This window comes from uncultured Gimesia sp. (assembly GCF_963976445.1).
GTDB lineage: Bacteria > Planctomycetota > Planctomycetia > Planctomycetales > Planctomycetaceae > Gimesia.
The window spans coordinates 230,685-288,355 of sequence record NZ_CAXBKP010000003.1 but is presented as its reverse complement, the minus strand read 5'-3'; the positions used below and the strand labels follow the sequence as shown (position 1 = coordinate 288,355).

The 57,671-nt window shown below is 50.2% G+C and carries 44 protein-coding genes (2 of these 44 cut by a window edge); 26 read left to right on the top strand and 18 right to left on the bottom strand.

What is annotated here, in order from left to right; all coding sequences use genetic code 11:
- The 4 genes from AAC022_RS05665 to AAC022_RS05650 form a co-directional block, all read right to left on the bottom strand.
- Positions 1 to 493 carry the start of a PQQ-binding-like beta-propeller repeat protein gene (locus AAC022_RS05665; protein WP_339728823.1) on the bottom strand. It extends 1,676 nt beyond the left edge of the window, so 493 of the gene's 2,169 nt are visible here — the first part of the coding sequence; it begins with the start codon at positions 491 to 493; the stop codon falls past the left edge of the window.
- A gap of 135 nt (positions 494 to 628) precedes the next feature.
- The gene (locus AAC022_RS05660) at positions 629 to 1,402 is read right to left on the bottom strand and encodes a hypothetical protein (protein WP_339728821.1); all 774 of its coding nucleotides are present in this window, start codon (positions 1,400 to 1,402) and stop codon (positions 629 to 631) included.
- A 313-nt stretch (positions 1,403 to 1,715) separates the two neighbouring features.
- Positions 1,716 to 2,774 carry a tetraacyldisaccharide 4'-kinase gene (gene lpxK / locus AAC022_RS05655; protein ID WP_339728818.1) on the bottom strand — a complete coding sequence of 353 codons (1,059 nt, stop codon included), beginning with the start codon at positions 2,772 to 2,774 and terminating at the stop codon, positions 1,716 to 1,718.
- A gap of 265 nt (positions 2,775 to 3,039) precedes the next feature.
- Positions 3,040 to 3,819 (bottom strand): hypothetical protein, encoded by a 780-nt coding sequence (locus AAC022_RS05650; RefSeq protein WP_339728816.1) that lies wholly within the window; start codon positions 3,817 to 3,819, stop codon positions 3,040 to 3,042.
- Positions 3,820 to 4,819: 1,000 nt separating this feature from the next.
- On the opposite strand from AAC022_RS05650, the gene AAC022_RS05645 reads away from it, so the two are divergent.
- A complete protein-coding gene (locus AAC022_RS05645) occupies positions 4,820 to 5,833 on the top strand; it encodes a DUF1573 domain-containing protein (RefSeq protein ID WP_339728815.1) in 1,014 nt (337 codons plus the stop codon).
- A gap of 82 nt (positions 5,834 to 5,915) precedes the next feature.
- On the opposite strand, the gene AAC022_RS05640 is transcribed toward AAC022_RS05645, so the two are convergent.
- Positions 5,916 to 6,296, bottom strand: coding sequence for a CbiX/SirB N-terminal domain-containing protein (locus AAC022_RS05640; protein WP_339728812.1), 381 nt, complete (start codon positions 6,294 to 6,296; stop codon positions 5,916 to 5,918).
- Between the two features lie 163 nt (positions 6,297 to 6,459).
- On the opposite strand from AAC022_RS05640, the gene AAC022_RS05635 reads away from it, so the two are divergent.
- Together AAC022_RS05635 and AAC022_RS05630 are read left to right on the top strand one after the other, a co-directional pair.
- Positions 6,460 to 8,193: a serine/threonine-protein kinase gene (locus AAC022_RS05635; RefSeq protein ID WP_339728810.1), complete on the top strand. Its 1,734-nt coding sequence runs from the start codon at positions 6,460 to 6,462 to the stop codon at positions 8,191 to 8,193.
- Positions 8,186 to 8,713 (top strand): adenine phosphoribosyltransferase, encoded by a 528-nt coding sequence (locus AAC022_RS05630; protein ID WP_339728808.1) that lies wholly within the window; start codon positions 8,186 to 8,188, stop codon positions 8,711 to 8,713. The genes AAC022_RS05635 and AAC022_RS05630 overlap by 8 nt, the downstream gene beginning before the upstream one ends.
- Before the next feature lie 14 nt (positions 8,714 to 8,727).
- On the opposite strand, the gene AAC022_RS05625 is transcribed toward AAC022_RS05630, so the two are convergent.
- The 8 genes from AAC022_RS05625 to AAC022_RS05590 form a co-directional block, all read right to left on the bottom strand.
- Positions 8,728 to 9,525, bottom strand: a complete 798-nt coding sequence (locus AAC022_RS05625; RefSeq protein WP_339728805.1) for a class I SAM-dependent methyltransferase — start codon at positions 9,523 to 9,525, stop codon at positions 8,728 to 8,730.
- Positions 9,526 to 9,552: 27 nt separating this feature from the next.
- On the bottom strand, positions 9,553 to 10,728 hold the full coding sequence (locus tag AAC022_RS05620; protein ID WP_339728802.1) for a hypothetical protein: 1,176 nt from the start codon (positions 10,726 to 10,728) through the stop codon (positions 9,553 to 9,555).
- Positions 10,729 to 10,871: 143 nt separating this feature from the next.
- The gene (locus AAC022_RS05615; RefSeq protein ID WP_339728799.1) at positions 10,872 to 12,779 is read right to left on the bottom strand and encodes a hypothetical protein; all 1,908 of its coding nucleotides are present in this window, start codon (positions 12,777 to 12,779) and stop codon (positions 10,872 to 10,874) included.
- 159 nt (positions 12,780 to 12,938) lie between these two features.
- Complete coding sequence (locus tag AAC022_RS05610; RefSeq protein ID WP_339728796.1) at positions 12,939 to 14,165, bottom strand: amidohydrolase family protein; 1,227 nt, start codon at positions 14,163 to 14,165, stop codon at positions 12,939 to 12,941.
- A gap of 72 nt (positions 14,166 to 14,237) precedes the next feature.
- A complete protein-coding gene (locus AAC022_RS05605) occupies positions 14,238 to 16,658 on the bottom strand; it encodes an ABC transporter permease subunit/CPBP intramembrane protease (protein ID WP_339728795.1) in 2,421 nt (806 codons plus the stop codon).
- A 5-nt stretch (positions 16,659 to 16,663) separates the two neighbouring features.
- Positions 16,664 to 17,425, bottom strand: a complete 762-nt coding sequence (locus tag AAC022_RS05600; RefSeq protein ID WP_339728794.1) for an ATP-binding cassette domain-containing protein — start codon at positions 17,423 to 17,425, stop codon at positions 16,664 to 16,666.
- 155 nt (positions 17,426 to 17,580) lie between these two features.
- Positions 17,581 to 18,711, bottom strand: coding sequence for a cyclic dehypoxanthinyl futalosine synthase (gene mqnC / locus AAC022_RS05595; protein WP_339728792.1), 1,131 nt, complete (start codon positions 18,709 to 18,711; stop codon positions 17,581 to 17,583).
- Positions 18,680 to 19,501 carry a menaquinone biosynthesis protein gene (locus tag AAC022_RS05590; protein ID WP_339728791.1) on the bottom strand — a complete coding sequence of 274 codons (822 nt, stop codon included), beginning with the start codon at positions 19,499 to 19,501 and terminating at the stop codon, positions 18,680 to 18,682. The genes mqnC and AAC022_RS05590 overlap by 32 nt, the downstream gene beginning before the upstream one ends.
- Positions 19,502 to 19,790: 289 nt before the next feature.
- Here AAC022_RS05590 and proC point away from each other — a divergent pair, with 289 nt between their 5' ends.
- The 9 genes from proC (at position 19,791) to AAC022_RS05545 (ending at position 31,281) form a co-directional block, all read left to right on the top strand.
- Entirely contained in the window at positions 19,791 to 20,615 is an 825-nt protein-coding gene (gene proC, locus AAC022_RS05585; RefSeq protein ID WP_339728789.1) for a pyrroline-5-carboxylate reductase, read from the top strand.
- Positions 20,616 to 21,112: 497 nt separating this feature from the next.
- On the top strand, positions 21,113 to 22,105 hold the full coding sequence (locus tag AAC022_RS05580) for a DUF1559 domain-containing protein (RefSeq protein ID WP_339728786.1): 993 nt from the start codon (positions 21,113 to 21,115) through the stop codon (positions 22,103 to 22,105).
- Between the two features lie 104 nt (positions 22,106 to 22,209).
- Positions 22,210 to 22,704, top strand: a complete 495-nt coding sequence (locus tag AAC022_RS05575) for a hypothetical protein (protein ID WP_339728784.1) — start codon at positions 22,210 to 22,212, stop codon at positions 22,702 to 22,704.
- A gap of 356 nt (positions 22,705 to 23,060) precedes the next feature.
- Positions 23,061 to 25,832 carry a prolyl oligopeptidase family serine peptidase gene (locus AAC022_RS05570; RefSeq protein ID WP_339728783.1) on the top strand — a complete coding sequence of 924 codons (2,772 nt, stop codon included), beginning with the start codon at positions 23,061 to 23,063 and terminating at the stop codon, positions 25,830 to 25,832.
- A 113-nt stretch (positions 25,833 to 25,945) separates the two neighbouring features.
- Positions 25,946 to 26,941: a zinc ABC transporter substrate-binding protein gene (locus AAC022_RS05565; RefSeq protein WP_339728782.1), complete on the top strand. Its 996-nt coding sequence runs from the start codon at positions 25,946 to 25,948 to the stop codon at positions 26,939 to 26,941.
- Between the two features lie 105 nt (positions 26,942 to 27,046).
- A complete protein-coding gene (locus tag AAC022_RS05560; RefSeq protein ID WP_339728780.1) occupies positions 27,047 to 27,862 on the top strand; it encodes an ABC transporter ATP-binding protein in 816 nt (271 codons plus the stop codon).
- A complete protein-coding gene (locus tag AAC022_RS05555) occupies positions 27,859 to 29,370 on the top strand; it encodes an iron chelate uptake ABC transporter family permease subunit (RefSeq protein WP_339728778.1) in 1,512 nt (503 codons plus the stop codon). The genes AAC022_RS05560 and AAC022_RS05555 overlap by 4 nt, the downstream gene beginning before the upstream one ends.
- Positions 29,370 to 30,698, top strand: a complete 1,329-nt coding sequence (locus AAC022_RS05550) for a metal ABC transporter permease (protein WP_339728775.1) — start codon at positions 29,370 to 29,372, stop codon at positions 30,696 to 30,698. Before AAC022_RS05555 ends, AAC022_RS05550 begins: the two co-directional genes overlap by 1 nt.
- A 31-nt stretch (positions 30,699 to 30,729) precedes the next feature.
- Positions 30,730 to 31,281 carry a DUF3841 domain-containing protein gene (locus AAC022_RS05545; protein ID WP_339728773.1) on the top strand — a complete coding sequence of 184 codons (552 nt, stop codon included), beginning with the start codon at positions 30,730 to 30,732 and terminating at the stop codon, positions 31,279 to 31,281.
- A gap of 42 nt (positions 31,282 to 31,323) precedes the next feature.
- Here AAC022_RS05545 and AAC022_RS05540 read toward each other — a convergent pair whose 3' ends face one another.
- The 3 genes from AAC022_RS05540 to AAC022_RS05530 all read right to left on the bottom strand — a co-directional run bounded on the left by AAC022_RS05540 (position 31,324) and on the right by AAC022_RS05530 (position 37,397).
- Positions 31,324 to 32,670 carry an NAD(P)/FAD-dependent oxidoreductase gene (locus tag AAC022_RS05540; protein ID WP_339728770.1) on the bottom strand — a complete coding sequence of 449 codons (1,347 nt, stop codon included), beginning with the start codon at positions 32,668 to 32,670 and terminating at the stop codon, positions 31,324 to 31,326.
- Between the two features lie 172 nt (positions 32,671 to 32,842).
- Positions 32,843 to 34,336: a DUF1501 domain-containing protein gene (locus AAC022_RS05535; protein ID WP_339728769.1), complete on the bottom strand. Its 1,494-nt coding sequence runs from the start codon at positions 34,334 to 34,336 to the stop codon at positions 32,843 to 32,845.
- A 7-nt stretch (positions 34,337 to 34,343) separates the two neighbouring features.
- Entirely contained in the window at positions 34,344 to 37,397 is a 3,054-nt protein-coding gene (locus AAC022_RS05530) for a DUF1553 domain-containing protein (protein ID WP_339728767.1), read from the bottom strand.
- 149 nt (positions 37,398 to 37,546) lie between these two features.
- Between AAC022_RS05530 and AAC022_RS05525 the strand changes: the two genes are divergently transcribed.
- The 4 genes from AAC022_RS05525 (at position 37,547) to AAC022_RS05510 (ending at position 43,931) form a co-directional block, all read left to right on the top strand.
- Entirely contained in the window at positions 37,547 to 38,332 is a 786-nt protein-coding gene (locus AAC022_RS05525; protein WP_339728766.1) for an IclR family transcriptional regulator, read from the top strand.
- A 467-nt stretch (positions 38,333 to 38,799) separates the two neighbouring features.
- Positions 38,800 to 40,941 carry a diguanylate cyclase gene (locus AAC022_RS05520; RefSeq protein ID WP_339728764.1) on the top strand — a complete coding sequence of 714 codons (2,142 nt, stop codon included), beginning with the start codon at positions 38,800 to 38,802 and terminating at the stop codon, positions 40,939 to 40,941.
- Positions 40,942 to 41,193: 252 nt separating this feature from the next.
- Positions 41,194 to 42,330 carry a hypothetical protein gene (locus AAC022_RS05515; RefSeq protein WP_339728762.1) on the top strand — a complete coding sequence of 379 codons (1,137 nt, stop codon included), beginning with the start codon at positions 41,194 to 41,196 and terminating at the stop codon, positions 42,328 to 42,330.
- Between the two features lie 122 nt (positions 42,331 to 42,452).
- Positions 42,453 to 43,931 carry a polysaccharide biosynthesis/export family protein gene (locus AAC022_RS05510; protein WP_339728760.1) on the top strand — a complete coding sequence of 493 codons (1,479 nt, stop codon included), beginning with the start codon at positions 42,453 to 42,455 and terminating at the stop codon, positions 43,929 to 43,931.
- A gap of 50 nt (positions 43,932 to 43,981) precedes the next feature.
- On the opposite strand, the gene AAC022_RS05505 is transcribed toward AAC022_RS05510, so the two are convergent.
- Complete coding sequence (locus AAC022_RS05505; RefSeq protein WP_339728758.1) at positions 43,982 to 44,791, bottom strand: hypothetical protein; 810 nt, start codon at positions 44,789 to 44,791, stop codon at positions 43,982 to 43,984.
- 101 nt (positions 44,792 to 44,892) lie between these two features.
- Positions 44,893 to 45,189: an FmdB family transcriptional regulator gene (locus AAC022_RS05500; RefSeq protein ID WP_339728756.1), complete on the bottom strand. Its 297-nt coding sequence runs from the start codon at positions 45,187 to 45,189 to the stop codon at positions 44,893 to 44,895.
- A gap of 562 nt (positions 45,190 to 45,751) precedes the next feature.
- On the opposite strand from AAC022_RS05500, the gene raiA reads away from it, so the two are divergent.
- The 10 genes from raiA to AAC022_RS05450 form a co-directional block, all read left to right on the top strand.
- Positions 45,752 to 46,114, top strand: a complete 363-nt coding sequence (raiA, locus tag AAC022_RS05495; RefSeq protein WP_339728754.1) for a ribosome-associated translation inhibitor RaiA — start codon at positions 45,752 to 45,754, stop codon at positions 46,112 to 46,114.
- Positions 46,115 to 46,303: 189 nt separating this feature from the next.
- On the top strand, positions 46,304 to 46,777 hold the full coding sequence (locus AAC022_RS05490) for a PTS sugar transporter subunit IIA (protein ID WP_339728753.1): 474 nt from the start codon (positions 46,304 to 46,306) through the stop codon (positions 46,775 to 46,777).
- 225 nt (positions 46,778 to 47,002) lie between these two features.
- Entirely contained in the window at positions 47,003 to 47,305 is a 303-nt protein-coding gene (locus AAC022_RS05485) for an HPr family phosphocarrier protein (protein WP_339728751.1), read from the top strand.
- Positions 47,306 to 47,380: 75 nt separating this feature from the next.
- The gene (gene ptsP, locus AAC022_RS05480) at positions 47,381 to 49,144 is read left to right on the top strand and encodes a phosphoenolpyruvate--protein phosphotransferase (RefSeq protein WP_339728749.1); all 1,764 of its coding nucleotides are present in this window, start codon (positions 47,381 to 47,383) and stop codon (positions 49,142 to 49,144) included.
- 850 nt (positions 49,145 to 49,994) lie between these two features.
- Complete coding sequence (locus tag AAC022_RS05475; RefSeq protein WP_339728748.1) at positions 49,995 to 51,587, top strand: Rne/Rng family ribonuclease; 1,593 nt, start codon at positions 49,995 to 49,997, stop codon at positions 51,585 to 51,587.
- Positions 51,588 to 51,837: 250 nt separating this feature from the next.
- Positions 51,838 to 52,218 carry a 50S ribosomal protein L21 gene (rplU, locus tag AAC022_RS05470; protein WP_339728746.1) on the top strand — a complete coding sequence of 127 codons (381 nt, stop codon included), beginning with the start codon at positions 51,838 to 51,840 and terminating at the stop codon, positions 52,216 to 52,218.
- 279 nt (positions 52,219 to 52,497) lie between these two features.
- Positions 52,498 to 53,667: a lipid-A-disaccharide synthase gene (lpxB, locus tag AAC022_RS05465; protein ID WP_339728744.1), complete on the top strand. Its 1,170-nt coding sequence runs from the start codon at positions 52,498 to 52,500 to the stop codon at positions 53,665 to 53,667.
- A 232-nt stretch (positions 53,668 to 53,899) separates the two neighbouring features.
- Positions 53,900 to 54,946 (top strand): Gfo/Idh/MocA family oxidoreductase, encoded by a 1,047-nt coding sequence (locus tag AAC022_RS05460; protein ID WP_339728742.1) that lies wholly within the window; start codon positions 53,900 to 53,902, stop codon positions 54,944 to 54,946.
- 98 nt (positions 54,947 to 55,044) lie between these two features.
- A complete protein-coding gene (locus tag AAC022_RS05455) occupies positions 55,045 to 56,043 on the top strand; it encodes a 3'(2'),5'-bisphosphate nucleotidase (RefSeq protein ID WP_339728741.1) in 999 nt (332 codons plus the stop codon).
- A gap of 44 nt (positions 56,044 to 56,087) precedes the next feature.
- On the top strand, positions 56,088 to 57,671 hold the 5' portion of the coding sequence (locus AAC022_RS05450; RefSeq protein ID WP_339728739.1) for an SLC13 family permease. Its footprint extends 192 nt past the window's final position; only the first 1,584 of its 1,776 coding nucleotides appear in the window; it begins with the start codon at positions 56,088 to 56,090; the stop codon falls past the right edge of the window.

Genomic DNA, 57,671 nt, shown 5'->3' with positions numbered 1-57,671 from the left:
CTCCCTGTTCCCAAGAGATCTCTCCCAGCCGATACAAGGCGTCATCCCCGTAGCTGCTCATCAATGCCTGTTCAACAATATTCAACAGGGGTTGTACCGTAGCATCTGCCACCGCCTGTTCCAACCAGCGTTTGGCACGGGGGTCTGTCTTTTCACGATAAACGGCAATCGCTTCACGCGGAAAACCAGCCAGCAGATTCTGGCAGTATTCGGATACCCGCAGATAGCGGCCCGGCGATTCGGGATACAGCGTGTCGCCATACTCCTCGGAAATCTTTGCTAAGATATTGACCGCATCTTCCCACTGTCGCTCTGCCAGATAATCACGCACGGAACCCATTTTTTTGAGAACCGTGTTATTTACATCCAATGAGACAGATTCACGAAACTTCGGTGGGACATCCTGCTGCTCCGGTTGCGCCAGACTGAGCTTCGTCGAGAAACAAGCTGATCCCAATACTAGCAGTACGATGAAACCACGAAGCATTTGCATGGTTATGACGACCTCACCATCTTCAGCAACAGTGACAGAGCATTCAAACAGGGCATTAAAAAGGACACGCCCTGTCAGACGTGTCCATATCGAAATTTTCTCTCTGATCACAGAGTCTCAGATCACAGAGATTGATTATTTGAACTTGGAAGGGCTGATTTTGATATCGCCCAGATCAAGGGTTTCTCCCGCTTTGACATTCACAGGTAATGAGCGAACGACATAACCACCTTTTTCATGCCAGACACGGAATTCATTTTTTCCTTCTGGAAGGTTTTTAATCGTGAACTTTCCGTCCTTGTCTGAAATGACAACATAAGGGTGATCAATGACAAACCAGTAAGCTGTCATCCAAGGGTGAATATCACACTTCACCTGCATTGGCAGTCTTTCGGCAATCGGGTTCGAAACTTTTTTTCCTTCGCGATCATTGGGAGCCAGAATGAAATTCACGGCTTGATTTTTGAACGGAAATGTATGCGTGTTATGCGCCACGGCATCATTCGACTTCACAATCACCTCTTGATCAGTGCGAACGATCATTACATGAGGGTAGAAAGTACAACCTTTCTGATCGAAGACCACGGTCTTGTCTTTTGATGCCTTCAGATCAGGATGGATCTCTTTGACCTTCTTTAAGTACAGAAAGGCGTTTTGAATCCCGTTGTTCTCGGCATTCACGATGAGGTCATTGTTATAATGTGTCACTGCAGCACAAACCGCAGCGTCTTTGACGGTGGGATCGCCTTTTTGACGCTGAACAACAGGCTTCGGAGCAGGACCATCAAATACAAACCGCCCCGTGATTGAACCCCAACCCGCTGCAGAAACTGCTGCCGGGGTGAGAAGACTCATACCGGAAATCAGAAGAGCAGCGATAATGGACTGGCTAATTTTCATCTTTTGCATGATTAAAACACCTTGTTTATTAGAATTTTGATTGAACAGACCATCATGGGGAAGGAGACGAACTCCGCATCAATGCAGGAGATCCGTGTTTGGGTAGGTAAAAAGTCAGGTGAGATCAGTATTCTCTAGAAACAATCTTCACTATGTGAAATCTCGTCTGACTTTAGGATGACAGAACAAAGACCCAAAATCAAGTATTTCCGAAACAGGATTACCTCAATTTTCCGGATCCAAGACCGACCCAAGTCCGATATGTATTTGTTTTTATGTTTAAAAAACGAATGACGCGAACAACCTGAGCCAAAACAAATGCTTAGTCAGAAGACACTTCCTGGATAAGATTCTGCAGAATTCCCTCAAAGGCCTCACTCCCCTCAGTGATTTCGGCACCAATTTCTACCGCCCAGACCGGCACCCCAGACAACCTTTGTTCACTAATCTTGACCAAATCCTTACCAGTTGTCAGAATCAATTCTGCCGAGGCACTCTCTGCTTGAATTCCAATTTCCTCCAGCTCAGCACGGGAATAGTGATGATGGTCCGGGAAAACTTGCATCCCCGCCACACCGAAACCAGCGTTCTCCAGTGTCTGTCGAAAGCCTTCAGGGTTGCCGATGGCGCAGAACCCCCACACGGTTTTCCCGGTAACAGATTCCAGCGATTCTGTTTCGCCTGAGACATTCACAAGTCCCTGAGGTCGAAATACCGCGCAGGCAATCCGATCTCGGGAGAGATGTCGGGCCACCTCTTCTTTCAGACTTTCCAGTGCCTCGGTTGAGCATTGATCCGCGCGAGTCAGGATCACAAAGTCCGCTCGCTGTAAAGCCGACTTCGGCTCGCGCAACAGCCCCCGCGGCAACAGCCAACCGTAGCCCCAGGGACACACGGCATCAATCAGCACAATATCCAGATCACGCGCCAGTTTGCGATGCTGGAATCCATCGTCCAGAACCAGAAGTTGCGCGCCTGCATTTACAGCCTGCTTTGAAGAATCGCTCCGATTGGGATTTTGATAATGCGGAACGCCGGGACATAATCGATCCAGCAATAGCTTTTCATCATTCACTTCGCCAGACAAAGCACGATACCCGCGGCTCAGTAATGCAACCTGCACCTGCTGTTGTTGAAACCACCGAGTCAAATAAGCAACGAACGGTGTTTTGCCGGTGCCCCCTGTCGTCAGATTGCCCAGACTGATCACAGGAACCGAAGGCCGCTCGCGAGCACGCAGCCGCCAGTCGAACATCCGATTACGAATAGAAATGACCGCGCGGTAAAACAGACTGAAAACCCACAAACAGGGTTTGAGCGCCTGAGCGCACCAGTCCTGTCTCTGGCCTGAGATAATCCTCAGATATTCCACTTCGTTCACAAATCAGCCTGCTTCAACACTCGACGGAATGAAAGGAGTCGGCCATGTCATCACAAAAAACACGCCCTGTTCTGAACATGATAGCTGAGTCGAATCGTTCTGGCTAACCTGCAGCCAGTCTGCGTGACTCAAAATACTACCGCACTCAAAACAAGGCGTGGGTGCAAGAGGACAAATCAAATTGAACGAGAGCGCATTTCAGGAATCGTCGTAACGGATTGGTGACAGACTCCCCAAGCTCCCCGCACAGCATTCAAATGTGCGATCAGTGCTTCTGATACGGCTTATAACTGAGTTCAACGATTCGCCCCATTATCAAACGGATCCGTCTGGTTTGGGGAACTCTTCCCGTTTCAGGAAAAATGGCATAGACCTGATAAACGTGTTGAATTCCGGGAATCAAAGGACGCTTCGTTACAAATTCCCAGATATCATCGTTTTCAGGATCACGATAACCAACCATCTCATCCCGTTGGGAATTCAACGCAACCACGCGAATATCTGTCGCACCAGGTGCATAGATATCCAATCCCGCATCACGGGGGTGGCCTTCGGGCCCATCGGATGGCATCATTCGGGTGGGACGCATATAAGCGTTGCCCCTGGTTCCCGGATAATGCAAGATCGTAGGCCTTCTTGGTATCGCCATTGGCATCGGCTGCATGGCTAATGGCGCCGCTGCACCACCACCGGCTGGTAGCCCATCAAAGCCAGCAACACCACTTCCAGACTGGCACGACTGACAACCAACGCGCGAACTGTTTCCCAAACCATAGACGGCTCCTTGATAATAATGATCTGCAATTGAATCTGAACCACAGCCACAGGAACTTTCCCCGCAACCCGTTCGACATTTATGTTTATGCCCCAACTTCCACGGGCTGCAACATTTTCCCGAACGGAACAGAGACAGACCACCTTGCTTACAATGTCCTTTACCACATTTGTGGTGACCAGCTTCGACCTGGCCTGGCGTTGCCAAACAGACCAGCCCTAGAACTAACAGTCCGGCAAGACCTGCCTTGGCAGTTTTTATGTTCATCATCTTAAACGAATACTCCCTGTTTAAATGAGACCGAACTGAAGTTCTCTCAAGTCACTGAGCACACAGTGACGTTTCTCATCTTCATCAACTCTTAAATCAAAACGCATTTATTTTTTGTATGAAACGAACCAGTTCATTCACACCAAGTGAACTCGACCAGTCTGATAGCGAGAGACATCCCGTCTCCCTTATCATTCAGTCAGACGAACATATTTGTTTGTCTGTTGTATTTGTGTATTTGTCAGAGTGACTTCAAATGCAGCACACTCTACTTTCAAACGTATCACTCCCCATCAGCCGTGCGGAATGGAAATCAGAAAAAAACCATTTTGTGTGAATTGAGCTGAACTGCTTTGAGAGTCCTTACGAACTGGCAATAAAAACACATCAGTCAGTTTAGGGACACTTGTCAAAATACAGCGACCTGCATCGCGCAAGCGGAACGATTACACCTATTTTCACCAGTTTTAATGGAAAACAGGGATGCAACCAGTATTCACCCAAATCCCGTTACAGAAACTAGTTGTGACATCACAAACATCCGCATCAGATGGTTTAAATCGAGTCGGATTAATCCACTTACACCGGCAAGGGCTAGCAGTTTCATACAGAAAGAGACAACATTGACAATTCACCGTATGCGAACTAAATTGCCAGCACCAAAGTGTCGATGCCGACTGATGTATTTGTCACACATACGCCAATTGCTTATGTTCTGAATATCAAATTTGATCTCGGATGCATAAACGTACTATAATGCTGGCGATCTGATTTAGGCCTGATGAACGATTCCACCTTCTGAAATATCAGACAGCGGCAAGAGTTTATGTAAGCCCGATTTTACAAGTAGTGTGAAACGTCTCTGTGAATGGATTCTGCACAATATGATGAGAAAGTTGTGTGCTGAAAGTCGGTCCACTCGCCTGCCTTTTAACAATCTCAGTAACTCAACTTTTTTCATACATCGAAGTTAATACTTTTGCAGAAGTGAGATTCTATAATGTTAAAAAAGAGTAGTTTCCGATTTGGTATTCTGAGCCTGTTTTTGTTTGTATTGAGCGCTGCTCCTTCTTATGCCCAGGAATGGGCCCAGAAGATGTTTGAGAAAGACAAAATTGACTTTGGTGTCATTGCCCGTGGTTCTGACGCACAATACCGTCTGAAAATTAAAAATATCTACCCGCAGCAAGTCCATATTTCGAACGTCCGCACCACCTGTGGCTGCTCGGCGGCAGAGCCATCCAAAAACATTCTGGAAAGTGGTGAAGAAGGCTACATTCAGGTCAAAATGGATACGGCACGGTTCCAGCGACGCAAAGACTCTAATGTTATCGTGACCATCGATGCGCCGCAGTATGCGGAAATCCGGGTTCCGATCACCGCGTATATTCGGACTGATGTGGTCTTCACTCCCGGTGCCGCCAACTTCGGTTCTGTCGAAGTCGGCAAAGGCGCTGAAACCACAGTCGCACTGGCCTATGCGGGCCGTCAAGACTGGGCCATTACCGGCATCGAAACCAAAGACCCGTCACTCACTGTCAAAGCCGTCGAAACCGGTCGAGGCGGCGGACGTGTGAATTATAACATCGTGCTGAATCTGTCCCCCAAAACACCTCTGGGACCGATTCGTGAACAGATTATGCTGAAAACCAACGATGTCAATTTTACGACAGTTCCCCTGCTGGTCGAAGCCAAGGTGGAATCAGATATTACGATCACCCCCGAAATCGTATCTCTGGGTATGATGATCCCCGGTCAGGAAAAGACAGTCAACGTTGTTCTGCGTGGTAGAAAACCGTTCGAAATCAATAAAATCGAATGCGAGTCAGATGATGAAGTGTTCAAAATTCGGATGCCGAAAGCAACGCAACCGATTCATGTTTTACCGCTGACAATCATGCCTCCCAACAAACCCGGTGATTACTCAGAAGAATTCACCGTCACCATTGCCGGACGTAGTGAACCAATCACTTTCAAAGCCTTCGGTAAAATTTCTGATACGAAAACGAACTAGTTTCATCACTAGTTCTTCATTGCGAGTAAAAAGGGCATTCTTCGGAGTGCCCTTTTTTTATTGGCCAATCCGTTCAGGTAAACTACTCTTTAATTTCGTGCAACCGATCCAGCACAATCTCCAGCATCAAAGGATGCAAACCGAGATGGGCACAGAGCCGGAATCGCGTCTCGGGATAGGTCGCACAGAATTCACTCCGATACTGCTCCAGATCATTTTGCACATGCACTCCCGCCGACAGGAAATAAGGCAGCAGCAAAACCTCGTCTGCTCCCGCAGCAACACAACGCGCGGCTCCTTCTGGAATCGTCGGTTCTGCCAACTCGAGATAGGCAATCTCGATAATCGGAAACAACTTTCGCTCTCGCAGCATTTCTGCCAGTTTGACGAGATCCTGATTCGCCGCATCGCGCCGACTGCCATGAGCAATCAGCAGAACCGCCTTCATTCTTGCATCAGACATGAATTCAACCATAATAGAAAAAGCCAGCATTTACTTACGCAATCACCGATGCGATTATAGACTCCTGACTGCATTCGAACACTGTACAATCTGCAACCTGTAATTCTCGGAACAACGTCATACTTCAGCGACGGTTTATTCACTTCAAAATCGAGTAGCAACCTTGAACACACAAGAACACGAATCTGCCCCAGACAGACTGGGTGAATATCTGATCGGAAAAAAAATTGGTGCCGGCGGTATGGGATCCGTCTATCTCGCCACCAACGTTCATACTGATCAACAGGTTGCCATCAAAATTCTGCCCAGTGCGCTCGCGCGGGAACCCGGTTTTGTCGAACGGTTTCACCGTGAGATTGAAGCCCTGAAAAAAATGCACAATCCCTATGTGATTGAATTTTATGACAGCGGCGTTGAAAACGATATCTACTACTATGTCATGGAATACGTGGATGGGGAAACGCTAACCAAACGACTCCGCCGTGAAAAACGCATCGACTGGAAAACGGTGATCGAGATTTCCATTCAGATCTGCTCGGCACTCAAAGCAGCACACGATGCCGGTATTATTCATCGCGACTTGAAACCTTCCAATCTGATGCTCAATGAAGACGGCTCTGTCAAACTGGCTGACTTTGGAGTCGCACAGTTATTCGCTACTGAGAAGCTGACAGTGACCGGCGGAATCATTGGTACTGCCGAATACATGTCTCCCGAACAGGCTGAAGGAAAACGTGTCAGCCGACAGAGTGACCTGTATTCTCTGGGAGCTGTCATGTATGTCATGCTCACCGGCAGACCTCCCTTCAGTGGGAAAACCATGCTGGCGATCATCCAGAAACAGAAATACGGTCAGTTTGATAAGCCCGGCAGATACGTCGACGACCTCCCGATTTGGCTGGAAGAAATCGTTTGCCAGTTACTCGAAAAAGATCCTCAGAAACGTTTCCCCGATGCTTATGTACTCTCCCGCCGCTTGCAGGAAGTATTAAACAAACACGAGATGTCAACATCCGAAGATACCTATGCCCTGTCAGGAACCAGCGCTGGCTCAGGAACTCCTACCGTAGTGCAATCCGCGTCCGACCAGGAAGCCGGTTCCGGCACTCTGATGCAGGGATTGATGCGAGCACAACTCGAATCGGACAGCACTGGCTCCAAACTAAGCCGCCTCTTTGACAATACGTTTTTCCTGCTGGGAATACTCGCGATTCTGGTCATAGGCGGTTACTTCTGGTTTCAGGATCGAGAGTTAACACCACAGGAGATGTACAATGAGGCGGAACTGATCCTCAACCAGCCTGAAAATCCCGAATGGTACACGGCCCGCGATAAATACCTGCTGCCGCTCTTAGAATCACCGCCAACGAATTTGGAAGAGGATATAAAAAAGCGACTAAATCAAATAAACGCTTATGACGTTCGCTCCAAAGCAGGTATGACCGCCAAGCACAGATCACGTATCGGACAACAAAACGAATCCCAACGATTTATCATGCTGGCAAAACACTATCGGGAAACCGGAAATTTAGTGCAGGCCGAAATTATTCTGGCCGCTTTAGTTGATGCCCTGAATGGTGACACTAACCAAATCGCAATGCGAGACGTTGCCAAACAAATGCTCGACGAGTTAAGAAATAATTCCAATAGAACAGCAAAGCGTCACGTGATGCTGACTCAGTCCATGACCAATGCCGACGCCCTGTTCCAGAAAAAGAAGTACAAAGAAGCAGCCGACGTCTGGAAAGCGCTCATCATTTTATATGATCAAGACCCGAACGAGGTGGCGCAAGATCAGATTAAAAAAGCGAAACGAAATCTTGCCAAACTGCCCGATCTGAATCAGGCAGAGGAATCCCCTACCGAAACCCAGAAAGCCGAACCAGAGAATGAATGATTCAATCAATCTGAAAAACTATATTCGCGAAATCCCTGACTTCCCCAAACCGGGAATTCTCTTCCGCGACATCACCCCCCTGCTGGCAGAACCGGCGGCCTTTCAAGAAGTCATTGATCGTCTGACCGACTATTACCGTGATAAAAAAATCACTGCAGTCCTGGCAGCCGAAGCCCGAGGCTTTATCTTTGCAGCGCCACTCGCGCTCGCTCTGGAAGCACGCTTCATCCCCATTCGGAAACCGGGGAAACTTCCGTTCGAAACGAAGGCCTTTCACTACGAACTGGAATATGGCACGGATTCACTGGAAATGCACACTGATTCCATTCATTCCGACGATCGCGTACTCATCGTCGATGACCTGCTTGCCACCGGAGGCACGATCTCCGCCTGTATCGAGTTAGCAAACCATTCAAAGGCCGAAGTCGTCAGTTGCGCTTTTCTGATTGAACTCTCATTCCTGAAAGGTCGCGACAAAATGAATGGCTGCGACGTCTTTTCACTGATCGAATACGACTAAGAATACAAGCAGCCTTAAGGAACCCAGATCGCAGCCGGGCTGTCAACATTCGTGGAATTTTCCACACGTCGCGCTTTCATCCGCACGTAAGGCGCGACGTAGCGGCCCCGATGGCGAAAGTGTCCAACCGGCGCATTCGGATCGGCGCGCATTGGCTCACGTAAATCTTCAATCACAAATCCCTGCCTGCACAATCCGCCGATAAGTTGATCCCAGCGATGGAGATATTCCGTTGCCCCCTCTTCCCGATACGAACGATCATCCGCTTTCGGTAAAGGTCCCTGCTGATAATATTCCAGTCCCATCACGTACTGATCCTGCTGATCGCGACTGGTAATCTGCAAACTGGTTGGCGTTTTGTGCTGGCAGATATACAGCCCCCCCGGTCGCAAGACGCGCGCCACTTCACAATAAACGGCTTCCACATCCGGCACATAACAGGTACTCACTGGCTGATGTACAATATCAAACTGAGCATCATGCAGTTCAGAGAGATCATCCATCGATGTTTCCACAATTCGCACCTGCAGCCCGCGTCTGCGTGCTTCTTGTTCATCCAGCTGCAACATTTTGTTGCTCAGATCAACAACGGTGACTTGCGCACCGGCAGCCGCATACAGAATTGACTGCCAGCCACCCCCCGATGCCAGACAAAGTACCTGCTTCCCTTCGACGGAAGCGGGTAACCAGCCGCGGGAATCCAATGTTTGTAATGGGGCGCGGCACTCTTCATCAGTCGCAACCTTGGTAAACTGGCTGCGAACCTCTGCCAACCGATTCCAGGCACTACGGTTGATGGGCAGGTGGGACATGGCGAAGTCTCGATTTTAGACCGTACTTTAAGATTCCTGCGTTTGACTCTGTGCATCCAGCAATGCACCTGCAAACGTCACCAAATCACCCTTGCTACGCGCGACTCTCTGCAATACATCCAGATGATCGGTCTTGCGACACAGATCGGTAAACGAAAACGTATTTGGATCTTCAAACTGGCTCAAATGGGTTTCTGCCAACTCGACGGCCCGCTCGTTCTGATCCACACGCGTTAGTAAATCGATCAGCACATAGGCAATCATCTGCTTGTCTTCGTCATCCGGTTCCTGTTCAAGCTTCTTCTCAAAATAAGCAATCCCCAAATTGCGATCACTCTCTTCTCCCGTCAGTGCTTTAAAGAAATGCTGATGGGCCGGATAAAATTCTTCGAACGGCGCTTCTCCCGGATACTGAAACTGCTCATCCAACTGGGAACCGTATTCACAAAGTTCGAGGACTTTGGAAAGACTCGGATCATCATCGTTCAACAGCCGCGCAAACCGCACGACAGAATTCAAATGCGAAACGTCAATATGATAACTGCCCCCCTCAAACATCCAGTCTCTCCCCGCCATCAGCTCTCGCAGATTATCAGTCGGCGGCGCCATCGGAACTTTCTGCTGGACCTGATACTGCAGGGACTGCACAAGATCGCCATAAAGCTGATCGACCAGCAACCGTGCCACCTTCTGACGGCTTTCCGGCTTGAGCTGCGCATTCATCTGATCAAACACGGTAATCGTGTTACAGATCCCGTTCACCTGCAGCATAATATCAAACCCTTTTTCCGGGTTCGCACCTTCATACACGCAGACCTGAATCAGCTCTTCCACCTTGTCTTCCGGAATCGTCCGCGAATTGATCTTGTTTAATGCTTCGGCCACCAGCTCCGGTTCTTGAATCGTCTGGAAGTAGAGCCAGGCATCCGAATAAAGTTTTTCGCCGAGAAACAGGTTGCCCACCTTGCGAGCCGCGTCGACATACGCCTGCTCGAACTCTTTTTTCTGCGCTTCGGGAATCGGATCAAACGAGGTCGGCTGCAGCAATTCAACGCCCAGCGACTGTTTCTTTTTCATCAGCAATGCATCAAACAGACGATGGTAGTTTTTCTGCTCAGTCAATGTTTCAATCAACCGGTCCAACATGGATTCCGGCGATTGCTGCTGTAACTCTTCCAAGGCTGCAAATACATCTTCAGACATAATTCTTCTCTTATTTCTGATCGCTTCAGTTTAACTGGTCTCTGCCGACAAGTGGCCTGCTTCGAGTTCTATTGTAAGAATTCTCGAAGTCCCTGAGTACCCTGCCAATCCAGAAAGAGAAGATTCACTCTATTTCGTGGAATCTACTCCACAAATAGCAAAGGGATCAGTTCGCCGTCCGTATCAAACCGCCCGATCACCGATTCATAATTCGTATGATGTCCCAGGACCGCCCGCCCTTGCGCCCCTTTTTTCAGGCTGCGATAGACCAGCAACTGATGTTTTCCAATTCGCAAACGATGTCCGGAGGCTTCGTCACGGGCAGAAATGTTGCCCCCCTCACTTACTGTCAAGCTCGTCCAGTCTGCCGGTTTGCGTTTCAGTCCCGGTTCCCAGTCAATGATCAGCGGTGCATACAAACCAGTCGATTTCGAAACTTGCTGCTGTAAAACCAGTTGACTCTCATCGTTCAACGTCAGGCTCCCCGGCTGAAAGAAATCCCGCTCCTGTGACAGACCGATCGGAAACACACGCGCTGATAACCCTTTCGTTTTGAGCACCATCTCGTGTGTTTCACCATCCAATGAACTCGCGATTCCCGACGTGACCGGAATCATGGAACGATATTCCAGATTGGCAGCTTCTGTTCCCGTAACAATATCAGACAGAAAAACAAAATGTTGATTGCGTGGCAGCAAAATCTGGCGTTCCAGCCTATATCCCGACTCCAGATCCATTTGCAGTTCCAGATAGTCTGCATCCGCGTCAGAACTCCAGCAGACGCAACTCCATTCGCCGTCCCCGGTAATCTCCTTGCCATCTGCGATCAAAGAAAAGTCCCATCGACCCCCAAACAAGGTTTTTCCCATCGCCGACAGACTTAATTCGGGTAACGCACCATTCCAGCTTACCAGCACCAGATTTGCCGCATCCGACCAGTAATTTCGCATCAATGCCAGCGCAGACCAGTCCGACTGACACGAAGATTCGTCCTCCGCTTGAATCAAGAAGCTGGGGCGTTTCTTCTCATCGACAAACAACGACTTCAAATAGAGCCGCTCGGCACTCCTGCCGGGAAGCTCTGCAAAATATGCTGCGAAAGCCAGCAGTCCGAGATGCTCCACCGAATGCGTTGGACACAATGCGATTTTTCCGGAAACGTCGCAGGCAGCAACCAGTTTCTCAACCGACCACTGAAAGCGCTCCAATGCTTCTTGATCCCAGACTGGCTTTTTCCAGACCTGGCCGATGAACAGAGAACGCGTCAACGTCGCCAGCCAGAAGTCGATCCGCGGCAGGTAGTCCGCATGCGGAGTGCCATCGTTATCGGTTCGATCAAAAAAACAATCACGTAGATTTTGTTGGCCCAGTTGACGAAAATTTTTCGCTCCTGAAATATCCGAAAACAGAAAACTGAGGCGCCAGGGTAATTCGCCGGAAACCAGAATCACCTGATCTTCCGATGTCTCTGAAAAATCGGTCTCTTCCAGATTGAAACAGAGCGAGGCGGCGGCGAACAAACATTGACGCCACACGCTCACCAGCGCCGCTGGTGCTAAACGATAACCCACATTTTCCAATACCTCAGTTAACAATAATAACTCGTAAGGCCGCAGGGGTTCGGAAGTCGTCACCTGACTCAGCCAGCCCCTCAGCAGGCGGCTGACTTCATCCCAACTCAATTCAGGTGTCTTTTTTTGCTTTCCGTCTTTTGATTTTTTTTTGTTCTTGGCTGATGACTCTCGAATGGACTTGATCAGCTTGATTAAATCCGACGTGCGACACGTTTCTTCATCCGTCTCTTCCGACCACAGAGAAGCCCACAACATGTCCGCAGCGTGTTTGCCCTGCTTCTTCTGTTTCGCTGTTTCTTTCAAACGCGAACTCAGGCCTTTAATGAATCGACTCAGGTCACCCGTCTGGGCCCCCTTCATCAAATCCCCGGACGGCTTCGACTTCCAATGAATCGCCTGCAGAAATTCTTCATCCGACAACGAAACGACCTGTTGGGGTACGGACTGACCAAATTCGATTGACACTGTTTCTTCCATGTTCCTATTTCCCCAACAACTCTAGAAAATTTCGCTCTGAGTATCCTGACAAGACAGATTCGCTTGAGCAACTCTTGAAAAGTCGGCCAGCAAGACCTGGCAATGACCCAATAAATTGCGCCGACTAGAGACTATAGGGTAACGGTATTTCTTGCGAAATCAATTGATCCAGCACCCATTCAGCATCAGACGAGAAACATGAGACCCGGAATTTAACAAAAGATCACTGCCCGAAAGCCCCGCGGCGCTATCTGGCAGTTGAATCAGAGCCAAATCAGCCCGTTTCCCAACCGTGACTGAGCCGATCTCATCAGACAGCTCCAATGCACGCGCTCCCGCCAATGTACCGCATTCCAGAATCAGTCCCGTAGAAATACCTGGAAAGGCCTCACGCAGAAAGAGTAACTCATTCCAGAGACTCAAATCCGGATTCGAAGCTCGGCTGTCCGTCCCCAACGCCACATTGATGCCCTGACTAATCAGAGTCAGCCACGGATGAGGGGGATGACCGAAATAATGGTGAGTCCGGGGACAGTACACGACGGAAATCTGTGGGGCCTGCCTCAGAAACTCAATCTCCTCTTTTCCGAAATAATTCCCATGCACGGCCAATGCCGACGTCAACTCAGCCAGAGGCACCAGATAATCATACAGCCGCATCCCCTCGTTCAGGATACGCGGGTCCCAAAGCCCCAGCTCGCTTAACAATTCAACAAATGGTCCCTGTTTGCGTTCCAGCAAATCTAATTCTGCTTGTGTTTCAGCCAGATGCACGGCAACCGGCACTCCCTGATCACGGGCCTGCTGAACCAGATTCAGATATAAATCGGGATGCACACTGTAGGGTGCGTGCGGACTCAGCCCGAGTCGCAAACGACCATACATCTCCCCCTCAGTCTGTTGCTCTAAAAACTCAGCCGCCATTTGTTCCTGACCGGCAATCCGATCGGCCGAAAAACCAAGGCACTCTCGAAACACCACCGCACGAGGAGCCGGCTCTGTCTGCCCCAGTTGATGAACACTCTCGACACTCGTCGCAATTTCTCCCAGACAGGTCGTGCCCGCCGCTAAACTTTCCGCGATTCCCTGCTGAATGCTCTGCTTCACAGAAACATGAGACTCAAACCGCGACTTCATAATCGACCGAATCCAGTCGGTGAAAGGAGCCGTCGGACCAAGCGGACGCTCAAGATGACTGAATTCCAGATGTGTGTGGGCATTCACCAGACCGGGAATCAGAGCACTGTTTCCCAGATCAATTGCCTGCGGATGATCGCCGGCATACACGGCGGCAATCCGGGAACCCTCAACTTCGACCACGGCTCCCTCAAGCGGTGGTCTATCGACGGGGAATACCCAACGTGCTTTTAAAATCTGACGTTCCAAAATACTACTTTGATCAAAAAGGAAGTGGGGTGCAAGAAAGTAAAATACCGTGGAATGATACCAGACCGACTGTTATTTGGAATCAGTCAGGCGGCGGTCGAGTGAGGAAGAAGACAGAGAATCAGCCGACTTCATATCCTGGTCGGTTGATGATTTCGACTGCAGTACGGTCCAACGTAATAACGCGAATCCCACAATGCCACAAACCAGCAGTAACGGCCAGGAATACCGCAATCCTTCCGGCCCCATCGTGACAAAATGCTGTATTCCATACTCAGGAACCCAACTCTCAGGAATGCGTTCTCGCAACACAGACAGTGAGTTGTAGATGAAGTGAAAGATCACTCCTGGCAACAGACTACGACTGAAAACCGCAATCATTCCCAGAGCCACACCCAGCAATGTGGCATTAAATACCTGTTGCGGAATCATATGCATCGCACCGAACGTCACACTCGATAGTATAATCGCCAGCCAGACGCGTCCCCGACGGCCAAACCCGCTTAAGATAAAACCACGAAACGCCAGTTCTTCGCAAACAGCCGGCGCGAACGCAAATGCCAACAAGATCAACCAGATCGACTGGTTCGGATCGGACATACTTTTCAGAACTTCCACGGTTCCTTCAGGCAGGGACGGGAAAAACCAGTCCAGACTGACTGCCAGTTCAAGTGACAGTGGATGCAACGCGAAAGGCAGTATTAAACCAACGGCCAAAAAACCGAGGCTGGGAAAATAGAGCCGGAATGTTTTTCTCATACTGGTCGTCAGCATGATCCCCATCATCAACGCAGGGGTCGCAATGATCGCCAGTTGTTGTATCATCAATAGCTGCATCATCCGCAACGGTCGCTGGGCATCTGTAGCCAGCCGGATCGCATCGCCCATCGTATTCATCACGCCAAACTGCAATAACATGATGAGCACAAAACAGAAACCGGCTTCTGCAAAGCTGGGTAGCGCATCCTTGGTCCGCATCAGATGCCGTAACCACAACCCCACTTCAAACCGTTCGGCTTCACGAAACAGGACATCTTCGCGCTGAAATTGATCGATGGCCCACCATAGTGCCAATAGACTATATCCTACACTCGTGACCAGAACGGGAATCGCATACACATACAAGATTCCCGCATTCACTGACGAAAGCAGCATCCCCTTCAACAACAGAGCCACTCCCACAACGGGCATTAAGCTGTAAAAGGCATTGATCTCCACAGCCGGCGAAAGACAGAACACAGTCAATCCCAGCGTCACCATCAACAGCGGTGTGAGATAATACTGGCCTTCTTTACTACTGCGGGCAAATGTCGCCAGCGCCAGGCAGAGGGCACTGAATAATGCCGATAGTGGAATCAACAGCAGTACAATCCAGAATAGCGCGGAAAAGGAAGGAAATGAGAGATCACCAATTTTGGAAAGCGCTCCCGCTCCCGCCACGTTGACCATATGCCGCCCGGTAAAGCCCATACTGGCCAGATTCAGCAGCGCCGTCGAGACGCTGAAGACCATGACGGTCAAAAACTTGCCTAACACAATTTCGGTACGTTTCGCGGGCGAGATCAACAATGTCTCCATCGTGCCCCGCTCTTTTTCACCGGCTCCCAGGTCGATTGCCGGATAAAAAGCGCCCGTCGCTGCCATGATAATCAGCAACGCCGGAAATAATTTACTCCAGAGATTGGCCGCCAGTTGGTCATCCTGGGCTAAATCGATGGCATCTGGATTGATGGGCGTCGGCAACGATTCGGGAAGATTCGCCCGACTCAAACGATCCCGCAGAATCATCTTCTCCCAAGCCCGCATGACTTCTTCCACGCGGCGATAGGCAATCATCGATTTTTCATCAGCACTGTTTTCCAGAATCAAGGGCCGCAAAGAATCCGCCGGGTCAAAGTCGATCGGTTCATGCCGCTCCAGTTTCGCACTGACCTTCTCAATTTCTTTTGATAGTCCCTTAGGAATCAGAATCAGAACCTGAATCTGACTCTCGGCAAACAGCTTACTGAGCCGTTGATTGGTCTCTGTAATTCCCCGCGCTAACAGGACCTCCTGTTCCTTGTCTTCCTGGTCTTCAAGCTGGTCCCATTGAGTGAGTAATTCCTGATGCTCCTTCAGAACCACTTCCAATTCATATGCCTGTTTCAGAATTTCCTGTCGTTGCTTATCTTCGACGGCATCAGCAGGCTGTTCCACAGGCTCACTGTCTGTAATCACGTGCAACTTGCTTGCGTCGGAAGGCATCCTGAACCAGTTGGCGACAAATCGGTCTCCATCCAGTAATTGCGGATGCTTCGGCAGATCATCGGCTCCCAGCACGACTACATTACGGGGCTGTTCCGAAAACAGCACCGTCATCTGCACCATGCCGATACCCATTGCCGGGTAAAGCAACAAAGGCAGAACTGCGACCATGAACAAGGTACGCCGGTCGCGCATCTGATCCTTCAGTTCACGCATTAAAATAAGTTTGATATTCTTCCACTGTATCATCTGATTTATTGAGCCTTCATCGCCAGCTGGTCTTCATGCTCTTGAATTAAACTGAAGAACAATTCTTCCATATCCGATTCATGGTATTGTTCTTCCAGTTCCGGAATACTGCCGATTGCCAGGATTTTTCCTTTATAGATGACTGCCACACGGTCGCATAACTTCTCGACTTCCCGCATGATATGCGTGGAAAAGATAATACACTTGCCTTCATCGCGCAGCGCATCAATGGTTTTCAAAACGGCACGCGCCACCAGAACATCCAGGCCAGTCGTCGGTTCATCAAAGATCAGGACCGGCGGATCATGAATAATGGTTCGCGCGATCGAAACCTTCTGTTTCATCCCGGTCGACATCTTCGAACCGAGCATATCTTTGATATCCTGCATCTGTAGCGTGGTAAAAATATGGTCCAGCCTCTGCTGCAATTCCTGCTCTTCAATTCCATACAGACGACCAAAATACTCCACCATTTCCCAGGCGGTCATCCGATCATAGATACCGGTATTACAGGACATGAAGCCGATATGCGTCCGCACATCCTGTGGCTGGGTCATCACGTCATAGCCTGCTACCGTCGCCTTACCTCCCGTAGGCTGCAAGACCGTGCTCAACATGCGGAGGCACGTTGTTTTGCCTGCACCATTGGGGCCCAGCAAACCAAAGATTTCGCCGGCTTGGACATCAAAGCTCACGGAATCGAGCGCAACAATACTGCCACGACGCAAATCATCGAAACTCTTGCTCAGCTGCTCGACGTGTATCATATCCGTACATCATCCCTAATGCCTGCGGTAATCAGAGCACCAGCTTCGCGCTGTGTCACTGAATGAGAGGCTTACTTATATGTTATTATTACTAGCAAGCATAGCCTATCACCGCGAATCGGCCTGTTTGAGATGCTTCTCTGACCGATTTTCTCTCAGTTGAGTACCGGCAGAGGAACGTGACCTGAACCCTTGGCAGGACCATTAGAATCAGGATCATCGACATAGTCGTAAAAGACATTCCGCTGCCGCGGAATATATCCCGATTCCGTAATACAACGCCGAATTGTTTCAACCGTCAGCTGATGCGTGGTTCCCGCTTGTGACACCACGTTCTCCTCAATCATCAGACTCCCCATATCGTTCGCACCGAAAAACAGCGCCATTTGGCCCGTCTTTTCACCCTGCGTCACCCAGGAAGACTGGATGTTCTTGAAATTATCCAGATACAGGCGGCTGACTGCTTGCGTTTTCAGATACTCAAACGCGCCCGCAGGAGGTACGTAATCCATGTCCGTATGATCCGGCTGCAGCGTCCAGCAGATGAAAGCAGAGAAACCATTCGTTTCATCCTGCAATTCGCGTAAACGATCCAGATGCTCGATTCGTTCGGCCAGCGTTTCCACATGGCCAAACATCATCGTGGCGCTTGAGATGCCTCCCAGTTCATGCCAGACTCGATTGACTTCCAACCAGCCATCCGTCAGCACTTTTCCTCGTGTAATCTTTTTCCGGACGCGATCAACCAGAATTTCTCCGCCGCCACCGGGAAGACTGCCCAGACCTGCCGCCTGCAGGCGTTCCAGTACTTCTCGCAAAGAGAGATTGTTGAGTTTCGTGAAATGATAAATTTCCGGAGGACTGAAACCATGAATATTCACAGTCGGATAGCGTTCGCGCAGATCGCGAAGCAAGTCTTCATACCACTCCAGCTTCAACGTCGGATGCAGGCCTCCCTGCAGCAGAATCTGATCGCCGCCTAACGCAATCGTCTCTTCAATTTTCTGATACAACTGCTCCGGCTTGAGCACATACACTTCTGGGTCTTTGGGACTTCGATAAAAGGCACAAAAATCACAGACTGCAGTACAGGAATTGGAATAGTTGATATTCCGATCAATGTTATAGGTCCGGTAAGGTTCCGGGTGCAGACGTTTCGTGACTTCGTTGGCCGCTTTACCTAAAGCCACCAGATCGTGAGACTCCATTAATTTGAGTCCCTCTTCTCGATTCAGACGCTCGCCGGCGACCGCTTTATCCAGCAGAGATGAAATTTCGGAAGACAAGAGGAACCCCCTCGGGAGCCAGTCCCGTTTTAATGGCTAATTCTTGAAACAAACGTAACCCGCAACATTCCGCAGGTCCCAGATAAAAACTCAGATTATTCTTCAGATAACTCTCGGCTACCGCCACGTCAATGCCCAGCTTCGGCGCTTCTCGTCGCGCGATTTCATCCAGGAGCATCACTCCCTTATCACGCGCCTGACATAACGCCGTCTCTAAGGTACCAGTCTCCTGATCTCGCCGTACAGCCCACATCGCAAACACGAAAGGCAGACCCGTCCAACGTAACCATTCTTCGCCCAGATCCCACGTCGCGACAAATTGGGTTTCCGGCGTATGAATCGCACGGTCACCGATCAATAAAATCGCATCGGCGGTCGTCGCTTCGATCGTCTGCTCAATCGGCAGTGGCTCCACTTCAGGAAATACACCATATTGCTCGGCCAGCATAATTCGCACCAGCGTCGCACTCGTCCGCGACCCCATATCGAGCGCCAGCCGTTTGATCTGCCCCAACGGAACACGACTATACATCTTCACACTCAACACCGGCCCCTGTGTTGCCACACAGGCGTTCGATATGATTTCATAATCCGGATTCCGGATCACCTCAATTGAGGGAACCAACCCGACATCAATCCGCCCCGCTGCCAGATCATCGGCCAACAGGCTGGGATAATCTAACATCAGTTCAGCATTGTCAGCCAGATCTTCCAGATCTTCAATCAAAGGCTTCGAGTTGAGATAGGAGACCGCACCCACACGTATGGGAGGCGGAATCAAGTCAGACATTATCGTTTGGCTTTCATTTCCTGTTGCAGTATCCGACTTATTATAGCCAGCAATCTTCATCTCGCAATCAGCTTATATTATGGTGAAACAGCGTCAAAACGCACTCTGATGCACATTCTGACCATTGGTGTTACAATTTATTGATTAACATGACCTTCAATAATGAGATTCTAGCAGTTTGTGCCACCGCTATCAGGGACTATCTACCTGAAAATTCAAGGACGGACGAAATTCGGCGGTATAATTCAGACTGGAAAACCATCTACAGGCATCAGAAAGCAAAATTCGTATGTCAGACAACAGAAACGTGAAAGTCGGCTTCATCGGGGCTGGTCGTATGGCAACCGCACTGGCCGCCGGTCTCATCTCGTCCGGCTTTACCACAGCAGATCATGTCTCCGCCAGCGATACCTACGAAGCAGCTAGAGAATCATTCGCCCGAGAAACAGGCGCTCAGGCTGCCGAGTCGAATCTAACCGTCGTAGAACAGTCAGAAATCATTGTTCTCTCGGTGAAACCACAGCACGTCGCTGAGGTACTTGAGGAAATCAAAGGAACACTCACCGATCAGCAACTGCTGGTCTCCATCGCGGCTGGCTGCCCCCTTTCCCTGTTTGTCGAAATACTGGGCAAGACAAAACGACTGATCCGCGTCATGCCCAACACCCCCTGTCTGGTTAAACAAGGCGCCTCGGCCTTTGCACGTGGTGGACAGGCTTCGGAAACAGACGCCAGTCTAGTCGAGTCACTCCTGTCGACCGTTGGCACTGCGGTCGAAGTTCCCGAATCTCTGCTCGACGCCGTCACCGGCTTATCAGGCAGCGGCCCCGCCTACATTTACCAGGTGATCGAAGCACTCAGCGATGGTGGTGTCCGCATGGGGCTTCCCCGCCACATCGCCACCCAACTGGCCGCGCAAACCGTCAAAGGTGCCGCCGAAATGGTGCTTGAAACCGGCGAACACCCCGGCGCACTCAAAGACGCCGTCACCAGTCCCGGAGGCACCACCATCGCAGGCATTCATGCCTTGGAAGCAGGCGGACTCCGCAACAGCCTGATGAATGCGGTTGCGGCTGCGACAAATCGTTCGATGGAACTGGGCAAAATTTCCTGAGCCACCCTGACACACACCTGCCCCTCTGGTTTTTCGCAAAGCCTGTCACAATCACGAATTGATACAAACGGAAACGGAAACGATCAGGTCAGACCACCCGGGGCACTGCTGCGCCCTGATATCACATCAGCGAATTCGAGCAAGTTGCCTATTCTATTGGCATACCCCCACTGCACAAACAAAACCACGCCTACTGATCTTGCTTTCAACAAAAGATATTACCAGGACACATTGCCATCCATAAACTATTCTGTAACAACATGATACCGCATTGTCTGATATGAATTGTTCTTTTTCACAATTCATAGGCACAGCAATTGCAATTGACTAAACCACCTTAACTTGCGTGGTCTATCACCCCCTAAGATCCTGCCAGATTCTCTCCTTATTTTAACATTGACATCGCTTTATATATTGTGCGATCTTTTTCATTGATTTACAAACTTTACTAAATATTCTAATTCTTTCTGTTCTCTTCATTATCAGGAATATGCATAGTGAGAAATTCAAACAAGCGCAAACACGGTTTTACCCTCATTGAATTGCTGGTGGTAATCGCCATCATTGCCATTCTGATTGCCCTCTTGCTCCCTGCCGTACAACAGGCACGCGAAGCCGCCCGGCGATCGGAGTGTAAGAACAAACTGAAACAAATCGGACTGGGTCTTCACAATTATCTGGAGACACATAGTGTTTTACCTCCCAGTTCAGTAGCAAAAGGGCTTTGCACCTACACCGGATCTCCTGCCCCCGTTCCTTCTCCTATGACTCTGAATGGAAGTGGATTAGTTCTGTTACTCCCGTTTCTGGATCAGAGTACCCTGTATAATCAGCTTAACTTCAGCTTGGCTTTTGATGATTATGGCGCGGCTTCCGGTTCCCCTTTACCGGGTGGAAATGCTAACTTTAACTCCGCCCTCGTCAACCGGAAAATGGAGATTTACAGCTGCCCCTCTGATCCGGGTCCACTGGGTATCCCCGCTAGTGCCAGCTATATGTTACCCAACGGTTCCAACGAACATAGAACCAGCTATGACTTTATTGTCTATCGACTTTCCTATTACCAATGCAATAACTGGACTACCCGGCCTGCATCCACTCGAACCATGTTCGAAGACGGCAGTAAGTGTCGGCCCCGCGATGTCACAGATGGCCTTTCAAACACGGCGATGATGGCGGAAACCCGTAAAGCCTGTTGTGGAAATGGTGCGAATGCCAACTGGGGAGGACGAGGATATACACAGGTTGGATTGACATTGGGATTTACAAATCCCAACCGAACGGATCGAAACAGCGGTAGCTATCCGGGTGGTAACAAAGATTTCGCTCCCTGGCTGGGAGACTGGGGCTCAGTGGGAAGCCATCATGTGGGCGGGGTTCACGTACTCCTCGGCGATGGCGCAGTCCGTTTCTTGAGCGATAGTACTGCCAAAAGCATCCGAGACAATCTGGACCGGATTGCAGATGGAAATCCTCTCGGGGAATGGTGAGACACTCCGATTATTACTCTCGTCACATGATCGCTCTGACCTCGGCTTCCACCGATTCCAGGGCGATCGCGATGATTTCTTATTGAGACTTCAAAGGTATTTCGATGACATTTTTACGTGCTGCTCAACTTCGGTTCATTTTACTGGCTGGTTGCCTGATGATTACATCAGGCTGCGGATCATCGGCTAAGGAACCAGAAATTCTTTCAAAACTCGTTCCGGTCACCGGTTCGGTGACACTTGACGGAGAGCCGGTCCCAAGCGTGCTGGTAACCTATCTGCCAGAAGCAGGTGCGACCGGTGCAGAGCTGGCATTTGGCTTCACTGATGAGACAGGCAAATACAACCTGCGAACGCCGGTATCAGGGTATTCACCAGAAAAATCACAAGGAGCCGTACCTGCCAACTATCGTGTCTACATCACAAAGCTGGTCATGCCCGATGGCTCCCCGATCGAAGGAGAAATTTCCGATGCCGAAGCAGAAGAAAAAGGAGCGCGTCAACTGCTGCCCCCCAGGTACTCAAGCCCGACGGCAACGAAATTGAAGGCAACGGTCAACCCGACCGCCACGAATAACGATTTGGAGCTCACTAAGTAAGCTTTACAGGACTGCTGCAGCGCACCTAGTGGAGTGTCATGTTTAATTTGGGGGTTGATCGATATTACGAGAGTGCGACAACGGAGCACGTAAACAACACCCCCAACCCTCAATTTCTAGCTTGACAAAGCACTAGTCCCAATGACGGACTGCGAACTCTCGCCGGAATTTCGTAAGCGCGGTCATTGCGCTGATTTGTTGCGGAAAGAGAACGACTTCCTGAACGTTCAGGTCGCTGCATTTGTGAGTGACATTTCGTGAATTTGAGATACGAACTTGCGTTACCAGCACAGTTCTCTCAGAATGAAAAGCACCTGCATTCCTGATCCCACCTGAAAACAACGGGAGTTCCTTCCATGCCCAGCCAACTAATGTACCGTCCCCTCGTATTCTGCTGCCTGATTGCCCTGTCCCTTACGACGGTGACTGCAGCCGAACCCGATCTGAAAGCCTGGCTGGCAGAGCCGATCCTGGAAAAAGATCTACCCTGGAAAGAGGTGCAGGCTTTCATCGCCCCCAAAGTTCCCGGCATGCCCGAAGTCAGCAGTGTGGCCGAGTGGAAAAAAACAGCCGACCGGATCCGGCAGGATGTGTTGAATAAAGTCGTCTATCGCGGCGAAGCCGCCAAATGGCGCGACTCCAAACTGAACGTCGTCTGGCTCGAAACCATCACAGGCGGTCCCGGATATAAAATCCAGAAGTTGCGATATGAAGCACTACCCGGCTTATGGGTGCCCGCCCTGCTCTATATTCCCAACGAGCTGTCGGGCAAAGTCCCCGTAGTAATGAACGTCAACGGCCATGATCGCAAAGATGGCAAAGCGGCTGACTACAAACAGATTCGCTGTATCAATCAGGCAAAGCGGGGCATGCTGGCACTCAATGTCGAATGGCTGGGCATGGGGCAGCTCAATACTCCCGGGTTCACGCATTACAAAATGAATCAGCTCGACTTATGTGGCACGAGTGGGCTGGCGCCGTTTTACCTCGCGATGAAAAAAGGACTCGACGTCCTGCTTTCGCATCCGAACGCTGACCCAAACCGCGTCGCAGTCACCGGTCTGTCCGGCGGTGGCTGGCAGACGATCTTCATCAGTTCCCTTGATGAACGGGTTACGCTCTCGAATCCCGTTGCCGGTTATTCGAGCTTCCTGACCCGCGTCTATCACACCAAGGACCTCGGCGATTCCGAACAGACGCCCAATGACCTCGCCCTCTACGCCGACTATACACACCTCACCGCGATGCGGGCCCCGCGTCCCACTCTGCTGACCAACAACTCCAAAGACAACTGCTGCTTCGAATCGGGATATGCCCAGCCACCACTGCTCAAAGCAGCATTTCCCATTTATAAATTATACGATAAAGAAGACAACCTGCAGAAACACATCAACGACGACCCCGGCACCCATAATTTTCTCAAAGACAATCGCGAAGCCCTCTACCGCATGCTCTCAGCTCATTTCTCCCAACCGGGCAAACCGCTGCCGGTCAAAGAAATCGCGTGTGAAGACGAACTCTTTACTGCTGACGAGCTCAAAGTGGAACTCCCTGCCAACAACGCTGACTTTCACAGCCTGGCGCTGAAACTCAGCCAGAACCTGCCCCGCCCCGCGAAGAACGCCTCTTCCCAAAGTCGACGAGCGTCGCTTAAAAAAATCGTGCATTCCACACAGACGAAGCTCACCGGGACTGAAGTCAGCCAGAAAACAGCAGACAGTACAACCATCAAATTCTGGAAGCTGAAAGTCGACAACGACTGGACCGTCCCCGCTGTCCAGTTTTCACGCAAGCCTTCGAAATCAACAACCATCGTCGTCGCCGACGCCGGCCGCCAGAGTCTCGCGGCAACCGTAGAAATACTTCTCTCGCAGGGAGAAAATGTACTCGCCGTCGATCCGTTTTACTTCGGGGAATCCAAAATCAGCCAGCGTGACTTCCTCTATGGACTGCTGGTCGCCACCGTGGGAGAAAGACCACTAGGCATCCAAGCCGGTCAACTCGCCGGCATCGCCCGCTGGTTAAAGCAAGATCAAGAACAGACTGCTATACAGATTCAGGCAGTGGGCCCCCGTAGTAGCCTGTTCACACTCGTTGCGGCCGCCCTTGAACCCGCAGCAATCACCGGCGTCAGTCTGCAGGATTCCTATGGCTCTCTCAAGGAAATTCTCGAACAGGACAAACCCGTCAGCCAGGCCCCTGAACTGTTCTGCTTCGGACTGCTCAAAGAGTTTGACATCAAAGCTATCGTCGCACTGGCTGGTTCGGAACGGGTACAGTTCATCGAACCCAGCGAGCGTGTGAAACAGGAACTCTCTCACGTCACGGTAAAAAAAGACGTCAGCTACCTGGGTAAAGGACGCACTGAAAAGCTCGATCTGTATTTGCCCGATCCAAAATTTCAGCAAGGCCCTTACCCCGCGGTCATCATCATTCACGGCGGCGGCTGGCACGGCGGAGACAAAGCAGCCCGCAGAGAAATCAACATCGGTACCAATCTGGCAAAAGCGGGTTACGTCTGTGCCAGCATTAATTATCAACTGGCAAAGAAACAATCAAAGTTTACGGATAACTTGAAACAAGTCTGGCCCGGCCATCTGCAGGACTGCAAAACCGCCGTCCGTTTTTTGAGAAAACATGCCGACCAATACCAGATCGACACCAAACACATCGGCGCTATTGGCGGCTCTGCCGGTGGTCATCTGGTCGCCATGCTGGCTGTCACCGGCGATGATCCGAAACTCGAACCCCAGGAACCCTACGCCGGCTTCTCCTCACGCATTCAAGCCGTCGTCCCCATGTATGGAGCGCATGACCTGATTGCACTGGCGAAGTCACGCGATATGCTCTCCTCGTTTTCAGAGATAGAAAAAGAACTCAGTCGACAGGCGTCCGCGGTGAGCCACATCACCAAAGATGATCCCCCGTTCCTCATTCTGCATGGTACCAAAGATGCGCTGGTTCCCGTAGAACAATCCGAACTTCTGGCGGCCGCTCTGAAACAAGGCAACATCCCCGTGGAATTGCTGATTATTGAGGGCGCTCCTCACAGTTTCCACCTGCAGCCGAAACAACAAGATCTCAGGCCCACCGTCATCGGATTCTTCGATCGCCACCTGAAACCCTGAGCTCACAAAACCCTCTAGAGTTGACACCAGGTCAGACTCTGATAGAATAAAACAAAGTGTAGCCAAGGCTACATTTAACCGGTTCTCTACTGCCCTCTGATGGGAGACGATGAATGAGAAGGCTGTTCGCTTTCACCCTGTTATTGAGTTTTCTAGCCGGCTGCCAGGCAAAGGATGGCTCTTCACGCGATAATACAACCGATCAGCAGCAATCAGGCACACAGCTCAACTACCCCATACCGGTCGCGGCAACCGTCGGTATGGTGGCAGACCTCGTCAAGAATGTCGGTCGCGAATATGTGACTGTCACGCAAATCATGGGTTCGGGAGTCGATCCCCACATGCACAAAGCCAGCCGCGACGATGTGCAAACTATTATGAATGCCGATATTGTCTTTTACTCTGGGTTGATGCTGGAGGGCAAAATGACAGATACTCTGATCAAAGTCTCTCGTAACAAGCCGGTGTTTGCAGTCACAGAACTGATTGATAAAACAACGTTACTCGAACCGGAAGACTTCAACGGACACTATGACCCCCACGTCTGGATGGACGTGTCCGCCTGGTCTCAATGTGTCGCTGCCGTCAAAGATGCCCTGTGTGAAGTCGACCCCAAACATGCCGACGCCTATCAGAAAAATGCCGCAGAATATAAAACAGAGCTGGAACAGCTGCATCAGTACGGCTTGAAAACCATGCAATCGATTCCGGAAGCGAGTCGCACCTTGATCACGTCTCACGACGCCTTCAATTATTTTGGTCGTGCTTACGGGCTGGATGTCCAAGGCGTGCAGGGCATCTCAACCGAATCGGAAGCAGGGCTGAAACGCATTAATCAACTTGTCGACATGCTGGTGAAGAAAAACATCAAAGCAGTCTTTGTCGAAAGCAGTGTCTCCAAAAAGAATATCACCGCACTGATTGACGGCGTCAAAGCACAAGGCCACGACATCATTATCGGCGGCGAACTGTTTTCCGATGCAATGGGCGCAACAGGTACGTATGAAGGCACCTATATTGGCATGTTGGATCATAATTTCACCATCTCCGCACGTGCCCTGGGAGGAACAGCGCCTGAAAAAGGGATGCAGGACAAACTCACCCGCTGATTAAAACAGGCGATAAACGTTAACAGGCTGCGCAATTCCATTTGAACTGCTATACTTAAGAGGAATTTATTTCGCTCAATCATTTGATGAAGTAAAACCGGACTTATGAACACAAGAGAAAGCGTCGCTGCAGATACACCCTCTGAATTCTCATCCACAGCAACCCCGCTCTCGGTGTATGACTTAACGGTGGCCTACCATCGCAAACCCGTGATCTGGGACGTGAGCTTTGACATCCCCCCGGGCAAACTCGTCGGAATCGTCGGACCGAATGGGGCTGGCAAAAGCACCTTGATCAAAGCCATCATGGGCCTGATCCCCAAAGCTTCGGGACGAGTCCAGATCTTCGGCAAACCATATCAGAAGAATCGACAGCGCGTCGGATATGTGCCCCAACGTGAAAGTGTTGACTGGGATTTCCCCGTGGATGCCCTTGATGTCGTGACAATGGGGCTTTACAAAGAAATCGGCTGGTGTCTTCCCGTACGCAAAAAACACCGCACCCGCGCCATGGAAGCACTCGAACGCGTGGGAATCGCCGACTATGCCCATCGACAAATCAGCCAGCTTTCCGGTGGACAGCAGCAGCGCACCTTTCTGGCCCGCGCTCTGGTTCAGAACGCCGACCTGTATCTGATGGACGAACCGTTCGCCGCCGTCGATGCCGCCACCGAAAAAGCCATCGTGAAAATCCTGCAGGAAATGAAACAGGACGGGAAAACCGCGCTGGTCATTCACCACGACCTGCAGACGGTCCCCGAATACTTTGACTATGTAATACTGCTCAACATGCGAGTCATCGATCATGGACTGACGGCAGACGTCTTCACTCCGGAGAATCTTCAGAAAACCTATGGAGGACGACTGACGCTACTCGAAGAAGCCACCGAAACCATGCGACGCCGGGAGCAATCTCTATGAGGGCGTTCGCGCTGGTGTTGCTCTGCGCATGCCTCTGGCCGCCCTGTCTCGTCTTTGCGGCTGAAGGTGCCAGAGAAATTCAAACTCAACAATCCATCACGGATCGCAGCATCACGGTCCCGGAATGGAACGACTGGAAACGCGTGTTCCTGTTGCAAGATTACAACACGCGCATTGTCATCCTCGGCACCACACTGCTCGGTATGTCAGCCGGCATGATTGGCAGCTTCGCATTATTACGCAAGCGGGCCTTAATGGGAGACGCACTCAGCCACGCCACACTCCCCGGCATCGCCATCGCCTTTATCATCGCCACCTCTTTGGGGCTGAATGGCAAATCGCTGCCGATCCTGCTAGCGGGAGCCGCCGTCAGTGGCTTGCTCGGAATCGCGGGAATTCTGCTGATTCGCAACCTCACCCGTTTAAAAGAAGACGCCGCATTGGGAATTGTGCTCAGTGTCTTTTTTGGAGCCGGAATCGCGCTACTGGGTATCGTGCAACAAATGCAGACTGGTCACGCCGCCGGGCTCGAATCGTTTATTTACGGGAAGACTGCCTCGATGGTTGCCAGCGATGCCTGGCTCATCGGTTCCGCAGGACTGACCTGCATGCTGATTTCCATCCTACTATATAAAGAACTGACGCTGCTCTGTTTTGATGAAGGCTTCGCCAACGCGCGCGGCTTTCCGGTAGTGTTGCTGGACATGCTCTTAATGGGCCTGGTCGTCGTCGTCACCATCATCGGTCTGCAGGCGGTCGGACTGATCCTGATGATTTCTCTGTTAGTCATCCCACCCGCAGCAGCCCGTTTCTGGACAGAAAAGATGGCCTATATGTCACTCGTAGCCATCGTCCTGGGAGCGCTCAGCGGCATGATCGGCTCGGCGATGAGTGCCATCTTCCCCAACCTTCCTTCGGGGGCGATGATTGTTCTCGTCGCGACCGCCATGTTTCTCTTCAGTATGGTCTTCGGCATTCCCCGCGGCATCCTGATCCGCAAACTGCGTCGGCATGAGTTGAATACAACCGTAAATCGACAACACCTGCTACGCGGCCTTTATGAAACTCTCGAAGCGCGGGGACTACTCGAAGAAAAGCAACCAGCAGAATCCACGTTCGTCCCCATGTCCACGCTACTTCAAATGCGGAGCTGGTCACCAGCCAAGCTGAAAAAAATTGTCAGACGGGCACAGAGGAAACAGCTGATTGTAGCACTTCAGGAAGACCAGATACGACTGACCAAAGCCGGTCTTCTGGAAGCAACGCGTATTGTTCACGAACATCGTTTGTGGGAACTGTATTTAATCACATACGCCGACGTCGCTGCAAGTAAAGTCGATCAGGATGCTGACACCATCGAACACGTTTTAGAACCGGAAGTCATCGCAGAATTAGAAACGCTGCTCGTGCGGCAGTCGACGGCAGGAGTCCTGCAGAGCCCGCACGCCATTGAAATCCAGCAGGAAAAAACCAACGGACGCCAGTCTGGTCCCCGGAGGGCAACCTGATGGGGGGACTGGAAAACTGGAACTGGTTTCTGGATGGCTGGATCATTGTCGCCGGCATTTTATGTGCGACCTCAACGGCACTGCTGGGCAATTTTCTCGTCCTGCGAAAAATGAGCATGCTGGGAGATGCGATCACGCATGCGATTCTCCCCGGCTTGGCGGCAGCGTTTATGATCAGCGACAGCCGCAGCAGCTTACCCATGTTTGTGGGCGCCGTGATCGCCGGGATCTTGACCGCACTGTTTACAGAATGGATTCGGAGTTTCGGCAAAGTTGATGAAGGCGCCTCCATGGGGGTCGTCTTTACCTCACTGTTCGCTTTGGGTCTGGTAATGATCGTACAAGCCGCCGACCACGTTGACCTTGATCCGGGCTGCGTCTTATATGGGGCGATCGAACTCACGCCTCTCGACACCATTCTGATTGCCGGCTGGGAAATTCCGCGCGTCGTTGCCGTGCTTTCTGTGGTGTTGTTGATCAACCTGCTGTTCGTAATCTGCTTTCTCAAAGAACTCAAACTCAGTTCGTTTGATCCAGCGCTCGCCACCACCACCGGCTTTAACGCAACCATTATCCACTATACCTTAATGACATTGGTGGCTATCACAGCGGTCGCCAGTTTTGAAACGGTGGGAAATATTCTGGTTGTGGCGATGTTTGTCGTACCGCCGGCAGCCGCATATATGTTGACTGATCGACTGGGCCGCATGATCGTACTCAGCGTTATCCTGGCGATCATCGCCGCGGTCACCGGACACATCGGCGCCATCACTGTTCCCCACTGGTTTGGCTATCACAGCACATCCACCGCTGGCATGATGGCTGTCTCCGCTGGCCTGCTGTTCGTAGTAGCTGCTCTGTTTGGTCCCCGGCACGGCATCATCATCATCTTTGTCCGTCGGCAGATTCTTGCCTGGAAAATTCTCGCCGAAGATATCATCGCACTTATGTACCGCATTGAAGAACGTGATCCTCAGCAAAAACCAGATGCAAACTACCTGCGAGAAATTCTGTTCTCACGATCTGTCCCAACCAGGCTCTCACTCCGCTATCTCACGAAACAGGGGCTGATCGCAGACACAAACGGGGACTATGAATTAATGGAAACCGGCCGCGACATGGCACGCCAACTTGTCCGCTCGCATCGCCTGTGGGAACACTACCTGGTCGAACATGCGGGTATGACAGCCGAAAACATTCACAAACAGGCCGAAAAACTGGAACACTTTACCGACCGTCAACTACGTGAAAAATTGAACGAAGACACCCTCGACACCGACCAGGACCCGCACGGCCGCCCCATTCCACCGGAAGAGGAAGTCCGATAACCTTTCGAAACGATCTGAGAAGGTTCTGCTGATGCAATTATGGACCATACAAACAGAGGGTTGGTTAGCGGATCTGATGTCGAAGAAGAAAAAGTTTGCCTCATACACGCGTGTAGATCATGACTTTAAACCACACTACAAATGGCTCTCGCAACAAATGGCTGACCGGATTGGAACCAACCCCGACCGGTGCCCCACGTTTGCCTGGTACAAATTTTTTGAAAAACATCGCAGACCAGACTTACGCTGGAGCGGGCATTTTCCCAGAGGCACACCAGGAGTTCGAGTCGAGCTGGAAGTTGACCAGGAACAGGTTCTCTTATCAAATTTTTCGATGTGGCATGCGGTTTTAAATCAGGACTTTCTTGCCGGAAACAAAAGCGAGTCTCATGAACACGAAGAATTGCTCAAGGCAGGAAAATCCACTCATAAAATGATGAATGACTCCTGGAATCGCATCTTCGATCTGAAATTTGGCGACTGGCGATATTGGGGGAAGCGGTCCGAGCGGGCGATTCAAGCCTGTATCGAGAGTGTCTCTATAGAACAGATTCGAAAAGTCGATCATTTTATTGCACGTTGAAGCCGTTTCGGCGTAACGAAACTTTCGGCATTGTTTCGCGTTTTAATGCTCGGAGGAAACAGGAACGTCTTGATCCTCAGGCTCCGGTTTAGGCTTCTGATCTGTCGGCGGATCCCATTCCCGGCCCACAATCAAACGTGCCCCGCGGCGGAAACTGAGATAGGACCAGCCCCATTGCATCACAACCAGCACCCGGTTTTTAAACCCGGTCAGATAGAATATGTGCACGACCAGCCAGACCACCCAGGCAATGAACCCGGATAATTTGAACCGTCCTATTTCTACAATCCCTCGGCTGCGACCAATGGTCGCCATCTGCCCTTTATCACGAAAATGAAACTTACTGCGCGGCTTACCACTCAATTCCTCGCGAATCGTTTTTCCGATAAACTTTCCCTGCTGCAACGCCACCGGCGCGGTTCCCGGCAACGGTTTCCCAGTCTGATGTGTGTAACTGGCCTGATCACCGGCGACAAACACATTTTCATAACCCTGCAGACTCAAATCTGGTTCCACAATCACGCGGCCGCGATTATCCACATGCATGCCCCCCGATTTCCCCAGCGGAGACGCTTCGACCCCTGCAGCCCAGAGCACAGTGGCAGCACGAATCCGCTCATCTCCCAGTTCAACCCCTTCTTCAGTGATGTTAGTCACCATAGAAGAAGTCCAGATCTGGACACCCAGATTCTCCAGATCGCGGGCCGCCCGATTGGACTGTTGCTCGGAAAACATCGGCAAAATCCGCGGCCCGGCTTCGACCAGAATCACCCGCGTATGACTGGGATTGATCCGGCGAAAGTCCTTGGACAGTGTAAACCGGCTCATCTCGCCAATAGCGCCCGCCAGTTCCACTCCTGTCGGACCACCGCCCACAATCACATACGTCAGATGTTTCTTTTGCTCATCAGAATCGGTAATCCGTTCTGCGTGTTCAAACGCAGACAGCACACGTTTGCGAATTTCCGTAGCCTGCGAGATGTTTTTCAAACCGGGCGCGTATTGTTCCCACTCGTTGTGACCGAAGTAACTGTGCGTCGCGCCGCAGGCCAACACCAGATAATCAAAGGGCAATTCACCAAAATCGAATTTGACTTTTTGACCGGGCAGATCAATCGATTCTGCTTCCCCTAACAGGACGGTGGTATTGCGATAGGTTGAGAGCAGGCTGCGAATCGGTGTGGCAATGTCTGCGGGACTAAGTCCGGCCATCGCAACCTGATACAAGAGCGGTTGAAACAGATGGTAGTTATGACGGTCAACCAGAGTGATTTCGACTCCCTGAACGCCGCCCAGTTCCAATGCCGCATTCAAGCCAGCAAAACCACCACCGATAATCAGTACCCGTTTGGGCTCTGTTTTCTTTTCTGGGTTCTGTAATGTATTCATCACACTAATTTTATAGACCGGACGTTAATACCAATCGGACAGAAGTCAGCGCCCCCCTCGATTTTGATTATGCACACACTATAGCTATTCTAGACAATTCGTCTATGCGCACAAATTGCGTTCTTGAAAAATTCCGGCAGTCAGGCTGTGAATCAACACGGACTGATGAGTATTAAGCGAGAATATCGTGAATCACTTCCCCGTGCACATTCGTCAGACGGCGTTCGATTCCATTGTGGTAATACGTCAGGCGCGTGTGATCAACGCCCAATAAATGCAGCACCGTTGCATGATAATCGTGCCAGGCGACAGTCTGTTCGACCGATTTCCAGCCGAACTCATCGGTCGCACCATAATCGATTCCGTGCTTGAGACCGCCTCCTGCCATCCAGACGGAAAAGCCGTTCATATTATGGTCACGCCCCGTTCCCACCGTATTTGAGGCGGATTGGGTAAATGGAGTGCGTCCGAATTCCGTTGAAAACAGAACCAGCGTATCGTCCAGCATGCCCCGCTGCCTCAAATCTTTGAGTAGACCGGCAATCGGTTGATCAATGCGGGTTGCTTCGCGGAGGTGATTGCCTTTAACATCTTCGTGCCCATCCCAGTTAATCCGCGGTGAACCAAACGAGCCTCCCGAAAAGAGCTGCACAAACCGCACCCCTTGTTCCAGTAACCGCCGCGCCAACAGACAATTTCGAGCAAACGGCGCCGTCTCTTCAGCATCGAAGCCATATAGGGATTTCGTGGCAGCCGTCTCTCCCGATAGATCAGTCACTTTGGGTACGGCCAACTGCATTTTGGCTGCCAGCTCGTGGCTGCGAATCCGGGCTACCAGATCACTGTTCGCTCCCGTTCGTTCGAGGTGACTCTGATTGAATTGATTTAAGAGTTTTCGGCTGGCGACTTCAGTTAATTTTGAAATCTTACGACCGGGAAACAGATCGCGGATCGCCGGCCCTTCACTCTGGAATGGCACTCCCTGATGCAAGGCCGGCAGAAACCCGTTCGACCAGTTAATCGTGCCCGCAGCCGGATAGCCGCGGACATCGGGTAACACAACATACGACGGCAGCTCATCGGTTTCACAACCTAAGCCATACGAGAGCCATGCCCCCAGTACCGGGAACCCGTTCAATCGAAAGCCGGTATTCTCCTGAAACGTAGCGGGCGTGTGATTCGCAGAATCGGCTTTCATGGAACGAATCAGCGTTAACTCATCTGCCTGCGCCGCGATGTGCGGAAACAGTTCAGAAATCCAGAGACCGCTCTTTCCACGTTGCCGGAATTCAAAATCGTTCTTGCGCAGCAATCCGACCTGGCCAAAAAACGTTTCCGGCGTTTTTTCGGTCGGCATGACTTTGCCATGCAGCTTTTTGAGTGCCGGCTTATAGTCAAACGAATCCAGGTGACTTAATCCCCCAATCAGGCAGACATGAATCACTCGTTTCACACGGGGAGGAAAATGCGTCCCCATTTGTGAAGTTTTACCCGGTGAAGTTTTACCCGGTACCGCCGCGCTGAGTGGATTCTGCTTCAGCAGTAAATCCATCAATGCGGTTCCTGCCAGCCCGGTTTTCGCCCAGGAAAAGAAATCCCGACGCGACATGCTATCAGCATCACAGACAGAACCGGCGTTCGAATTTTGATGAAGTGGAAACGTCATAACAGTATCAATTCACATATAAAAATTCATTGCTATTCATAATCACGCGGCACAACGCAGACAGGCCATGCTGCTCCAGAAAGTCTCGCGCCAGCTTCGCCTCTTGTGGTTGGGGATGCCGTTGGAACGCCAGCAAAAACAGTTCATCAACCTGCTGCTGGCTTTCCGAGCCAGCCCGTTGCTGTACGCGTTCAGCCATCAGGTCCGACATGCGTAATACAAATGAGGCATTCATTAATGAGAGTGCCTGGAGCGGCGTCGTTGTAGAGGCTCGATCAGGAGTCGTCGTTGAAGGATCTGGACAATCAAATATTTCCAATAAGGGATGTCGCCCGCCTCGCGCAGAAAACCGATAAATCGACCGGCGATTGAATTCTTTGCCAACCGGATCCAGCGGTTCATAAAACTGGGTCCCTTTGAAGAAATACGATTTCACATCCTGATATCCCTGCCCGCCGACTTCAGGATTGAGCTGGCCAGCCACTTTCAGAATCGAATCACGAATGGATTCAGCTTCGATTCGCTGCGGGCTTTTCCGCCACAGCCATCGATTGTCGGCGTCAACTTTCAACGCGTCCGGTTTCGGTTCGGAAGCTTGTTGAAACGTCGCCGACAACAGAATCAGGCGATGCAATGATTTCAGGCTCCAGTTTTCACGTATCAGCTGAACCGCCAACCAGTCGAGCAATTCAGGATGAGTGCACCGCCCGCCGTTAAACCCAAAATCATTCGGTGTATTCACCAGCCCCTGTCCGAAATGATAGTGCCAGACCCGATTCACCATCACGCGGGCAAACAGCGGATTTTTGGAATCGGTCACCCAACTCGCAAATTGAATACGCCGGTCTCGATCCGGGCTGTCAGCCGCCAATCCCAGATCGCCCTTCACCCCTTTGATCGCGCTCAGCCCTCCCGGCTTCACCACGCCCGCTGGCGCACTTACACTTCCCCGCCGCAGCAAATGAGAAACCCCCGGATTCCGAGAAAGCGCCGCATACACTTTCGTTGGTTGAATCGCCTGCAGACGCGTGATTTCTGCCTGCAGTGTCTTCCGCTCTTCGAGCAATGTTTGTCGCTGAATCTGTTCGGGTTTGGACAATGCCGCCACCAGTTCTGCTTCCGAAAAAAACGTGCCCCCCCATTTCCCGGATGCTTGTATTTCCTCGGGCGTCAAGGCTCGGTCATACAGGCGGGCTTTGCTGATGATCCCTTTCAACAGACGATTTCCGCCCGGCGACCCATGTCGTAAGCCAAATAAAACTTCTGTTTTCCCAACAGAGAATGGCTGTAGCTGTTGTGACTGGTAAGCGATCCCATACGGCGTCCCATTGCGATACGCGGCGATTTTTCCGTCGGCGTGATAGACGATTGCAATCTGCACTTCTTTTTCAGCGGCGTCTTGTTCCGGTACTCCCTGAAACGATTTTGTTCTGCTGAAATTATTGCTGCCTGACAGCCAGTGCCCCGGTTGCTGCTCACCAAAGACAATCGCATCGAACAGAACTCCGTCTACCGTCTGCACGCTCATCACACCTCCGCCACGTTGATCGAGGTTTGAAAGTTTCACCCAGGCTTCGAGCGTCTTTTCTTTCAAATGCTGTTTCAGCGGTTCGGTTTTCAGGCAGGATTGATTTCCATCCAGCACCAGCCCCTGCTTGGTCTGTTTCGCAGAACCAAGTAATGTCCCTTTTAAGCCCCCCACCTGATCCTGAATACTTTTCTGAAAGTCCCAGGCCGCAACCGGAGATGAGATCGTTACTGGTGCATCGCTTTTGTCTTGCGTGATGCGACTGGCCATTACACGCTGACGAGCCTGAGTATCCAATTCAATGAGGGTCGCCTGAACCATCTGCAGTTTCTTCCCGCGTTCGGCTAACTGTTGTTGTGTCTGTTTATACCGGGGATCGGGAAGATCACGTTCACCATGCTCGACGCCCGCTAAAGCAGCGGCGATCTGATAATATTCCTGCTGGCTGATCGGATCAAATTTGTGATCATGACAGCGGGCACAATTGACCGTCAAACCGAGAAACGTCTGGCTGACCACTCCAATTTTATCTTCCAGTTCATCCTGACGCATCGTTTCCCGCATCTCCTTAATGGCTGGGATAACGGTATTATGTGCGCCGGCGACGAGAAAACCGGTCGCGATGACTGCCTGTGGGTTGTCGGGCTCCAGCATATCGCCGGCCAGTTGCATCCGTACAAATTGATCGTAGGGCAAATCTCGATTGAACGCCTGAATCACCCAGTTCCGATAATGCCAGGCATTCGTGCGAGGCTGATCCCGTTCAAAACCATTACTCTCCCCAAAGCGAACCACGTCCAGCCAGTGTCGTGCCCAGTGTTCCCCGTAATGCGGCGACGCCAGCAAATGATCGACCAGTTTTTCATAGGCATCTGGCGCGGAATTGTTCACGAACGCTTCGACTTCTTCCGGCTCGGGAGGCAAACCGATGGCCGAGTAATAGAGACGACGAATTAAGGTTCTGCGATCAGCGCGGGACTGGGGTTGCAGGCTATGCTCCTGCAACCGCGCCAGTACAAACGCATCAATCGGATTGCGAACCCCCTGTTTGTCTGGGACCTGAGGAACAGTAACCTCTCGCAACGGCTGCAGCGACCACCAGTCGTAGCCGCCTCGCTTCTTAGTTGTTTTGCTGAATGGATCAATGGGATCGGTGCCCCACGGTGCCCCGGCCTCGATCCAGTGTTTGAACAACTGCTTCTCATCTGCAGAGAGTGGATGTTCGGGAGGCATCTCATCTGACTCGATGTACTGCCAGATCAAACTTTCATCGGGCTTGCCCGCTTGCAGTGCAGGACCACCTTCTCCCCCTTGAAACGCAGCCGCTCGACGCGAAAAATCGAAACCGGCTTTGGGATCCAGGCCCGCATGACAGTCCAGGCAACGAGCTGCAATTAACGGAGCAATCACGTGGTCAAAGTCGGCCTGTTGCGTTGCTTTATTTTGAAAGCGCTGTTCTGCCGAAGCGATCTCGGCAAAATTCAGCCAAAGAACCACCGTCAAAACCATCCAAAGTTTTTCGCCTGCGCGCATAGCAAGTTTCTTTCTGCTGCCGTTCGATTTGAAAGGAGTATTGCATTATCGCTGATTATCAATTCCATGCTGATGAGGTTGACACACGTGTCTTGGCCTCATACCATATTTCACTATTGAAACCTATTTCATATATGAAGTCAACAACAATGAGCGTCCCCCGAACAATTCCGAAAACTGATGCAGCCGCCTCTCCCAGCTTGCAGCGGGGCATTGCCTTGCTCGAATATCTGGCAAAACATTCGCATGGCTGCACACTCAGCGAACTCAGTGAACAACTTTCAATTCCGCAGGCCTCGCTGTTACGGATTGGAAAAGCGCTGGAAGAGATGGGTTATGTCTCGCGCGACCTGGCGACGAAAAAGTTTTACCTCACGAACCGTTTCCTGCAGTTGATCCCTCCCAGCGTTCAGGACCGCCCTCTATCGGAATGTGCGATTGGTCCGATGCGGGAACTGCGCGACATGACCGGCGAGACCACACAACTCTGCTGTCTGATCGATACAGAGATCGTGATCATTGAACAGTTGCTGGCGCGGCATGCCTTCAAGTATTCCGCGGAGATCGGTGCCCGTGCCCCGTGCTACAGTTGTGCTCCCGGAAAAGCCATCGCCGCGTTTTTACCGGAAAATGAGCGCGAGGATCTGGTCAACCGGATTCGTTTCAAACGTTTCACTCCTCAAACGATTACGTCAAAACGTGCGTTTCTCAACGAATTGAATCTGATCCGTCAATGCGGCTATGCGATTGACCGTGAAGAAGGAGTGACAGGCATTCGCTGCATCGCAGCTCCGATTCGAGATCGAAATGGCATCGCGATCGCCGCCTTCACGATCACAGGGCCAGCGGAACGCATCCCGCACGACGAATACGAATCGTTGGGGCAAATCGTCCAATCCCGAGCCAATGCGGCCACAGTGGAATTTAATCGGTAAGCCTGCTCTCTGATGCTACCGAACGGACCACAAGCGGCCCCCACAATCAGCACAAGCACCCCAGCCGCAACGACCGTCAACTTCACCACGAACATGCCACCCGGACTATCAGGCTTTGAGCTCGAAGTTCCCGCAGTTGCTCTGCATGTTGCAATTTGACAACCTTCATTCGCGACCTAGTGTAAATGTAGTCTACCCACATTGGTGTATTCATGGAGTTGTATGATCAACGCCAGACAGACATCAATGTTTTAAAAATGCTCCCAGTAACTATGTCTTTATTTGGACACGAGAATAAATTCACTCCCCAGTGATATAAACTCGCTATTGATCTTAAAAAAATCGTCTCCAGACAAAGCCATTGCGATAAATCAGATTTTTTGTGGCGCGAAAAAGAAAACCGTATTGTTCGTAACGAACGGTATCAGGGTTCCATTCGATTTTCGCACCCGCGTTAAGGTCGCAAGATGAACAGTCCTCTCATAGCAAATAGTAATTCCGTGCCACAGCAGCAGTCTGTGCATGGCAGCTATAATATGGGCTCTTCACAGATCCTGAAGGAACTCATCGCCCTTTCTACTGAACAGGAAGTGTTCTCGCTGGAATCAGGCGAAACTGATTTCGTCGATCAGGTTATTTCGCGTAAACACCTGCGCAAGTTACTCACCGCACTGCAGGCCCGCGATGCTTCTACATTATGTCACTCCCGGCGCGTTGCATTCCTGGCAAAAGGAATCGCCACTAATTTAGGCTGGGAGGGAATTCATCTCAAACGGCTGGAAATTGCCGCACTACTACATGACATCGGAAAAATCGGTGTCCCAGACCACATCATGCTCAAGCCTGGTAAACTGACATCAGATGAAATTGAACTGATGTCACATTACCACAACATCGGCCTGGATGTACTGCAAGCCTGCCGAACCGACCACGAAGTGTTGACCATTCTCTCACAAACCCGCTACCACTTCAGCGGTGCCACCAACGGTTTTCAATATATTGGCAGCGACGTGCATCAAGGCGCACGCATCCTGGCGATTGCAGATGCCTATGATTCTCTGGCGACCGACCAGGTCTATCGAGCCGGAAAGAAACATGATGAAATCATGGCCATCCTGATGGAGGCCGCTGGTACCCAATTTGACGGAAACATTGTCTGTGCGCTTTCACGCTGGGAACAGAACGAACAAGACGCCTTCCACGATGCGCTCCTCGAAGTGAATCGGCTCTTTCAACCGAAGCCTTTCAGTGAAGAGGAAGCACAGGAAGCCAACCTGATCAACAACATTTTCTCATATCTGTTTCAGATTGAGAGCCTGTACGATGGGTTTTATATCGTCAATGCTGATTTTCAGTTTGTCCTGTTCAGTCCGGGTCTGGAAAAACTGACCGAAATCCCGGCGATCGATATCCTGGGCGAAGCTTGGACCGCTAACAGCCTGCCCTTAACCAACAAGGAAGGCACCAGCCTCTCCACGGCTGAATGCTCCATGAATCGAGTCATCGCCAATGGAAAGCCGATGACCACGGAATTCATGCTGGAGCGTCCTGGTGGCCGTCTGATTAATATTGAAGTTCAGTCGGTTCCCATGTTCGGAAAAGATGGCCATCTGGTGGGCGTCGCGGAAATATATCGAGACCTGTCCCGTGGCTTGAAACGACCTCAGGAATTCAATGATCTCAAACAGGCAGCCAGTATGGACGCTTTGACGTCCGTTGCCAATCGCGGCGAGTTGGAAACGCAACTGACAATCATGCTCAGCAGAGTCAACAAAGAAACCGATCCCGCACCGTTGAGCCTGATGTTTATCGACGCCGATCACTTTAAAAATATCAACGACTCGTACGGACATTCGGTGGGTGATGAAGTTCTGATCGAACTGGCCCGTTTATTCCAGCATGAAACCTACTCAGGAGAACTGGTCGGCCGATATGGCGGGGAAGAATTTGTGATTCTCTGCCCTGAAACCGATCTGGAACATGCAGCAAAAAAAGCAGAACGCCTGCGACTGGCAATCAGCAATCTGAAGATTGATCACTTGGAAAAAACGCGAATTTCCGCTTCCTTCGGAGTCGCTCAGGTTGAAGAGGGCGACTCCGTCGAAAGTCTGTTCCGCCGCGCAGATGCTGCCTTGTATCGTGCCAAAGAAACAGGCCGCAATAAGGTTTGCTCGTTAACAGGCCACCAGTTATTGACCGGAATCGATCCCATCAACGATTCGGTAGAGAAGACCATCGATGAAATGTTCTTTGAAAATACATTCCAGGCACTCATCTCATCTGACATCATCGTTTATAAGCTGGGCGGCTTTGTGGACGACAATAATGCGAAGTTGACGGAAGTCAACACGAACCGGGCTGTAATGCAACTCGGAAAATCAGGTCTGCTCCCCTTCTGGGGTAAAACCGATGATCGCAAACCAGTCGAAGTCGAAGTCGAATTCGGGTGTGCTGCTAAAAAAACAAACTCAAACGGCCGCAGTTCAACGCCACGCGTCGACGTCATGATCCGAATTTCACCACTCGGATGGGTCAAAAAACCGATGCTGTTCCAGCAACGTGCCAATCGGGTCTATCGACTCCTAAAAGACTACTTCGCTGCAGAGTAATCTCAAGCGGCAGATTCTGCCGATCCACTTCACTTTCGCCCTTGCATGACAGCCCCTTACGTCAATGCAGGCAATCCAGCCAAACCCTGCGGAATACGCTGACTAATTCGATATTTGAATATCCAACGATTCTATCTGTCTTACGCCCCCTTATAACCCGCAAGACACGAAAAACCATACACGCCCCAATCATGCCAACCCGATAAACCAAGCGTATCGATTAACACTCAATCTGCGCACGGTGGCTAACTAGTGGATTCCAAAACACAAATAGACAGTCCTTATTTTCTTGAGATCATCTCAAGATCGCGGTTACTGTTCTGCACATTTCTCATCTCGATTCTGATTGAACTTCCGGGTTGCGCTCACACAGACGGTGATTATGACGAGACGTGCTCGACCGTCTCCTGCCGTGTTAAAAAGAGCTTTCTGTTTCATCATGACAAATATTCCCCGCACCCTTATCGATCGCTGGAAGGGTATCAGACAGACCTGGATAAGTATGTGGTCAAGCACGCGGCCAGAAAGTGCGCCAAGCGGTCCTTGAAGACAATGGCTTGTAATTGCAAAGACAAACCATCTAAAGCGTTTCGCGATGGATACCAGCAAGCTTACGTTGATATAGCCCTGGGTGACTCTGGCGAAGTCCCTCCTGTACCACCAGAAGAATATTGGGCCGCTCATTACCGAACGCCACAAGGTTATCTGGAAATACAACAATGGTTCACTGGATATAAACTGGGTGCCGAGCATGCCCTTGCTGATGGACGCTACGATTATAATAAAATCGCCACCCCCTACTCTCAGTTGGACTGGAATCAACCTGCCACCGACCATTGGGATGAAAATACAACCTACAGGCAGGAGAGTCACCTGACGCAGCCAACTCCTCAAGCGTCACAGCCAGCGCCGATGAGCACGCCGTACCAGAACCAGACTTCACAGCCACCGAACTTAACACTACCGAAGCATCCCCTGTCTTTACCGGCTCCTCCCGCACCGCCGGTTCCACAACACAGTCAGCCCAGACCAACACAGACCATACCCCAAAGAGTGCCACCACAGGCGCAACCGGTATTGCCACCAAAGCAGCCTCGCAGTCAGCCTCCCATTGTAGCGCCGAAACCGCCACTACATATGCAGAGGACAATTCCTGCTCCGGTACTGAAACGCCATCAGCCGGAAATCGGTAAACCGGCGCCGCCGGCTTATATCAACGATGATCCGCCACCGAGTCCGTACTCATTACAGTCGTATCCTTATACGCCAAGCCATACACAGTTACCCAGTCGCAAAGCACCTTCAAAGCAATACCAGCAACTGGATCAAACAAACAGACAACGCTTGCCTCGTTTTTCGAAGAGTCAGCCTGTCATTAACAGGTATTAATTCAGAACCGATAGCAACAGAACCAGAGTATTTTCTGAGCCAAAACTCATTCAAAGGAAATAAACGACAGGATGTCGCAACAATTCAACAACGCAGTTATCGAATTGAGAGGTTCGAGTAGGATGCTAAAACACCTTAAAGCAATGCCCGCAATCAAGTGGCATCTTCTCTGCGCGCTGTTGTTACCTCTGCTCTTTAACGGCTGCGCTGCAATTCACCCGCTTAAGGGAGTTCCCGCTCAATATCTGCCGACGGAATACAAGGGAGAAGTGCGCTCCGGCAAGGAAACGATCGACCTCTCTCTGCTACGACAGCCAGCGCCGAAACATTATCTGCTCGATTCGGGAGACGTCCTGGGAGTTTATATCGAAGGCGTTCTAGGCCAGTTTAAAGATGTGCCTCCAGTTCATTTTCCGCAGTCACAGGAAGTCGCCCCTTCCCTTGGTTACCCGATCCCCATTCGTGAAGATGGTACAATTTCACTCCCGCTCATCGGAAACATTTTTGCCCGTGGTTTGACGCTGACCCAGCTCGAAGAAACAATCCGCCGCAAATATACGACAGAAAAGAGCATCCTCCGCGAAGGCCGCGATCGCATCCTGATCAGTCTGCAGAGACCACGTTCCTACCGGGTGCTTGTCATTCGCCAGGAAAATGCCAATGACATTGTGGGGACGACCGTCGGCAACTTAAACGTGGGACGATCCAAACGCGGCACCGGGCGTGTGATTAACTTACCCGCATACAACAACGATATCCTGCACGCCCTGGCGGAAACGGGAGGCTTACCCGGCCTGGATGCAGAAAATTCGATCTATATCATTCGCGGCGCCGCCCACGGCATGAATAATCCCCTCTGCCCGCAACCTATCCAGACAGGCTCTGCCACTTCGAAAAATGCCGGCCCCCCCCAGAACATTCAACAGGTGTCCGACACTTACACACCGATTCCACACTCATCCCCACTGCCAAGTGATACCGCATTCCAAGTCGGTCAGCCACTCTATTCTACCGATGGCGGTTTCTATTCCAGTGACCTTATGGCGCCGACGGTGAACAATGACTCGACAATGCAGCGCTCAGGAATTATCAAAATCCCCATTCGCCTGAGTCCGGGCGAACAGGTACATCTGACACAAGACGAAATCATTCTGCATGATGGCGATGTTGTCTTTATCGAGTCACGCGACACAGAAATTTTCTATACCGGCGGCCTACTGGGTGGCGGACAATACACGCTTCCTCGCGATTACGATCTAGACATTCTGGGGGCAATTTCCATCGCGCAAGCATCGCAGTCCGGAGGGTCTAATAAATCTACGGGCGGTCCTTCTGCACTGAATCAGGATGTCACTATCAGTGCCAGTAACGCCATCATCTTGAGGCAACTCCCCAATGGAACGCAACTGCCGATCAAAGTTGATTTGTATGAAGCAGTGCGTCACCCCAGTCAACGCGTGCTGATTCAACCCGGCGACTATGTAATTCTGCAATACACCAAATCAGAAGCAATCGCAGCATTTGTGGAACGTCACCTGCTGGAAGGTGCGTTGTTCGGGCTGGCTGCTTCCAATCTACAGGGAGGCGGAGGAGGACGCTAACCTGTTAAGCCGATTAAATTCGATGCGTCCTGAATCAGGAAGATCGGCGACTATTTACGGATGATGAAACCCTGTTTTTCACTGGGCTCCGCCAATAGCACACGACCTGTATGCAGTTTGCCTTCCTTGCCACCACGGGCAATCAACAGCAGCTTATCGTTAATACGATCAACCCCGAGACTGCACTCGAGATCAAATTTTGCGAGAAACTGGTAACTGGTATCCGCCTTTAACAACTTGGTTCCGTAACAACCGAACCACCATTGGTTGTCTGCAAACGCCGCAGTTTGAATTCCCAGCAAAGTGTAACCGCTTTTCAAAATATGCTTTTTGACAAATTTGAAGTTCTGATCGTATTCGTACAGATAATTCTCATTGATGTCTTTCGGCAAACCTCCAACCACGAGGAACTTGCCCTCATGAACGGCAATGCCGCCTGCACCATAAATCACTTCGGGAGTCTGATGCTTGGCAATCAGCAATAATTTTTCTGCATCATACACGTAAACCCATGAATCTGCTTTTCCCTCGGGGTTATTGAAATCGCCAAAATTGACGGCCACAAAAACTTTCCCCCCCTGAAAACAGAGATCGCCATGATGATTTCCCACAGGAATTTTCACCAGAACCTTGCCCGCCGCATTCGTTTTGACCAGCTCTGTGGTAAAACTCCAGAAAATGTGCCCCTGACCATCGATGCAAATTCCCTGCAGATGATGTGGATAGGTTCCCTCGCATTGAACGTTGGAATATTCTGATTTCTTTTGAACTGCTGCTGCCTGCTCCTCTGCTTTGCCCTGGAACGGGACTCCACAAACCAACATGAACATCAAAACAAAATACGCGTGCTGTAAATTCATAGCAAAAATATCTCCCTCAACAGACAGGACTCTCAGTCAAGCTTCAATCAGGCGGCCCAATCAATGACGTCCGTCTGTCATTTAAAACATTCATAACAAATCTAATCTGCAGAAATCAGGTCTGGACCATCACCGGCCCTTTTTTCATACGTCCCTTTTGACGATTTCACATATTTGGTGAAACCGAGTTCTCCCAGACGCTTATCATCATTTATAGTGCGTTTCGCTTCCGCATCCGACCATTTTCCAGAAAAATTGACTGCCGTAATCACCTTGTGTACCGCCTCACCCGTCTCAGGATGGGTCGTCAAAATCGGATCACTCATTTTTTGAATGACCTCAAAACGTTCGCCCGGCGTACCGTCCGGTTTAATGACTTCGTAGACATAAGTAGGCATTGCTACTATTTTACCTCTCAACTCAACTTGGAATACACACTGATCCGAGTCAGAACTCTCAGTCCAAGACTACGACCAGTCTGCGAAAGCAACAGCTTACACTGAATTTGACAGCCCCAAAACAAGACCAACCAGGCAAAACAAGGATATTTTCTCTTTATTCAGAGCAAGACCGACTTTTGCAGTCGTTAAAGTCCTATGCCTCCGACAGCAGATTCAATGTTCTATCAATAGTTTCTATCACAAAGACGGAATAATCCATTAAAATCAGGCAGCTTTCGAGTAATATTGCCGATGTGACACAAAAAAGGCGCAATAGAAACTTTACTCGCAACACCTGTACCATGCACATCCGACTCCTCTTTCTGCCTGTCTAGAATCATATCCATTCCAGCAGAGGAGGAAAAGGTCCTGATGTTTGAACCTGAAGCTTGAGAATTAGTGACTGGTATTGCTGGACCTGGCGAGCTAGAATCTGTTAGCATCATCCTATTTGCTGAACCCAGACAAGCTCACATACGTATACACAGCGTGAGTAGTTTTTTTTACAGGAGAATAGTCCGTGCAAGTTGCGATTACTTGTCGTCATGGCAGTGTTTCAGATAGTCTCCGCGATTACATTACTGAAAAGTCTGAAAAGTTACTGACGTACTTTGAGAGGGTAACTGCAATTCAAGTAACGATCGATCAGGGTGAAAACCAGAATCGCGTCGAAATTCTCGTTGATGCAGAACACAAACATAATTTTGTTGCCCATGCGGAAGGAGATGAAGTCAAACCGAACTTTCATTCCGCACTGAGTAAAATGGAACAACAAATCAAAAAATATAAGCAAAAGATTCAGGACCACCGCCGTGATCTTCCGTTGAATGAAATCGCGGAAAACAGCATTGCGGAAGCGGAAACAGAAACGGAATCTGAGTAATTTCCAAACCCTCAATTGCTTTTACAGAGTGATAGATAAAATACTGTCTTAAATATAATGATGTGTGATCAGCTTGGAATAAAGCCCCTCATTCTTCGTTTTTCAAGCTGTTACAATTTACAACAACGTCATGCGCCTTGACCGCAGACAATGATTTTTTTTGCAGATGTAGTTAGAAGGAAAGAATACATGAAGTTAACAGACTTCGTGGTTTCGGATGCGATCATTCCGGAATTGAATGTAACAACCAAAGAAGAAGCAATCCGCACGATGGTCGCCAGCCTGAAAAATGCAGGCAGCATCTCGGCTGAAGATGAGGAAGGTATCGTCTCGGCAATTCTCAAACGAGAAGAGCTGGGTTCAACCGGTATCGGAAATGGCGTAGCCGTCCCTCATACCAAACATTCTTCCGTAGAAAACCTGACCGCCGCAGTTGCCCTCTCTACGGAAGGTGTCGACTTCGCCAGTCTCGACGGTGAGGATGTTTATATTTTGTTTTTGCTAATTTCACCTCTGGATCGTCCGGGAGATCACTTACGCGGGCTGGAAAATATTTCCCGTCACCTGCGGAATCAAAAATTCTGTAATTTCCTCCGACAATCCAAAAACGTAAAAGATATTATTGAACTACTTAACGAAGCTGACAGCAATCAGCTGGATTAAGTACCTGGACATAAAAAGTCAGGGAGAACCTGTTCGAATTCAGCCCATACTTGCCGCCAAGGCCGACAATTTATTTTGAGTCCCAGAAGCCATGCTCGACTCTGGCTCATTTCTAGTCGGATAAAGAGGAAAGGGGTAATTACGAAATCTTACTGAAAACACCATTATTCCTGCATGAGACTTGGTTTGTTTTTCAGGCTGCTTGAGTAGTTATCAATTAGTGCCATGCAAGAATCTGTTTGCCGTCAGATTGTCACTGTCAAAATGAAACAGGGGCTGCATCTTCGTCCGATTTCAGAAATTGTCAGAATTGCACGTGACTCCACTTGCGAATTGAAAATTTCAAACGGGGATCAGACGGGAAATGCCAAAGAAGTCTATGACTTACTGGAATTAAAGGCCATGCCTGATACCGAACTGGTCTTAGAGGCAAATGGAGAAGATGCCAGCAAACTCATGGAAGAAATCGTTCAGTTTTTTGAATCAGGATACAAAAAATTCGAAGAAACGTCTGATCCATCTGAATAACCCCCGTACACATCGACCGAGTGGATTCTCACCGGTTGCCTGTCTGTTGAAAGCGCCATATTAGGCTCTAATTGAATGCTTGTTAAACGTGGAATTGCAGTTTCTCCGGGAGTAAATTTCGGCCCCGCACTCATTTTGGGGACGGAAGACTTTCGCATTCCGCGACAATTCGTCAGCGTCAATGTCATCGACACAGAGATTGCACGTCTTAAGTCTGCCATGGATGCGGTCTGTGAAGAAATCGCTGAAAATGAACGGCTCGCTTCAGACAAACTCGGAGAACAATACGGGGCGATTTTTGCTGCACACCTGCAAATGGTCAGATCACCTCGATTGCGGGAAGAGATTGAAACTCTGATTCGCGAAAAATGCTATTCCCCGGAACACGCATCCAGCCGTGTCTTCCGCCGCTATACTAAGCTAGTCCAGCATCTGGGTGATAACTATCTGGCAGAACGAGCCAGTGATATTATTGACCTCGAAAAACGGCTCCTGAAACAGCTCCTGGGTGAGAAACGCGAAGAACTTTCCAATCTGACAACGCCGATTATTGTTCTGGCTAATAACCTGACCCCCAGTGAAACAGCGGGCCTCGCCAAAGAATTCGTGCTCGGTTTTGCTACTGAGGTTGGCGGCCGAACCAGCCACACGTCGATTCTCGCCGGGGCACTGGAAATTCCGGCTGTCGTTGGTCTGGGTGACTTTCTCTCGGACATCTCCGGTGGTGACATGGTCATCGTCGATGGCAATAACGGCGAAGTCATCATCGACCCCGATGAAGAAACGCTCGCAAAATATAAAAACACGGGAGAACGCCAACGTTCGATGGCCGCTCGACTGGCATCCCGTCGAAAAATTCGTTCTGAAACAAAGGACGGAACCCGCATCCACGTCATGGGGAATATTGAATTTCCCAATGAAGTGGAACACTGCCGGGAACGGGGTGCGGATGGAATTGGCCTGTATCGAACCGAATTCCTGTACCTCCAGTCCAATACCGAACCCACAGAAGAAGTTCACTACGATGCTTACTGCCGCGTCGTTCAAGCGGCTCAAAATCGGCCGATTGTCATTCGAACCCTCGACTTGGGCGCAGACAAAATCCCCCGAGGCTACAGACATCTGGCCAAAGAAGGGATGAACCCGGCATTAGGCCTGCGAAGCGTCAGGTTAAGCCTGCGCGACCTACCCTTGTTTAAAACCCAGCTCAGAGCCATCTTTCGGGCAGCTGTACACGGGGATGTACGAATTATGTTCCCACTGATTTCCACCCTGCTGGAATGGCGTCAGGCTAAAATGATCGTGGGTGACGTTCTGGAAGACCTCGAAGAACGGGGAGTCGACTTCAAACCGAATATCCCGATTGGAATGATGGTTGAAGTCCCCGCAGCAGCCCTCCTGGCAGAAGAGTTTGCAGAAGAAGTTGACTTTTTCTCCATTGGGACAAATGATTTAATTCAGTATACTCTAGCCGTGGATCGATCTGATCCCGCGGTATCGTCTCTATACAACTCTTCAGATCCTTCGATTTTAAGGCTGATTAAAATGGTTGTGGAGGCGGCTCACAAGAAAAATATACCGGTCACCGTCTGTGGCCAGATGAGCTCTGATCTCAAGTCGATTCCATTATTGGCAGGACTGGGAATCCGACAGATCAGTGCCACTCCACTGGCGATTCCGGAAGTAAAAGAAGTAATCAGACATCTGACAATAGAGCGGGCAGAGGAAATCGCCGCACATGCGATGACCATCGACGTTGCCCGTGACGTAGAAAGTTATTTAAGAGGAGAACTGTACAAAATTTGTCCTGATCTGTTTGATGAAGAACTCCCCATGTAACCAAATTGGGTTACGGAACGGCATATTCTTTGAACCTCAAGTAGACAGAACATATTGATTTCCGGATGAACGCTGTATTTCAATCAGCATTCGTCATCACAATTTAACGTTTACATTTTGCAACTGGTTTACTTGGCTTCAATGAAACCAGCCAGTTGCCGTCTATTTCACCTCGGTGGTGAATGGATCAAGTAAGAACAAATTCAATCAAGACGAAATGTATTGTAAAATCATTTCCTGGCCCTGAAACGAACAAGGTGTGAGCAAAACAGGGGAATGCAATGGAAAATCCATCAGACAAATCTGGTATCTCAGATCCAGCAAGTTTGAAGTTCCCGCATCCCGCTGCTTCACACCCATGACCGCATGAACAAACCACCTGATCATTTACAGCAAACAATCAGCAAGACGGCAATTGTCGCCTTACGGTGGAATGCTACAGCTATCATGTCACATTTTCAGAGTCAACGAGGGACTTCCCTACTTGTTGGAACCACCTGCTCTTCACCTCGCTTTACCACGATGAGCGCCCCGCTTTTTGAGCTGTGCGCCATTTCCGGTGATCTGACTAACGAAGTAAGCAAACCAGAACCAGCAACTTCCGGATCAAAGTTCCTTCACGACATCGCACAGGAAATGATTCGACTCAACAGTCGCATCATGAAATCTCTCATTGATTGTGTGCATTCGGTTTCATACCGCAGCAATACAATCTACCCCAAGAGATCTGCCCATTCCTGGATTTTCCATTTCTGCGGCAGACTACAGACTGACATACTTCTGGCAAAGATCCAATCGATGCCTGGAATGTCCGTCTCTTCAGCGACTGATGAGGAATACAATATTCGTCGTGAAACAACACGACAAAGGGTATTCCATGAAAAAGGAAATGCTGATTAATGTCCTCCAACCGGAGGAAAGTCGAATTGCCATCGTGGAAGATGGTATTCTCGAAGAACTGTATGTTGAACGAAATAGCCTCGAAAACCTGGTAGGTAATATCTACAAAGGAAAAGTGGTCAATATTGAGCCCAGCATTCAGGCTGCGTTCGTTGACTTTGGTGTCGGCCGTAATGGCTTTTTGCATGTCAGTGACATCGAACACCAGTACTACAAACACCTCACCGAACGTGGTGACGGTAACGGCAAACCCGGGCAAGACAAAAAAAATCCAAAAGGCCGCCGCATCAATGAACGCAGCGTGGCCAATAAACCCCCCATTCAGGAAATCCTGAAACGTGGCAGTGAAATTTTGGTGCAAGTCATCAAAGAAGGGATCGGCAACAAAGGCCCGACTCTGTCGACCTACATCAGTATCCCCGGACGCTATCTGGTGATTATGCCCGGCCTGCAACGCGTCGGCATCAGTCGCAAAATTACGGACGAAGACGTCAGACGACAATTACGAACCATTCTCACACAACTGGCTCCGCCGCCCGGGCTTGGATTCATCGTGCGGACTGCCGGCATTGACCGAAGCGCAGATGACCTCAAACGAGACTTGAACTACCTGCTCCGCTTGTGGGGCACAATTGTAGGTCGCATCAAAAAACTACCCACTCCTGTCGAGATTTACTCAGAGAGTGACATGATGATTCGCACGATTCGCGATATCTATAACAGCGAAATCGATACCCTCTATATCGATGAGGCCACAGCCTATCAAAGAGCACGCGATTTCATGAAAGTCGTGCTGCCCAAACACGTCAATCGAATCAAACATTATACCGGCAACGATCCGATTTTTTATAACAGCGATCTCGATGATGAGATTTGCAGCATTCAGAATCGACATGTCCCCATGAAAGGCGGCGGTTCGATTGTGATTGACCAGACAGAAGCCCTGGTCGCAATTGACGTCAACAGTGGGAATTACCGCGCAGATGACAATGCAGAAAAAACTGCTTTTAAAGTGAATATGAAAGCGGCCGAGGAAATCAGTCGTCAGATCAGGCTCCGCGATTTGGGGGGCGTGATTGTGATTGACTTCATCGACATGCGGGAAGAGAAACATCGTCGATCGGTCGAACGCCGGTTGCGTGATCTCGTCAAACGCGACCGCGCACGAACTAAAGTTTTACGAATCAGCCCCTTTGGTCTGATTGAAATGACCCGCCAGAGAATTCGCCCCTCACTCCGCAGAAGCATGTATGAAGATTGTCCTTCCTGCCGCGGAACGGGTCAGGTAAAAACAGCCGAAAGTATGGCCATCGAAGTCATGCGGACGCTGATGACCACGGTAAACAAGAAAAATATTGCCCGGCTCATACTAAATGTACATGAGACCGTTGCAAATTACCTGAATAATAAACGCCGTAAAGACATTACAAACCTGGAAGAATCTGCTAAAACCTCAATCATAATCAACGCGCGTACAGATGTCGAACCAGAACATCTAACCGCACGTTGTTATGACGATATTGGAAATGAAGTGAATTTCTAGTCGTTTCTGACTCGAATTTTCAAATGTGACACCTTACAATGCCCTGCTCGATATTCGTGTAACCAGCACAGGTTCTGCGCTTTGTTCCCCTCGTGGCACGAGTTGACTGGCAAAGGCACAAAGTGTTTAACGATATACTATCAATGGCATTGCGCAATTGATTCTGAATACGACTCGGATTGACTTTGATTTTCAAATCCGACTTCAGCACATTTATTGATCAAAGAGTAGAAGAAAAGAAGGTTTGAGGATGTTTGTAGTAATCGAAGATGGCAGCCATCAATATAAGATTCAGGAAGGCGAGATCCTGACAATCGACTACCGTGCTACAGCAAACGAAGGTGATGCCATTACTTTCGAAAGCGTTCTGCTAGCCAACGGCGGTGGAGCCAGTGCCATCGGCGCTCCCACAATCGAAGGCGCCACAGTAGAAGCGGAAGTCGTAAATCCTGAATTCAAAGGTGAAAAACTCGAAATTCAAAAATTTCGCCGCCGAAAGAATTCACGTCGTCACACAGGACACCGCCAGAAATACACAACCGTTCTGATTAAAACAATCAACGTCCCCGGACTGGAAGTTGTTGAAGAACCTGCAGCAGAAAAACCAGAAACTGCTGCCGCTGAAGGCTAAGCCCTTCTACTTAGCACAGTGAACGCAATTCTTTCCCAATAGGAATTGCCGATCATTGTGCGTCTAAACACATACAAGCAAGCTCCCTGAAACCAGTTTTCAGGGAGCTTTTTTTATTAGTCGATCCCTGTGGCCCGCCCGAACTCTCAAAACGCATCACCCGAAAACGGGGTTGACCAAAAATGGTTATTCCGCATACCTTTACACCGTTTTTGTGGAATGGAGGCACCGTGATCGCAATCACCTTTTGCCTGTGAATAGCTTGGATAGGACTTTCAAATGCACCTGTTTTTTTCAGTGGGCGAACCCAGCGGTGACCAGCATACAGCTCATTTGATCGAGGAAATTCGCCACCGCTGTCCGGAGGCCCGCTTCTCCGCGTTCGGCGGACCGGAAATGCAAGACGCTGGTTGCCATTTGGAAGTACGTCTCACTGACTATGCCGTGATGGGAATTCTGAATGTCTTGCCGCTGATCTTTAAATTCATTCAACTGATCAAGCAAGTCGGGCAATATCTCGAATCAGAGCGCCCCGACGCAGTCATCCTCGTCGACTTCCCCGGCTTCAACTGGTGGGTCGCTAAAAAAGCAAAAGCTCTGGGCATCCCCGTGTTCTATTATCTGCCTCCGCAGCTCTGGGCGTGGGCTCCCTGGAGAATTCGACGCGTTCGTAAAAACGTGGACTACATTCTCTCCGGTTTAAATTTTGAAAAACAATGGTATGAATCGCGAGGCGTCAAAGTCGACTACATCGGCCATCCATTCTTTGACGAAGTGGCATCCAAGGCATTAGACCAGAATGTTCTGAATGAACTCGCGCAGCCTGAAAAAAAAACCGTTGGCATTTTACCTGGCTCACGAACTAGTGAAGTCGCCCGGAATTTTTCCGTCATGCTGCAAGTGGTCCGCCAACTGTCAGAGCAGTTTCCCAACGCCACATTTCCAGTTGCCTGCTACAGACAGGCCCATTTTGAACTCTGTCAAAATCTGATCCAGGAAGCACAGGCAACCAATCTGCCGATTCAGCTCTATTTGAACAAGACTTCGGAAATCATTGAAGCCGCCGACTGCTGTCTAATGGTCTCTGGTTCGGTCAGCCTGGAACTGCTGGCAAGAAAAACCCCCGCTGTCGTACTCTACCGCAGCCACTGGGGCATGTATTTCATGGCCCACCTGATGATTACCTGCAAATATATGTCGCTCCCCAATCTGATTGCGGACCGAGAATTGATGCCGGAATTTCCCTCTGTCGGATCGCCGGAAAAAGATGTCGCCAAAATCTCTGCGATTTTCGGTGACTGGCTTAGTACACCACTTTCTCTGGAACAAGCTCGCACAAAACTCACGTCACTCTACAATGAAACCGTGATCCCTGGTGCTTCAGCCCAGGCTGCGGAATCCATCTTGAGTCATATCCAGCCAGAAACTCAGCAGAAATTCGCCGCATAATATACATAACAACAGCACCCAACGCTCTCGGTTGTGTTAAATCAGGTACAAAACAACAAATTTCCAATGAGAATTTGGGGAACCTGTAATTGTTTGTTTTGTGTGAATGGTCCTCCAGAATTCTGCTCGTTAGAATCTTCGGATACACTGAAATGCGCTGGTAATAAGCTTAAAGCCAGCCACTATCATTCAATCTGAAAAACATCTTGGAATATCGGGACGACGTACACTAATGGGAAAAAAAACGATCCGTATTGGAATTGTTGGTGCTGGGGCAAATACGAAAAGTCGCCATATTCCTGGATTTCAAGCGATTGAAGATGTCGAAATCGTCGGTGTTGTGAATTCCACACCTGAGTCGACTGAAAAAGTCGCCCGAAAATATGGCATTCCACAGACCTATGCTCATTGGCAGGAACTGGTCGAAGACCCCGAAGTCGATGCCGTGATGATCGGAACCTGGCCCAATCTGCATTGTGATATCACATGCATGGCCCTCGAAGCCGGCAAGCACGTTCTCACCGAAGCAAGAATGGCACGCAATCTGGCCGAAGCGCAAAAGATGCTCAAAGTCTCTCAGGCTCGCCCGGATCTGATAGCACAAATTGTTCCCAGCCCCTTTGGCTTAAAATACAACCAGGAAGTCATTAAGCTGGTCTCTCAAAAATATCTGGGCAAACTGCGTGAAGTCGTCGTGCTGGGAGCTGATGACTCCTTCTGGGACTACAGCAAAAAATTGCACTGGCGACAGGATAAAGAAATTAGTGGAAACAACGTTCTGACAATGGGAATATTACACGAGACCTTAAGCCGCTGGGTCCCTCCCACAGAACGGGTCTTTGCTCAATGTTCTACTTTCGAGCCACGGCGTCCTTCTGCACACAGACAGGGTTACGCTGATGTTACTCTTCCTGAAAGCGTCCAACTTGTGACCAGACTTCAGGGAGGCGCAAATGCCATCTACCACTTAAGCGGTTCGATTCTGTTTGGCCCGGGCCTGCAGATCCACCTCTATGGCGCCCATGGAACGATTAAAGTTCACTTCACTCCGGAAGAAAGAATCTTTGTCGGCCATATGGGGGAAGACCAGATGAAGGAACTCCAGATCCCGAAAGAAGAACAAGGAGGCTGGCGCGTCGAGGCAGAGTTTATCGGCGCCATCCGTGGAGAAGAAATCGTCCACCATACGGATTTTGCGACGGGTGTCAAATACATGGAATTTACAGAAGCCGTCGCGCAAAGTTGTGAAACAAGTGAACCTGTAACGCTTCCGCTGTGACCTGATTCTAATAACGCTCATATAACGGCTTGAGTGAATTTTCATCATCAAATTCTGGGAAACTGCAGCAATACCAGCTCAGTAAATGACGCACTATTATGACGCCACCATTTCAACAGGAATTAGAAATAGCTCTGTCTGCGGTCAAACAGGCCTCTCAAATTTGTCGCTCAGTACAAGCAGCAATCACAGATGAAGTACTTGAGAAAAAAGATAAAAGCCCGGTAACGATTGCCGATTTCAGTAGCCAGGCAGTCATCTGTCGGGCACTCAACGAGGCATTTCCAGAAGACCCTATCATCGGTGAAGAAGACGCTGCTGAGCTGCGTCTGGAAGAAAACCGTGAGTTCCTGAACAAGATTGTGGCAGAACTCAACGCGGCACAAATTTCGGAGACCACTCCTGAAAATGTCTGCCGCTGGATCGATCAAGGGGGAGCCAAAGAGTATAGCAGTCGCTTCTGGACTCTGGACCCCATCGACGGAACCAAAGGGTTTTTACGCAAAGAACAGTATGCCGTTTCACTCTCCCTGATTATTGACGGAAAGATTGTACTCGGCGTCTTAGGCTGCCCCAACATGCCATTCCCGATTGATGAAACTGTCACCGGCACACTGTACTACGCTGTCGCCGGTCAGGGCGCCTTTGCGATTCCCTTAAATCAGGAACAGGAGCAGGCGGCATTTCCCATTCGTGTCACCACCACCACCGACTTTACGCAATCACGCTTTTGCGAATCGGTCGAATCGGGACACAGCTCACATGGCCATTCGCAACAGGTTGCAGAAAAACTGGACATTGAGAAAGAACCCCGGCGACTCGACAGCCAGGCCAAATATGCCGTAGTTGCTCAGGGAAACGCTGATATTTATATGCGACTGCCCACGCGCGTTGGTTATCGCGAAAAAATCTGGGACCACGCTGCCGGAGTGCTCCTGGTGCAGGAGGCCGGCGGTACTGTAACCGACATCACCGGTAAACCACTGGAATTTGATCAGGGCTACGAATTGAAAAACAATCAGGGAGTTATCGTAACTAACGGACCTCTCCATCCGGAGTTAATTAAAACTCTGGGTGAACTTGCAATCAATGAATAGTCTCCGGCTTTCGCCTTTGTACTGTTTATGAATATTGAACCGACATGGACTGGCAAATTGTAGTAACGTTCCTGGTATTGGGAGGAGTCATCGGCTCTCTTACGTTCCTACGTGCCGGCGCTGATACCATTCTCATGGGAGGGCTTACCATACTGGTAGTCACCGGTGTGATCCAGGTAGGGGATGCCGTCCAGGGTTTTGCCAATGAAGGATTGATCACAGTTGCATTTCTATTTGTTGTCAGCGAAGGCATACGCCAGACCGGCGGTTTTGCTTTTACCGGCCAACAGTTGCTCGGCCGCCCTAAATCACTGACCGATGCCCAAGCACGCGTGATGCTCCCCTCAGCAGTCTTAAGTGCATTCCTCAATAATACGCCTGTTGTTGCGATGATGATGCCCATCATTTCTGACTGGGCCAAGAAAATGCGGATCTCTGTTTCGCACCTGATGCTTCCCTTGAGTTACTCAGCCATTCTCGGCGGCTTATGCACTCTGGTTGGCACGAGCACCACGCTGGTCGTAGATGGGTTACTGCAGGATCACGATAATCACCCCGGCCTGTCTATGTTCGAAATTGCCTGGGTTGGAATCCCCGTGATGATTGTCGGCCTGATTTACCTGCTGGTCTTTTCACGCTGGTTACTCCCGGAACGAAAGCCGGCCATCACTCCCATGGATGACCCGCGAGAATATACCGTCGAAATGATCGTCGAACCGGGTTGCCCCCTGATTGGCAAAACAATCGAACAAGCCGGTTTGCGTCATCTGCCAGGTATGTACCTGATGGAAATCGACCGCCAGGATAATGTAATTGCTGCCGTCTCTTCCAAAGAACGTCTTGCCGCGAATGACCAGCTCGTGTTTGTTGGCGTCGTGGAATCGGTCATCGACCTGCAAAAAATCCCCGGGCTCAAACCGGCTACCGATCAGCTGTTTAAACTGTCCGGTCCCCGCTCCGAACGCTGCCTGATTGAAGCAGTTGTCTCGGACAGTTTTCGATTCATCAACATGTCTATTCGCACGGCAAAATTTCGTTCCAACTACAATGCTGCCGTGATCGCCGTGGCACGGAACGGTCAACGGATCAATAAAAAAATTGGGGACATTGAGCTCCAGCGCGGCGACACCCTGCTGATCGAAGCGCATCCTTCCTTCATCGATCAGCAACGAAATTCCCGTGAATTTTTCCTCGTCAGTCAGGTCGAAGACTCCACCCCGCCGCGCCACGAACGGGCCTGGATTGCTCGTACGATCTTACTGGCGATGATCGTGATGGTGGCCATCTGGAATGTCAAAATGCTCGTCGCAGCCATGGTCGCTGCCGGACTGATGACGGCCACGCGATGCTGCAGTGCAACTGAAGCCAAACGCTCTATCGACTGGGGCGTGCTGATTACCATCGCCGCAGGACTGGGAATTGGCCAGGCAATTGGAAAATCCGGAGCTGCAGACCTGATTGCTTCCACATTCATCGGCATGGGAAATAACAGCCCGTTGATCGTGCTGGCAATTTTATCATTTATCACGTTGATCTTCACAAACCTGATTACCGCCAAAGCAACTGCTACTCTATTTTTTCCCATTACCGTCGCCGCAGCAGCAACGCTTGATGTCAGTTTAATGCCG

Bases quoted from the DNA above. Each gene is read 5' to 3' on its own strand.
- AAC022_RS05540 (WP_339728770.1), bottom strand. From the start codon at position 32,670: ATGAATACATTACAGAACCCAGAAAAGAAAACAGAGCCCAAACGGGTA.
- AAC022_RS05625 (WP_339728805.1), bottom strand. From the start codon at position 9,525: ATGTCCCACCTGCCCATCAACCGTAGTGCCTGGAATCGGTTGGCAGAG.
- AAC022_RS05505 (WP_339728758.1), bottom strand. From the start codon at position 44,791: ATGAATTTACAGCACGCGTATTTTGTTTTGATGTTCATGTTGGTTTGT.
- AAC022_RS05490 (WP_339728753.1), top strand. From the start codon at position 46,304: ATGAAGTTAACAGACTTCGTGGTTTCGGATGCGATCATTCCGGAATTG.
- AAC022_RS05485 (WP_339728751.1), top strand. From the start codon at position 47,003: ATGCAAGAATCTGTTTGCCGTCAGATTGTCACTGTCAAAATGAAACAG.
- ptsP (WP_339728749.1), top strand. From the start codon at position 47,381: ATGCTTGTTAAACGTGGAATTGCAGTTTCTCCGGGAGTAAATTTCGGC.
- lpxB (WP_339728744.1), top strand. From the start codon at position 52,498: ATGCACCTGTTTTTTTCAGTGGGCGAACCCAGCGGTGACCAGCATACA.
- AAC022_RS05575 (WP_339728784.1), top strand. From the start codon at position 22,210: ATGACATTTTTACGTGCTGCTCAACTTCGGTTCATTTTACTGGCTGGT.
- AAC022_RS05545 (WP_339728773.1), top strand. From the start codon at position 30,730: ATGCAATTATGGACCATACAAACAGAGGGTTGGTTAGCGGATCTGATG.
- AAC022_RS05500 (WP_339728756.1), bottom strand. From the start codon at position 45,189: ATGCCTACTTATGTCTACGAAGTCATTAAACCGGACGGTACGCCGGGC.
- AAC022_RS05615 (WP_339728799.1), bottom strand. From the start codon at position 12,779: ATGGAAGAAACAGTGTCAATCGAATTTGGTCAGTCCGTACCCCAACAG.
- AAC022_RS05530 (WP_339728767.1), bottom strand. From the start codon at position 37,397: ATGCGCGCAGGCGAAAAACTTTGGATGGTTTTGACGGTGGTTCTTTGG.
- rplU (WP_339728746.1), top strand. From the start codon at position 51,838: ATGTTTGTAGTAATCGAAGATGGCAGCCATCAATATAAGATTCAGGAA.
- proC (WP_339728789.1), top strand. From the start codon at position 19,791: ATGTCAGACAACAGAAACGTGAAAGTCGGCTTCATCGGGGCTGGTCGT.
- AAC022_RS05650 (WP_339728816.1), bottom strand. From the start codon at position 3,819: ATGATGAACATAAAAACTGCCAAGGCAGGTCTTGCCGGACTGTTAGTT.
- AAC022_RS05510 (WP_339728760.1), top strand. From the start codon at position 42,453: ATGCTAAAACACCTTAAAGCAATGCCCGCAATCAAGTGGCATCTTCTC.
- AAC022_RS05520 (WP_339728764.1), top strand. From the start codon at position 38,800: ATGAACAGTCCTCTCATAGCAAATAGTAATTCCGTGCCACAGCAGCAG.
- AAC022_RS05590 (WP_339728791.1), bottom strand. From the start codon at position 19,501: ATGTCTGACTTGATTCCGCCTCCCATACGTGTGGGTGCGGTCTCCTAT.
- AAC022_RS05560 (WP_339728780.1), top strand. From the start codon at position 27,047: ATGAACACAAGAGAAAGCGTCGCTGCAGATACACCCTCTGAATTCTCA.
- AAC022_RS05565 (WP_339728782.1), top strand. From the start codon at position 25,946: ATGAGAAGGCTGTTCGCTTTCACCCTGTTATTGAGTTTTCTAGCCGGC.
- AAC022_RS05600 (WP_339728794.1), bottom strand. From the start codon at position 17,425: ATGATACACGTCGAGCAGCTGAGCAAGAGTTTCGATGATTTGCGTCGT.
- AAC022_RS05525 (WP_339728766.1), top strand. From the start codon at position 37,547: ATGAGCGTCCCCCGAACAATTCCGAAAACTGATGCAGCCGCCTCTCCC.
- AAC022_RS05640 (WP_339728812.1), bottom strand. From the start codon at position 6,296: ATGTCTGATGCAAGAATGAAGGCGGTTCTGCTGATTGCTCATGGCAGT.
- AAC022_RS05550 (WP_339728775.1), top strand. From the start codon at position 29,370: ATGGGGGGACTGGAAAACTGGAACTGGTTTCTGGATGGCTGGATCATT.
- AAC022_RS05535 (WP_339728769.1), bottom strand. From the start codon at position 34,336: ATGACGTTTCCACTTCATCAAAATTCGAACGCCGGTTCTGTCTGTGAT.
- AAC022_RS05555 (WP_339728778.1), top strand. From the start codon at position 27,859: ATGAGGGCGTTCGCGCTGGTGTTGCTCTGCGCATGCCTCTGGCCGCCC.
- AAC022_RS05455 (WP_339728741.1), top strand. From the start codon at position 55,045: ATGACGCCACCATTTCAACAGGAATTAGAAATAGCTCTGTCTGCGGTC.
- AAC022_RS05570 (WP_339728783.1), top strand. From the start codon at position 23,061: ATGCCCAGCCAACTAATGTACCGTCCCCTCGTATTCTGCTGCCTGATT.
- AAC022_RS05660 (WP_339728821.1), bottom strand. From the start codon at position 1,402: ATGCAAAAGATGAAAATTAGCCAGTCCATTATCGCTGCTCTTCTGATT.
- AAC022_RS05630 (WP_339728808.1), top strand. From the start codon at position 8,186: ATGAATGATTCAATCAATCTGAAAAACTATATTCGCGAAATCCCTGAC.
- AAC022_RS05460 (WP_339728742.1), top strand. From the start codon at position 53,900: ATGGGAAAAAAAACGATCCGTATTGGAATTGTTGGTGCTGGGGCAAAT.
- AAC022_RS05605 (WP_339728795.1), bottom strand. From the start codon at position 16,658: ATGATACAGTGGAAGAATATCAAACTTATTTTAATGCGTGAACTGAAG.
- AAC022_RS05620 (WP_339728802.1), bottom strand. From the start codon at position 10,728: ATGTCTGAAGATGTATTTGCAGCCTTGGAAGAGTTACAGCAGCAATCG.
- AAC022_RS05645 (WP_339728815.1), top strand. From the start codon at position 4,820: ATGTTAAAAAAGAGTAGTTTCCGATTTGGTATTCTGAGCCTGTTTTTG.